At 71.7% G+C, this 57,671-nt stretch carries 44 protein-coding genes and 1 pseudogene (1 of these 45 running past the window's edge); 15 read left to right on the forward strand and 30 right to left on the reverse strand.

Features of this window, described 5'->3' with window-relative positions; all coding sequences use genetic code 11:
• Window positions 1–96: 96 nt before the first annotated feature.
• Both metE and ACZ7NC_RS29800 read left to right on the forward strand, forming a co-directional pair.
• Window positions 97–2,415, forward strand: a complete 2,319-nt coding sequence (gene metE, locus ACZ7NC_RS29795; protein WP_471492585.1) for a 5-methyltetrahydropteroyltriglutamate--homocysteine S-methyltransferase — start codon at window positions 97–99, stop codon at window positions 2,413–2,415.
• A 130-nt stretch (window positions 2,416–2,545) separates the two neighbouring features.
• The gene (locus ACZ7NC_RS29800) at window positions 2,546–3,130 is read left to right on the forward strand and encodes a histidine phosphatase family protein (protein ID WP_471492586.1); all 585 of its coding nucleotides are present in this window, start codon (window positions 2,546–2,548) and stop codon (window positions 3,128–3,130) included.
• A gap of 63 nt (window positions 3,131–3,193) precedes the next feature.
• Here the strand turns inward: ACZ7NC_RS29800 and ACZ7NC_RS29805 are convergent, their stop codons facing one another.
• Together ACZ7NC_RS29805 and ACZ7NC_RS29810 are read right to left on the reverse strand one after the other, a co-directional pair.
• Window positions 3,194–3,952, reverse strand: a complete 759-nt coding sequence (locus ACZ7NC_RS29805; protein WP_471492587.1) for a CbtA family protein — start codon at window positions 3,950–3,952, stop codon at window positions 3,194–3,196.
• A 21-nt stretch (window positions 3,953–3,973) separates the two neighbouring features.
• On the reverse strand, window positions 3,974–4,195 hold the full coding sequence (locus tag ACZ7NC_RS29810; protein WP_471492588.1) for a CbtB domain-containing protein: 222 nt from the start codon (window positions 4,193–4,195) through the stop codon (window positions 3,974–3,976).
• A gap of 369 nt (window positions 4,196–4,564) precedes the next feature.
• On the opposite strand from ACZ7NC_RS29810, the gene ACZ7NC_RS29815 reads away from it, so the two are divergent.
• The 3 genes from ACZ7NC_RS29815 to meaB are packed head-to-tail and all read left to right on the forward strand — an operon-like array spanning window position 4,565 to window position 9,557.
• On the forward strand, window positions 4,565–6,367 hold the full coding sequence (locus tag ACZ7NC_RS29815; RefSeq protein WP_471492589.1) for a methylmalonyl-CoA mutase family protein: 1,803 nt from the start codon (window positions 4,565–4,567) through the stop codon (window positions 6,365–6,367).
• Window positions 6,367–8,529 carry a methylmalonyl-CoA mutase gene (scpA, locus tag ACZ7NC_RS29820; RefSeq protein WP_471492590.1) on the forward strand — a complete coding sequence of 721 codons (2,163 nt, stop codon included), beginning with the start codon at window positions 6,367–6,369 and terminating at the stop codon, window positions 8,527–8,529. Before ACZ7NC_RS29815 ends, scpA begins: the two co-directional genes overlap by 1 nt.
• Window positions 8,526–9,557 carry a methylmalonyl Co-A mutase-associated GTPase MeaB gene (gene meaB / locus ACZ7NC_RS29825; RefSeq protein ID WP_471492591.1) on the forward strand — a complete coding sequence of 344 codons (1,032 nt, stop codon included), beginning with the start codon at window positions 8,526–8,528 and terminating at the stop codon, window positions 9,555–9,557. The genes scpA and meaB overlap by 4 nt, the downstream gene beginning before the upstream one ends.
• Here the strand turns inward: meaB and ACZ7NC_RS29830 are convergent.
• Both ACZ7NC_RS29830 and ACZ7NC_RS29835 read right to left on the reverse strand, forming a co-directional pair.
• On the reverse strand, window positions 9,506–10,195 hold the full coding sequence (locus ACZ7NC_RS29830) for a response regulator (protein ID WP_471492592.1): 690 nt from the start codon (window positions 10,193–10,195) through the stop codon (window positions 9,506–9,508). The two genes, meaB and ACZ7NC_RS29830, sit on opposite strands and share 52 nt — an antisense overlap.
• On the reverse strand, window positions 10,192–11,295 hold the full coding sequence (locus tag ACZ7NC_RS29835; protein ID WP_471492593.1) for a sensor histidine kinase: 1,104 nt from the start codon (window positions 11,293–11,295) through the stop codon (window positions 10,192–10,194). Before ACZ7NC_RS29835 ends, ACZ7NC_RS29830 begins: the two co-directional genes overlap by 4 nt.
• 167 nt (window positions 11,296–11,462) lie before the next feature.
• Here ACZ7NC_RS29835 and ACZ7NC_RS29840 point away from each other — a divergent pair, with 167 nt between their 5' ends.
• Together ACZ7NC_RS29840 and ACZ7NC_RS29845 are read left to right on the forward strand one after the other, a co-directional pair.
• On the forward strand, window positions 11,463–12,470 hold the full coding sequence (locus ACZ7NC_RS29840) for a carboxymuconolactone decarboxylase family protein (protein ID WP_471492594.1): 1,008 nt from the start codon (window positions 11,463–11,465) through the stop codon (window positions 12,468–12,470).
• Window positions 12,471–12,620: 150 nt separating this feature from the next.
• Window positions 12,621–13,292, forward strand: a complete 672-nt coding sequence (locus ACZ7NC_RS29845) for a hypothetical protein (protein ID WP_471492595.1) — start codon at window positions 12,621–12,623, stop codon at window positions 13,290–13,292.
• A gap of 21 nt (window positions 13,293–13,313) precedes the next feature.
• Here the strand turns inward: ACZ7NC_RS29845 and ACZ7NC_RS29850 are convergent, their stop codons facing one another.
• The 9 genes from ACZ7NC_RS29850 to ACZ7NC_RS29890 form a co-directional block, all read right to left on the reverse strand.
• Window positions 13,314–14,861, reverse strand: coding sequence for an NCS1 family nucleobase:cation symporter-1 (locus ACZ7NC_RS29850; RefSeq protein WP_471492596.1), 1,548 nt, complete (start codon window positions 14,859–14,861; stop codon window positions 13,314–13,316).
• Between the two features lie 137 nt (window positions 14,862–14,998).
• Window positions 14,999–16,021: a TIGR03842 family LLM class F420-dependent oxidoreductase gene (locus ACZ7NC_RS29855; protein ID WP_471492597.1), complete on the reverse strand. Its 1,023-nt coding sequence runs from the start codon at window positions 16,019–16,021 to the stop codon at window positions 14,999–15,001.
• Window positions 16,022–16,032: 11 nt separating this feature from the next.
• Window positions 16,033–17,436, reverse strand: a complete 1,404-nt coding sequence (gene hydA, locus ACZ7NC_RS29860; protein WP_471492598.1) for a dihydropyrimidinase — start codon at window positions 17,434–17,436, stop codon at window positions 16,033–16,035.
• A gap of 43 nt (window positions 17,437–17,479) precedes the next feature.
• Complete coding sequence (locus ACZ7NC_RS29865) at window positions 17,480–18,322, reverse strand: nitrilase-related carbon-nitrogen hydrolase (protein ID WP_471492599.1); 843 nt, start codon at window positions 18,320–18,322, stop codon at window positions 17,480–17,482.
• A 155-nt stretch (window positions 18,323–18,477) separates the two neighbouring features.
• Window positions 18,478–20,043, reverse strand: a complete 1,566-nt coding sequence (locus ACZ7NC_RS29870; RefSeq protein ID WP_471492600.1) for a PucR family transcriptional regulator — start codon at window positions 20,041–20,043, stop codon at window positions 18,478–18,480.
• Window positions 20,044–20,079: 36 nt separating this feature from the next.
• Window positions 20,080–21,363: an aspartate aminotransferase family protein gene (locus tag ACZ7NC_RS29875; RefSeq protein WP_471492601.1), complete on the reverse strand. Its 1,284-nt coding sequence runs from the start codon at window positions 21,361–21,363 to the stop codon at window positions 20,080–20,082.
• Window positions 21,360–22,202: a nitrilase-related carbon-nitrogen hydrolase gene (locus ACZ7NC_RS29880; RefSeq protein ID WP_471492602.1), complete on the reverse strand. Its 843-nt coding sequence runs from the start codon at window positions 22,200–22,202 to the stop codon at window positions 21,360–21,362. The genes ACZ7NC_RS29875 and ACZ7NC_RS29880 overlap by 4 nt, the downstream gene beginning before the upstream one ends.
• Before the next feature lie 191 nt (window positions 22,203–22,393).
• Window positions 22,394–24,019 (reverse strand): hypothetical protein, encoded by a 1,626-nt coding sequence (locus ACZ7NC_RS29885; protein WP_471492603.1) that lies wholly within the window; start codon window positions 24,017–24,019, stop codon window positions 22,394–22,396.
• Window positions 24,020–24,149: 130 nt separating this feature from the next.
• Window positions 24,150–24,410 carry a helix-turn-helix domain-containing protein gene (locus tag ACZ7NC_RS29890; protein ID WP_471492604.1) on the reverse strand — a complete coding sequence of 87 codons (261 nt, stop codon included), beginning with the start codon at window positions 24,408–24,410 and terminating at the stop codon, window positions 24,150–24,152.
• A 99-nt stretch (window positions 24,411–24,509) separates the two neighbouring features.
• Between ACZ7NC_RS29890 and map the strand changes: the two genes are divergently transcribed.
• Together map and ACZ7NC_RS29900 are read left to right on the forward strand one after the other, a co-directional pair.
• Window positions 24,510–25,277: a type I methionyl aminopeptidase gene (map, locus tag ACZ7NC_RS29895; RefSeq protein WP_471492605.1), complete on the forward strand. Its 768-nt coding sequence runs from the start codon at window positions 24,510–24,512 to the stop codon at window positions 25,275–25,277.
• Window positions 25,278–25,454: 177 nt separating this feature from the next.
• Window positions 25,455–28,007, forward strand: a complete 2,553-nt coding sequence (locus ACZ7NC_RS29900) for an ATP-dependent Clp protease ATP-binding subunit (RefSeq protein WP_471492606.1) — start codon at window positions 25,455–25,457, stop codon at window positions 28,005–28,007.
• Window positions 28,008–28,106: 99 nt separating this feature from the next.
• Here ACZ7NC_RS29900 and ggt read toward each other — a convergent pair whose 3' ends face one another.
• Window positions 28,107–29,918 carry a gamma-glutamyltransferase gene (gene ggt, locus ACZ7NC_RS29905; protein WP_471492607.1) on the reverse strand — a complete coding sequence of 604 codons (1,812 nt, stop codon included), beginning with the start codon at window positions 29,916–29,918 and terminating at the stop codon, window positions 28,107–28,109.
• Window positions 29,919–30,037: 119 nt separating this feature from the next.
• On the opposite strand from ggt, the gene ACZ7NC_RS29910 reads away from it, so the two are divergent.
• Together ACZ7NC_RS29910 and ACZ7NC_RS29915 are read left to right on the forward strand one after the other, a co-directional pair.
• Window positions 30,038–30,799: a hypothetical protein gene (locus ACZ7NC_RS29910; protein WP_471492608.1), complete on the forward strand. Its 762-nt coding sequence runs from the start codon at window positions 30,038–30,040 to the stop codon at window positions 30,797–30,799.
• A gap of 116 nt (window positions 30,800–30,915) precedes the next feature.
• On the forward strand, window positions 30,916–32,484 hold the full coding sequence (locus ACZ7NC_RS29915; protein ID WP_471492609.1) for a CocE/NonD family hydrolase: 1,569 nt from the start codon (window positions 30,916–30,918) through the stop codon (window positions 32,482–32,484).
• 282 nt (window positions 32,485–32,766) lie between these two features.
• On the opposite strand, the gene ACZ7NC_RS29920 is transcribed toward ACZ7NC_RS29915, so the two are convergent.
• Window positions 32,767–33,174, reverse strand: a complete 408-nt coding sequence (locus ACZ7NC_RS29920) for a DUF6278 family protein (RefSeq protein ID WP_471492610.1) — start codon at window positions 33,172–33,174, stop codon at window positions 32,767–32,769.
• A 292-nt stretch (window positions 33,175–33,466) separates the two neighbouring features.
• Here ACZ7NC_RS29920 and ACZ7NC_RS29925 point away from each other — a divergent pair, with 292 nt between their 5' ends.
• On the forward strand, window positions 33,467–35,239 hold the full coding sequence (locus ACZ7NC_RS29925; protein WP_471492611.1) for an SGNH/GDSL hydrolase family protein: 1,773 nt from the start codon (window positions 33,467–33,469) through the stop codon (window positions 35,237–35,239).
• 12 nt (window positions 35,240–35,251) lie between these two features.
• Here the strand turns inward: ACZ7NC_RS29925 and ACZ7NC_RS29930 are convergent, their stop codons facing one another.
• The 4 genes from ACZ7NC_RS29930 to ACZ7NC_RS29945 all read right to left on the reverse strand — a co-directional run bounded on the left by ACZ7NC_RS29930 (window position 35,252) and on the right by ACZ7NC_RS29945 (window position 38,867).
• Entirely contained in the window at window positions 35,252–36,031 is a 780-nt protein-coding gene (locus ACZ7NC_RS29930; RefSeq protein WP_471492612.1) for an exodeoxyribonuclease III, read from the reverse strand.
• 56 nt (window positions 36,032–36,087) lie between these two features.
• Complete coding sequence (locus ACZ7NC_RS29935; RefSeq protein WP_471492613.1) at window positions 36,088–36,723, reverse strand: MBL fold metallo-hydrolase; 636 nt, start codon at window positions 36,721–36,723, stop codon at window positions 36,088–36,090.
• A 46-nt stretch (window positions 36,724–36,769) separates the two neighbouring features.
• Window positions 36,770–38,071, reverse strand: coding sequence for a bifunctional 3-oxoadipate enol-lactonase/4-carboxymuconolactone decarboxylase PcaDC (gene pcaDC, locus ACZ7NC_RS29940; RefSeq protein WP_471492614.1), 1,302 nt, complete (start codon window positions 38,069–38,071; stop codon window positions 36,770–36,772).
• Between the two features lie 319 nt (window positions 38,072–38,390).
• Window positions 38,391–38,867 carry a TetR/AcrR family transcriptional regulator gene (locus ACZ7NC_RS29945; protein ID WP_471492615.1) on the reverse strand — a complete coding sequence of 159 codons (477 nt, stop codon included), beginning with the start codon at window positions 38,865–38,867 and terminating at the stop codon, window positions 38,391–38,393.
• 21 nt (window positions 38,868–38,888) lie between these two features.
• Between ACZ7NC_RS29945 and ACZ7NC_RS29950 the strand changes: the two are divergent.
• The 3 genes and pseudogenes from ACZ7NC_RS29950 to ACZ7NC_RS29960 form a co-directional block, all read left to right on the forward strand.
• A pseudogene (locus tag ACZ7NC_RS29950) lies at window positions 38,889–39,555 on the forward strand (SDR family oxidoreductase); the annotation flags it as partial.
• A 203-nt stretch (window positions 39,556–39,758) separates the two neighbouring features.
• On the forward strand, window positions 39,759–41,750 hold the full coding sequence (locus ACZ7NC_RS29955) for an APC family permease (protein ID WP_471492616.1): 1,992 nt from the start codon (window positions 39,759–39,761) through the stop codon (window positions 41,748–41,750).
• A 212-nt stretch (window positions 41,751–41,962) separates the two neighbouring features.
• Complete coding sequence (locus ACZ7NC_RS29960) at window positions 41,963–43,384, forward strand: Gfo/Idh/MocA family protein (protein ID WP_471492617.1); 1,422 nt, start codon at window positions 41,963–41,965, stop codon at window positions 43,382–43,384.
• Between the two features lie 23 nt (window positions 43,385–43,407).
• Here the strand turns inward: ACZ7NC_RS29960 and ACZ7NC_RS29965 are convergent, their stop codons facing one another.
• The 11 genes from ACZ7NC_RS29965 to ACZ7NC_RS30015 form a co-directional block, all read right to left on the reverse strand.
• Window positions 43,408–44,178, reverse strand: coding sequence for an endo alpha-1,4 polygalactosaminidase (locus ACZ7NC_RS29965; RefSeq protein WP_471492618.1), 771 nt, complete (start codon window positions 44,176–44,178; stop codon window positions 43,408–43,410).
• 20 nt (window positions 44,179–44,198) lie between these two features.
• Window positions 44,199–44,861, reverse strand: a complete 663-nt coding sequence (locus tag ACZ7NC_RS29970; RefSeq protein ID WP_471492619.1) for a spherulation-specific family 4 protein — start codon at window positions 44,859–44,861, stop codon at window positions 44,199–44,201.
• Window positions 44,858–45,784, reverse strand: a complete 927-nt coding sequence (locus ACZ7NC_RS29975) for an NAD-dependent epimerase/dehydratase family protein (RefSeq protein WP_471492620.1) — start codon at window positions 45,782–45,784, stop codon at window positions 44,858–44,860. Before ACZ7NC_RS29975 ends, ACZ7NC_RS29970 begins: the two co-directional genes overlap by 4 nt.
• A 6-nt stretch (window positions 45,785–45,790) precedes the next feature.
• Window positions 45,791–46,504, reverse strand: a complete 714-nt coding sequence (locus tag ACZ7NC_RS29980) for a nucleotidyltransferase family protein (RefSeq protein ID WP_471492685.1) — start codon at window positions 46,502–46,504, stop codon at window positions 45,791–45,793.
• A 37-nt stretch (window positions 46,505–46,541) separates the two neighbouring features.
• Window positions 46,542–47,543, reverse strand: a complete 1,002-nt coding sequence (locus tag ACZ7NC_RS29985; RefSeq protein WP_471492621.1) for a GDP-mannose 4,6-dehydratase — start codon at window positions 47,541–47,543, stop codon at window positions 46,542–46,544.
• 136 nt (window positions 47,544–47,679) lie between these two features.
• A complete protein-coding gene (locus ACZ7NC_RS29990; RefSeq protein WP_471492622.1) occupies window positions 47,680–49,095 on the reverse strand; it encodes a hypothetical protein in 1,416 nt (471 codons plus the stop codon).
• Window positions 49,092–50,603 (reverse strand): GT4 family glycosyltransferase PelF, encoded by a 1,512-nt coding sequence (pelF, locus tag ACZ7NC_RS29995; RefSeq protein ID WP_471492623.1) that lies wholly within the window; start codon window positions 50,601–50,603, stop codon window positions 49,092–49,094. Before pelF ends, ACZ7NC_RS29990 begins: the two co-directional genes overlap by 4 nt.
• 89 nt (window positions 50,604–50,692) lie before the next feature.
• A complete protein-coding gene (locus ACZ7NC_RS30000; protein WP_471492624.1) occupies window positions 50,693–52,819 on the reverse strand; it encodes a hypothetical protein in 2,127 nt (708 codons plus the stop codon).
• Window positions 52,820–53,235: 416 nt separating this feature from the next.
• Window positions 53,236–54,258, reverse strand: a complete 1,023-nt coding sequence (locus tag ACZ7NC_RS30005; RefSeq protein WP_471492625.1) for a hypothetical protein — start codon at window positions 54,256–54,258, stop codon at window positions 53,236–53,238.
• 145 nt (window positions 54,259–54,403) lie between these two features.
• The gene (locus tag ACZ7NC_RS30010; RefSeq protein WP_471492686.1) at window positions 54,404–56,191 is read right to left on the reverse strand and encodes an SWIM zinc finger family protein; all 1,788 of its coding nucleotides are present in this window, start codon (window positions 56,189–56,191) and stop codon (window positions 54,404–54,406) included.
• A 455-nt stretch (window positions 56,192–56,646) separates the two neighbouring features.
• Window positions 56,647–57,671, reverse strand: the final stretch of a protein-coding gene (locus ACZ7NC_RS30015) for a DEAD/DEAH box helicase (protein ID WP_471492626.1). Its footprint extends 1,798 nt past the window's final position; 1,025 of the gene's 2,823 nt are visible here — the last part of the coding sequence; the start codon falls outside the window, past its right edge; its stop codon occupies window positions 56,647–56,649.

The raw sequence follows: 57,671 nt of genomic DNA on the forward strand, positions 1-57,671 counted from the left end.
GACGAACTACCCAGTGTCACCAAGGATGAAATCAGCCCAAACCGACCATCAGCGGGCTGCTGACCAGCAGAGTTCTGCTAATTCACTGGCATTGCCGTGACCACCAAGTCCGCAGCCGCGGCAGCACGGGCCACCGTGTACGGCTACCCCCGCCAGGGCCCGAACCGGGAACTGAAGAAGGCGATCGAAGGCTACTGGAAGGGCCGGGTCACCGCCGACGCCCTCCGCTCCACCGCCGCCGAACTGCGCCGCTCGAACTGGCACCGGCTCGCCGAGGCCGGCATCCACGAGGTGCCGACCGGTGACTTCTCGTACTACGACCACGTCCTGGACGCCTCCGTCGCGCTCGGCGCGATCCCCGAGCGCCACCGCTCCGCCGTCGAGGCCGACGCCCTGGACGGCTACTTCGCCATGGCGCGCGGCACCCAGGACATCGCGCCACTGGAAATGACGAAGTGGTTCGACACCAACTACCACTACCTCGTACCGGAGTTGGGGCCGGACGCGGTCTTCACGGCCGACTCGACGAAGCAGGTCGCGGAGCTGAGGGAGGCCCTGGCGCTGGGCCTGGCCGCCCGGCCGGTCCTGGTCGGCCCGGTCACCTATCTCCTGCTCGCCAAGCCCGCGCCCGGGGTCGCCGCGGACTTCGAGCCGCTCACCCTGCTCGATCGGCTGCTGCCGGTGTACGCGGAGATCCTGGCCGATCTGCGGGCGGCGGGCGCCGAGTGGGTTCAGCTGGACGAGCCGGCCCTCGTCCAGGACCGCACCCCGGCCGAGTTGAACGCCGCCGCGCGCGCCTACCGCGACCTCGGCGCCCGCACCGACCGGCCGAAGCTGCTGGTCGCTTCGTACTTCGACCGGCTCGGCGAGGCGCTGCCCGTGCTGGCCAAGGCGCCGGTCGAGGGGCTCGCGCTGGACTTCACGGGGTCCGCCGCCGCCAACCTGGGGGCGCTCGCCGCCGTCGGCGGTATGCCCGGCAAGCGGCTGGTGGCCGGGGTCGTCGACGGCCGCAACATCTGGGTCAACGACCTGTCGGCGTCGCTCGCCACGCTCGGCACTCTGCTGGGCCTGGCCGACCGGGTCGACGTCGCGCCCTCCTGCTCTCTCCTCCATGTGCCGCTGGACACGGCGGCGGAGCGGGAGATCGAGCCGCAGATCCTGCGCTGGCTCGCCTTCGCGCGGCAGAAGACCGCCGAGGTCGTCACGCTCGCCAAGGGCCTGTCCCACGGCACCGGCACGATCACCGCCGCACTCGCCGCCAACCGGGCCGACCTGGTCTCCCGCGCCGGATCCCCGATCACCCGCGATCCGGCCGTCCGGTCCCGTTCAGCGGCCGTAACCGAGGCGGACGCCCGCCGCTCACAGCCGTACGCCGAGCGGACCTTCGCCCAACGCGCCCACCTGAAGCTGCCGTTGCTGCCGACCACCACCATCGGCTCCTTCCCGCAGACCGGCGAACTGCGCACCGCCCGCGCCGATCTGCGGGCCGGCCGGATCGACGCGGCCGGCTACGAGGAGCGCGTCAAGGCCGAGATCCAGGAGGTCGTCTCCTTCCAGGAGAAGACCGGCATCGACGTCCTGGTGCACGGCGAGGCCGAACGCAACGACATGGTCCAGTACTTCGCCGAGCGGCTCACCGGCTACCTCGCCACGCAGCACGGCTGGGTCCAGTCCTACGGCACCCGGTACGTCCGCCCGCCGATCCTGGCCGGCGACATCTCCCGCCCCGAGCCGATGACGGTGCGCTGGACGACGTACGCCCAGTCCCTCACCTCCCGCCCCGTCAAGGGCATGCTCACCGGCCCGGTCACCATGCTCGCCTGGTCCTTCGTCCGCGACGACCAGCCGCTCGGCGAGACGGCCCGCCAGGTCGCCCTCGCGCTGCGTGACGAGGTGAGCGACCTTGAGGCGGCCGGGACCTCCGTCATCCAGGTCGACGAGCCCGCGCTGCGCGAGACGCTGCCGCTGCGCGCCGCCGACCGCGGCGCGTATCTAGCCTGGGCCACGGAGGCGTTCCGGCTCACCACCGGCGGTGCGCGGCCGGACACGCAGATCCACACGCACATGTGCTACGCCGAGTTCGGCGACATCGTCCAGGCCATCGACGATCTCGACGCCGACGTGATCAGCCTGGAGGCGGCCCGCTCCCATATGCAGGTCGCGCGCGAGCTCGCCGCCCAGGGCTATCCGCGCGAGGCCGGGCCGGGCGTGTACGACATCCACTCCCCGCGCGTGCCGAGCCCGCAGGAGGCGGCCGCACTGCTGCGCACCGGCCTCAGGGCGATCCCCGCCCAACGGCTGTGGGTCAACCCCGACTGCGGTCTGAAGACCCGCGGCTGGCCGGAGACCCGGGCCTCGCTGGAGAACCTGGTGGCGGCGGCCCGTACGGTACGGGACGAGCTGTCCGGGTCCTGATCCGCCCGACCGGCGCCGGGCCCTCACCGTTCGGACGGTGAGGGCCCATCCCGGCCGGGCGGCGGGCGGACGTGCCGGCAGACCAGGCAGCGAGAAGTCCGTCATGACCCCCAGCAGGAGGAGCCACCGCGTGACCAGCCGCGTCACCTTCATCTCTCCGGCGATGAACGCATCACTGCGCCAGGCCCGCTTCGACGACGGCCGGACCCCACTCGAAGACACCGGCGCGGCACGGGCTGCCGCCGCTGCCGGGGCCCTGCCCTCGGCCGCCCGTGTGGTCACCTCGCCGAGCTCGCGCTGCCGGGAGACGGCCGAGGCGCTCGGTCTGCACGGCCCGGCGGTATCTGAGCTGGCCGCGCTGGATGTGGGCCGCTGGCGGGGCCGCACGCTCGACGAGGTCGGCGCCGCCGAGCCCGAGTCGGTGGGACGCTGGCTCACCGACCCGGACTGCGCGCCGCACGGCGGTGAGTCGGTGCGGGGCCTGTGCGAACGGGTCACCCGCTGGCTGACGGCCGCGCAGGGCTTGGACGGCCGTACGCTCGCGGTGGTCGAGCCGGAGGTCGTTCGCGCGGCCGTCGTCCACGCGCTCGGCATGTCCGCGGCGGCCTTCTGGCGTCTTGACGTCCCCCCGCTGACGGCCACCGAGCTCAGCGGCCGGACCGGACGCTGGAACCTGCGGCTGGGGCGGCCCCTTGCCGCGCCGGACACCGACTAGGGACGACCGCCCGGGAGGGCCCCCGGACGGTTCCGCGGGCCCTCGCACGTGATCGCGTTCCGGTCAGCTGCGGGCAGCCACCGCCGGGGCCGAAGCCGCGGCGGCCGGCTTGGGATCGAGCAGTCGCTCGGCCAGCTCGCCGAAGAGGAGCCCGAAGCCCGTCCACAGCGTGACCTGCATGGCCAGCGCGGAGAGCCGGAACCGCCACAGCACGGTGGCCGGGAAGTCGCCCGGCACCTCGTTGACGGCCGGCAGGAACGCGTACGCCAGTCCGATCACGACGGCGAACGCGGCCACCGCGACGACGGTGGCGTACCAGGTGCCCAGCCGCGGGGCGAGCCGCTTGCCCAGGATGGTCGCGGCCACCGCGAGGAGGACGCTGAGCACCATCATCAGGAAGTACAAGGTGGTCCGCTTGCCGATGGTGTCGTGGTCGCCGACGGCGGGCGGGTTGGCCGGGTACTTCAGGAACGGCACGACGTAGACGGCGAGCAGCGCGCAGCCGGACAGCAGCAGCGCGGTGGCCCGCGGGGTGAAGCGGCCCACGCGGCCCAGGGCGAAGCAGTAGGCGAGGGCGGCGATGCCGCCGAAGGAGACGCCGTAGATCAGCACACCGGTGGCCAGGCCGGCGGTGGACTGAAGGCTGCGGGAGACGAGTTCGACCTCGTGCTCGTGCGCGGCGGCATGGGCCTCCTCGAAGCCGATCGCCTTGTCGACGTTCGGCTCACCGAGGAAGTAGGCCACGATCAGCGCGAGCACGCCCGCCCCGAGTCCGGCGAGCATGCCGCGGACGAGCAGGTTTCTCACGGTTGCGGAGTTCATGAGGGTGGCGGCTCCCCGACGTCAGTGGCAGGGGAAGCCGAGCAGGTGGCGGGCGTCGTGCACCCACTCGTGGACGTCCTCGCCGGAGACGACGGAGGTGGCGCCCTGCTCGGCGCCGACGAAGTACAGCAGGACCAGCATCAGGATGCCGAAGAAGACCGCCCACGGGACGATCGCGCCGATCGGCAGCTTGGCGGGGAGAGCGGGGGTGGCGGCGGTCGGCTGGGCGACATGCTGGGCCATGGCAGGGCCTCCTTAAGGGAGTTCGCGTCCCATCTCGGTGGTGCACATGACGACGGCTACGGGTCTGACTCGCGGCCCCCCTTCCCAGGGGCCGGCACACAGTGGCGCGACCGTGCCGGATTCCCACCGGCTTCCGTCCTGCCGTCGTCGATATCGCCACGACCGTACTACTCGACCAGGACATGACCAATGGCCGGCGGAGCTGCGGGACCCTGCTCTGACCGAACCTTTACCTGCGGCAAAAGCCGTGGAACGACTGTTCGCCTACCGCCTGGTGCGACCCGGAGACCCAGGTCACAATGCGGGAGAGGGCAAGGTCACAGCCGTGCCCTCTGCTGCTCCTTTGTCGATCTGACCTAGCATCCGAGCATGACGGTCCTGCCTGACGACGGGCTCTCGCTGGCCGCCGAGTTCCCTGACGCAACCCATGAGCAGTGGCAACACCTGGTGGAAGGTGTGCTGCGCAAGGCGGGCAAGGACGTCTCGGGCACGGCAGCGGAAGACGCCCTGTCCACCGCCCTGGAGGACGGGTTGCGCACCCGTCCTCTCTACAGCGCGCGCGACGCCGCGCCCGATGCCGGCCTGCCCGGGTTCGCCCCGTTCGTCCGCGGCGGCCGCGCCGAGGGCAACACGGCCGGCGGCTGGGACGTCCGGCAGCGGCACACGGCGCTCACGGACGGCGTGGTGCTCGCGGACCTGGAGAACGGCGTCACCTCGCTCTGGCTGGTCCTCGGCGAGGGCGGCATCCCGCTCCCGGAACTCGGCCGCGCCCTGGACGGCGTCTACCTCGACCTGGCCCCCGTCGTCCTGGACGCGGGCAGTGACGTGGAGCCCGCCGCGCGCGAGTTGCTGCGGCTGTACGAGGAGCGGGGCGTCGCCAAGGAGGTGGCGCGCGGCAATCTCGGCGCGGACCCGCTCGGCCATGAGGCCCGTACCGGTAAGTCCTCACCGTTCGCTCCCGTCGCCGCGCTGGCACGGCTGTGCGCCGAGGAGTACCCGGGGCTGCGGGCGCTGACGGTGGACGCGCTGCCGTACCACGAGGCCGGTGGCTCGGCAGCCCAGGAGCTGGGCGCCTCGCTGGCGACCGGCGTGGCCTATCTGCGCGAGCTCACCGAGGCGGGACTGACCGTCGAACAGGCCGGTACGCAGCTGGAGTTCCGGTACGCCGCCACCGCCGACCAGTTCCTGACCATCGCCAAGCTGCGCGCCGCGCGCCGGCTGTGGGCGCGGGTCACCGAGGTCTGCGGGACGCCGAGCGCGCAGGTGCAGCACGCCGTCACCTCGCCGGTGATGATGACGCGCCGCGACCCCTGGGTGAACATGCTGCGCACGACGGTCGCCACGCTGGCCGCCGGGGTCGGTGGCGCCGAATCGGTGACCGTGCTGCCCTTCGACCACGCGCTCGGCCTGCCGGACGCCTTCGCGCGGCGCATCGCCCGCAACACCTCGACCATCCTCATCGAGGAGTCGCATCTGGCCCGGGTGATCGACCCGGCGGGCGGCTCCTGGTACGTGGAGCGGCTCACCGACGAACTCGCCCACGCGGGCTGGGAGTTCTTCCAGCGCATCGAGCAGGCCGGCGGCCAGTCGGCAGCCCTGCGCTCGGGGCAGCTGCGCCAGGACCTCGCCGACACCTGGGAAGCGCGCACCGGCAAGCTCGCCAAGCGCCGCGAACCCGTCACCGGCGTCAGCGAGTTCCCGCATCTCGCCGAGCAGCCCGTGGAGCGCGAGCCCGCTCCCGAGCCCCCGTCCGGCGGCCTTCCGCGCGTCCGGCGCGACGAGGCGTACGAGGCCCTGCGCGCCCGCTCCGACGCCCACCTGGCAGCCACCGGCTCCCGGCCCCGGGTCTTCCTGGCCGCGCTCGGCCCCGCCGCCGCCCACACCGCGCGCCTCACCTTCGCCTCGAACCTGTTCCAGGCGGGCGGCATCGAGCCGGTCACCGAGGGCACCTTCGAGGAGAGCGGTGCGACGGAGGTGTGCCTGTGCTCCAGTGACGCCCTGTACGAGGAGCAGGCGGAGTCCGTGGCCGGGCGGTTGAAGGCGGCCGGCGCCTCGCATGTGTTCCTCGCCGGGCGGCCCGGGGACCACCCCGGTGTCGACAGTTATGTCTTCGCGGGCTGTGACGCCGTCGCGGTGCTGTCCGCCACCCTCGACCGCATGGGAGCGTCGTGATGGGAATCCCCGACTTCTCCGGGATCGAACTCGGGGAGCCGAGGACCGACGTCGGTGCCGACGAGTGGCGGAAGGCCGCCAAGAGCGACGGGGCCTTCTGGGAGACCCCCGAGGGCATCGCGGTCAAGCCGCTGTACACCGGCCGTGACCTGGAGGGCCTGGACTTCCTCGACACCTACCCGGGCATGGCCCCGTATCTGCGCGGCCCGTACCCGACGATGTACGTCAACCAGCCCTGGACGATCCGCCAGTACGCGGGCTTCTCCACCGCCGAGGAGTCCAACGCCTTCTACCGGCGCAACCTGGCGGCCGGCCAGAAGGGCCTGTCGGTCGCCTTCGACCTGCCCACGCACCGGGGTTACGACAGCGACCACCCGCGGGTGACGGGCGACGTCGGCATGGCGGGCGTGGCGATCGACTCGATCTACGACATGCGGCAGCTGTTCGACGGGATCCCGCTCGACAGGATGACCGTGTCGATGACGATGAACGGCGCCGTGCTGCCGGTGCTGGCGCTGTACATCGTGGCGGCGGAGGAACAGGGCGTACCGCCCGAGAAGTTGGCCGGGACCATCCAGAACGACATCCTCAAGGAGTTCATGGTCCGCAACACCTACATCTATCCGCCGAAGCCGTCGATGCGGATCATCTCCGACATCTTCGCCTTCACCTCGCAGCGGATGCCCCGCTACAACTCCATCTCCATCTCCGGCTACCACATCCAGGAGGCCGGTGCGACGGCCGACCTGGAGCTGGCGTACACGCTCGCGGACGGCGTGGAGTACATCCGCGCGGGACGCGAGGCCGGGCTGGACGTGGACGCGTTCGCGCCCCGGCTGTCGTTCTTCTGGGCGATCGGCATGAACTTCTTCATGGAGATCGCCAAGATGCGGGCGGCCCGCCTGCTGTGGGCGAAGCTGGTGAAGCAGTTCGACCCGCAGAACTCCAAGTCGCTGTCCCTGCGTACCCATTCGCAGACCTCGGGCTGGTCCCTGACCGCGCAGGACGTGTTCAACAACGTCACGCGTACATGTGTCGAGGCGATGGCCGCGACGCAGGGCCACACGCAGTCGCTGCACACCAACGCCCTGGACGAGGCGCTCGCGCTGCCCACCGACTTCTCCGCGCGCATCGCGCGCAACACCCAGCTGCTGATCCAGCAGGAGTCGGGCACGACCCGGGTCATCGACCCGTGGGGTGGCAGCGCCTACGTCGAGAAGCTGACGTACGACCTCGCCCGCCGCGCCTGGCAGCACATCCAGGAGGTCGAGCAGGCGGGCGGCATGGCCAAGGCCATCGACGCCGGCATCCCCAAGCTGCGCATCGAGGAGGCCGCGGCCCGCACCCAGGCCCGGATCGACTCCGGACGGCAGCCGGTCATCGGCGTCAACAAGTACCGCGTCGACAGCGACGAGCAGATCGACGTGCTCAAGGTCGACAACTCCTCCGTACGCGCCCAGCAGATCGAGAAGCTGCGGCGGCTGCGGGCGGAGCGGGACGAGACGGCCTGCCAGGACGCGCTGGACGCGCTCACCCGGGCCGCCGGGGGCGAGGGCAACCTGCTGGAGCTGGCGGTGAACGCCGCCCGCGCGAAGGCCACCGTCGGGGAGATCTCCGACGCCCTGGAGAAGGTGTACGGGCGGCACGCGAGCCAGATCCGTACCATCACCGGCGTGTACCGCAACGAAGCCGGGGAGTCGCCGTCCGTGGACCGCACCCGCACCCTCGTGTCCGACTTCGAGGAGGCCGAGGGCCGCCGCCCGCGCATCCTGGTCGCCAAGATGGGCCAGGACGGCCACGACCGCGGCCAGAAGGTGATCGCCACCGCCTTCGCCGACCTCGGCTTCGACGTGGACGTCGGCCCGCTGTTCCAGACCCCGGCCGAGGTGGCCCGTCAGGCCGTCGAGGCGGATGTGCACATCGTCGGGGTGTCGTCGCTGGCCGCCGGGCACCTGACCCTCGTACCGGCGCTGAAGGAGCAGCTGGCCGAGGAGGGCCGCGAGGACATCATGATCGTGGTCGGCGGTGTGATCCCGCCGCAGGACGTGCCCACGCTCCTTGAGATGGGCGCGGCGGCCGTCTTCCCGCCCGGGACGGTGATCCCGGACGCCGCGTACGACCTTGTGCGGCGGCTGGGGGCCGACCTCGGGCACGAGCTGTGATCGATCTCGACGCGTATGTGAAGGGTGTGCTCGACGGGAAGCGGGCGATCGTCGCGCGCGCCATCACGCTCGTCGAGTCCACCCGGCCCGGGCACCGGGTGCTGGCACAGCGGTTGCTGACCGAGCTGCTGCCGCACAGCGGGAAGGCGCGGCGGATCGGCGTGAGCGGGGTGCCGGGCGTCGGGAAGTCGACGTTCATCGACGCGTTCGGGACGATGCTCACCGCGCTCGGGCATCGCGTCGCGGTGCTCGCGGTGGACCCGTCGTCCAGCCGTACGGGCGGGTCGATCCTGGGCGACAAGACGCGCATGGAGCGTCTGGCCGTGGACCCGGCGGCGTTCATCCGCCCCTCCCCCACCGCCGGCACGCTGGGTGGTGTCGCCAAGGCCACCCGTGAGTCGATCGTGGTGATGGAGGCGGCCGGCTACGACGTGATCCTGGTGGAGACGGTCGGCGTCGGCCAGTCCGAGACCGCGGTCGCGAACATGGTCGACTCCTTCCTGCTGCTGACGCTGGCCCGCACCGGTGATCAGCTCCAGGGCATCAAGAAGGGTGTCCTGGAACTGGCCGATGTGCTCGCCGTCAACAAGGCGGACGGCCCGCACGAGCGCGACGCCCGTGCCGCCGCCCGGGAACTGGCGGGCGCCCTGCGCCTGATGCACGGCAAGGACGCCGCCTGGACCCCGCCCGTGCTGCACTGCAGCGGACGCGAGTCGATCGGTCTGGACACCGTCTGGGACCGCCTCGAACAGCACCGCACCCTGCTCGACTCCACCGGCCGGCTCGCCGCCAAGCGCCGTGACCAGCAGGTCGACTGGACCTGGACCATGGTCCGCGACGAGCTCCTGGGCCGCCTGAACGCCGATCCGGCGGTACGGGCTGTCGCGCCGGGGCTCGAACAGCAGGTCAGGGACGGCGAGTTGACGGCTACGCTGGCCGCCGAGCGAATCTTGACGGCGTTCGAGGGTGTGCGCGATCAGCAGGCCGAGGTGTCGGAGCTCCGGGGCGCCACGAGCCCCGACTCATAGGCGAACACCACCAGTTGGGCGCGGTCCCGCGCCCCCAGCTTGGTCATCGCCCGGCTGATGTGGGTCTTCGCCGTGAACGGGCTGATCACCATGTGCGCGGCTATCTCCTCGTTGGTCAGCCCGCGCGCCGCCAGCGCCGTCACCTCGCGTTCTCGGCGGGTCAGGCCCTCCAGGCCCGGTGCCGTGGCCCGGTCGGGCGGACGGGAGACGAACTCGCCGATCAGCGTGCGGGTCACCGACGGGGACAGCAGCGCCTCCCCGCGGGCCACCACCTCGATCGCCTGGAGCAGGTCGGCCGGTTCGGTGTCCTTCAGCAGGAAGCCGCTCGCGCCGGCCCGCAGCGCCTCGAAGACATACTCGTCATGGCCGTAGTTGGTGAGGATCACCACGCGGACCGCCGCCAGGGCCGGGTCGGCGGCGATGTGGCGGGTCGCCTCGATGCCCGTCATCACCGGCATCTGCACATCGATCAGCGCGATGTCGGGCACCTGCGCGCGGATCAGCTCCAGGCCCCGCTCACCGTCCGCCGCCTCGCCGACCACCTCGATGCAGTCCTCGGCGTCCAGCAGGGCCCGGAAGCCCGCCCGCATCAGCGCCTGGTCGTCGACGAGCGCCACCCTGATCACGTCGTCGGTCATCCCGCCTCCCCCAGCGGCAGCCGCGCCCGCACCGCGAATCCGCCCTCCTCGCGCGGGGCGGCGTCCAGGGTGCCGCCGAGGGCCGTGACACGTTCGCGCATGCCGGTCAGGCCGATGCCGGGGGCGGGTGGACAGGACGGGTCGGCGGTGCCGTCGTCCTCGACACGTATCGTCAAATCGCCCTCCCCATAGGCGAGTTGTACGCTCACCTTCGCCGGTCCCGCGTGCCGTGCCGCGTTTGTGAGGGCCTCCTGGACGATGCGGTACATGGCCCGGTCGACCGTCGCCGCGAGCGGCCGCTCGTTCCCCGTCACCGTCAGTTCGACCGCCAGCCCAGCGGCTTGCGCGCGCTCCACGAGCAGCGCGGGTGTGCCGGTCGCCTCGTCGGTGCGCAGCACCTCCAGCGTGGCGCGCAGTTCGCGCATGGCCTCGCCGCTCGCCTCCTGGATGGCGAGCAGCGCGGGCGGCACCTCCTCACCGCGCTTGCGGGCGAGGTGCACGGCGACGCCCGCCTGGAGCTTGACGATCGAGATGCTGTGGGTGAGGGAGTCGTGCAACTCCCGCGCTATGCGCAGTCGTTCCTCGCCCGCCCTGCGCAACGCCGCCTCCTCGCGGGTGCGTTCGGCCTCCAGCGCCCGCTGTTCGGTCTGGCGCAGATACGCCTGCCAGTTGCGGTCGGCGAGGCCGGTCACGACCGCGCACAGGAACCATCCGGCGAGCAGCAGCGTCTCGCGTACGACGTCCGAGGTCGCCGAGCCCGCCGCGACATAGCCGCCGAGGAAGACGCCGGCTGCCGCCGCCGCGGTGCCCCGGTGTCCTGTCCGCGCGGCCGTGTGCACGGCTCCGGCCACGGGAATGGCCAGGGTGGCGGCGGGCCCGGCGTGGAGGACTTCGGCGAGCAGACAGCCGGTGGTGATCGCGAGCACCACGCGCGGGGCGGTGCGGTGCGCGGCAAGCGCCAGCGAACCGGCCACGATCAGCGCCCAGTCGATGAGCCCGGCGCGGTCGTCCGCCACGGCGGCGAGCACGGTGATCGCTCCGACCACGACCGCGACGGCCACGTCGGCGAACCGCTCGCGTGTGATTCGATGCCCGCTCATGCCCGCACACTAGACCGCGCCACCGACAGCGACGTCAGCCCTGTGGACGGCTCCCGCACTACTCCCGGCGTAGTAGTGCGGGGCACGGCCCCGCCCCGCCGAAGCAGCCCCGACTCCGTTCGCCGGGACGACGACCCGCACCGCCCCGGCGGAGCAGGCTGCTACCCATGTCCACACCCTTCCGTTACACCGAACCCCTCCCGCCCAGGTCGGCCGTCGGCACCGTCGCCGAGGTGTACGCACAGATCGCCCTCGACTTCGGCATCGCCGAGCCGTCCACCTTCGTCGTCCTGTCCTGCGCACCCGAACTCCTCGCCCCCACCTGGTCGTTGCTGCGCGAGTCGCTCATCGCCGGGGCCGGCGGCCGGACCGACAAGGAGCTGGTGGCGCTCGGGGTGTCGCTCGCCAACAGGTGCCCGTTCTGCGTGGACGCGCACACCGTGCTGCTGCACGCCACCGGCGACCACGAGCTCGCCGAGCGGGTGGCGCGCGGGGAGTCCCCGCGGAGCGAGGAGCACGCGCGTCTGCTCGCCTGGGGACGGCACACACGCGTGCCCGGCGCCGCCCTGGAGCCGTACCCCTTCCCACGCGAGCACGCCCCCGCCCACCTCGGCACCGCGCTCGCCTTCCACTTCATCAACCGGATCGCGTCGGCCCTGCTGACCGAGAACCTCCTCCCGGCGGGCGCCCAGCGCTTCCGGCCGGTACGGAGCATCGCGGGCCGCGCCCTCTCCCGGACCGTGCGCCGCACCGCCCGCCCCGGCCAGTCCCTCCCGCTGCTCGACGCCATCGATCCCGGCGAGGCCCCCGCCTGGGCGGGCGGCACACCCGTCGGCCTCGCGTACGCGGCGCTGCTCAGGGCGGCCATGCGGGGCGCGGCCCTCCTCGACGCCGACGACCACGACCTGGTGGAGGCGGCCCTCCAGGACTGGGACGGCAGCCATCCGCCGCTCGCTCTGGAAGGGTTCCCGGACCGCCGGGAGCGTCCCGGGGCGCGGCTCGCGCTGCTGGCCGCACTCGCGCCGTACCGCATCACGGACGAGGACGTGGCCGCCTGGCGCCGGCCGGAGCACACCGACCACTGTCTGGTGCGTCTCGTCGCGTACGGCGCCTTCATCGCCGTGGACCGCATCGAAAGCGCACTTTCCGCCCAAATCATCCAGGAGGCCCTGTAATTCGCCCAGGACACCACGTAATCGCGGCCCTTCCGTAATGGCGTCAGCACGGAGCGAGTTGGCACTTTCGCCTCACAGGGAGTCATGTGACACTGGCGTCCCGTCCGCAGTGCGGACTCCCTCCGCACCATCCCCCACGAGAAGTGCGCCGTGCGTTCTCTTCCCTTGCCGCTCGCCCTCACCGCGCGTCTGTCGCCCGTCGTCGTGCTCGCCGCGGCCGGCTGGGCGCTGTCGTCCGGCCCCGCCGCGACGCCGGCCGCCGAGGACCGGACGGCAACGCAGAACACCGGCGGCGAGGACTCGCCCTCGGCTCCCGCGACGGCGGCCGCGTCGAAGACGTACTCCGCCGCTCCCGCGCCGTGCGAAGCCCTGAGCTCGAAGTCGATAGGCGACCTCGTTCCCGGCGCCAAGGCGGCCGGCAAGGAGATCCCGTCGACCGACAAGAACCTGCGCCGCACCTGTTCATGGAACGCGCTCAAGGGCTTCGAGTACCGCTGGCTCGACGTGTCCTTCGAGATCACGGCGTCGGACGAGGCCGCGGAGGCGTCCTACAAGGAGCGCGTGGCGAACAAGAGCGGCGGTGGCGAGGTCCCCGGTGTCGGCGACGCGGGCTACTCGGTCGTGAACCTCACCACCGAGGACAAGCAGCAGACCCGCGAGGGCACGGTGATGGTCCGCGCGTCCAACGCGCTGGTCTCCATCACCTACAGCGGAAGCGACTTCGAGTCGAAGAAGGCACCCGACACCGACGAGATCAACAAGGGTGCGATCAAGGCGGCCAAGGAGGCGGTCGCCGCGCTGGAGGACGGCCGGCAGAGCTGACCGTCCTCCCCGGTGGTCACCTCAGGCGTCCGCGCGTTCCTTGCGGCCGCCCATGAGCACCACGTACAGCACCAGCGAGGCGCCCACACCCACCGCCCAGCCGTAGTCGGCGAGCGGCTTGAGGAACGGGATCAGTCCGTCGACCGGGAACGGTCCGGTCTTCGCACCGTCGGCCCCCACGCCCGAGTACGAGCCGCCGACGGCGAGCACACCGCCGACCAGGAAGGCGGCGATCGCGCGCCAGTTCCAGCCGGACGCGTACCAGTAGCGCCCGCCGGGGGTGTACAGGTCGGCGACGTGCAGAACCGTGCGGCGGACGATCCAGTAGTCGGCGATCAGGATGCCCGCGACCGTGCCGAGCAGACCGCCGACCACGCCGAGCCAGGTGAAGATGTAGAACTCCGGGGTGGAGATCAGCTTCCACGGGAAGATCAGGACGCCGACGACGCCGGTGATCAGCGCGCCCGTACGGAAGTTGATGAGCTTCGGCGCCAGGTTCGCCAGGTCGTACGCCGGGGAGACGACGTTCGCCGCGATGTTCACGGAGATCGTGGCGACCAGCACCACGATGAGGGCGAAGAGCAGCCCGAAGACGCTGTCGGTCTTGGCGGCCAGGGTGACCGGGTCCCAGATGGCCTCGTCGTAGACGACCTCGGAGCCGGAGGTGACCAGGACGGCGAGGATCGCGAAGAGCGTCATGGTCGTGGGCAGACCGAGGGACTGCCCCCAGGTCTGCGCCTTCTGACTGGCCCCGAAGCGGGTGAAGTCAGGGATGTTGAGGGACAGAGTGGCCCAGAAACCGATCATTCCCATCAAGGACGGGAAGAAGACCGGCCAGAAGTCGGGGCCCCAGCCGAGCTTCGAGGGCTGGTCGAGCAGCGCGCCGAACCCGTCCGCCTTGACCGCGATCCAGACCAGCAGGACCAGCGCACCGACGATCACGAAGGGCGCGGCCCAGTTCTCGAAGTGCCGCAGGAAGTCCATGCCGCGGTAGATGATGGCGATCTGCACGGCCCAGAACAGGATGAAACAGAGCCACAGCGGCCAGGGATTGCCCGCGATCTTGCCGGCGTTCTCCCAGTGTCCCCCGGTGAGCTTGGACCCGAGGGCGAAGATGCCGCTGCCGCCGATCCAGGTCTGGATGCCGAACCAGCCGCAGGCCACGGCCGCCCGGATCATCGCCGGGATGTTGGCGCCGCGCAGCCCGAACGAGGCCCGCGCCAGCACCGGGAAGGGTATGCCGTACTTGGGCCCGGCGTGCCCGGTGGCCAGCATCGGCAGCAGCACGATGACATTGGCCAGGGCGATGGTGAAGACGGCCTGCTTCCAGTCCATGCCGAGCGCGACCAGGCCGGAGGCCAGGGTCCAGCTGGGGATGCAGTGGGCCATCGAGATCCACAGGGCGGCGAAGTTGTACGTCGTCCACTTGCGCTCGGCGACCGGGACGGGACGCAGATCCTCGTTGGCGAAGGGGCTGTCGGCGGGGAACGCCTCGGGGGCGAGCTCGATCCGGCCGCCGGCGTCGGCGGGCTGCGATATCGGCGACCCCGTGGGGACTGTTTCGGTCATGAGCAGGCCAATCGATCAGAACGGGACGGGAAAGGCCGTGCGGGGGCCTTGGGCCCTCCCCGGGACGGCGGGGAGGGGGAACAAGGGGTGGGGGGTCGGTGGAGCGGTGGTGGTACGGCCGAACTCGGTGGTGCCGGTCAGGAGTTGAACGCGGGGATGACCGACTTGCCGTACGCGTCGATCACCGCCTCCTGGGCGTCGTGCATGTCGTAGACGGCGAACTGGTCGACGCCCAGCTCACGCAGCGCGTTGAGCTTCTCGATGTGCTTCTCGACCGGGCCGATGAGGCAGAACCGGTCGACGATCTCGTCGGGCACGAAAGCGGTGTCGGGGTTGTCGGCACGTCCGTGGTGGGAGTAGTCGTACCCCTCGCGGGCCTTGATGTAGTCGGTGAGTTCGTCGGGTACGGCGGCGGAGTGCGCGCCGTACTTGGAGACGAGGTCGGCCACATGGTTGCCGACCATGCCGCCGAACCAGCGGCACTGCTCGCGCGCGTGGGCGAGTTGCTCCGGCGAGTCGTCCTCGGTGACGTACGCCGGGGCGGCGACGCAGATCTTCACCTCGGACGGGTCACGGCCGGCCGCGACCGCCGCGTCCTTCACGGCCTTGACCATGTACTCGGTCAGATAAAGGTCGGCGAGCTGGAGGATGAACCCGTCGGCCTCCTCACCGGTCATCTTCAGGGCCTTCGGGCCGTACGCCGCCATCCACACGGGGAGTTCGGCGCCCGGCTTGATCCACGGGAAGCTGACGACCGTACCGCCGCCCAGGTCGGCCTCCTGGCCGCTGCCGAGCGCCCGGATGACCTTCATGGCCTCGCTGATCCGGGCCAGTGTGTTGGGCTTGCGGCCCGCGACCCGCATCGCCGAGTCGCCGCGGCCGATGCCGCAGACCGTGCGGTTGCCGAACATGTCGTTGAGGGTGGCGAAGGTGGAGGCGGTGACCTCCCAGGTGCGGGTGCCCGGGTTGGTCACCATCGTGCCGACCGTCAGCTTCTGGGTGTTCGCCAGGATCTGGCTGTAGATGACGAACGGCTCCTGCCACAGCACGGCCGAGTCGAAGGTCCAGCCGTGGGTGAACCCGCTGCGTTCGGCGCGTTTCATCAGGCTGACGACCCGCGAGGCGGGCGGGTCGGTCTGCAGGACGAGTCCGAAGTCCATGTGCTCCGCTCCTAGTTGAGGTACTGACAGGTGGAGCGGGGCGTGTAGACACCGTGCCCGGCACGACCGGTGTACTCCCGCTCGGTGATGACGAGTTCGCCGCGCGAGAGGACCGTCTCGACCCGGCCGGTGGTCTGCTTGCCCTCGTACGCCGAGTAGTCGACGTTCATGTGGTGCGTGACGGCGGACATGACCTGCTCGGCCTGCGGGTCGTAGATCACGACGTCGGCGTCGGCACCGGGCGCGATGGTGCCCTTCTTCGGGTACATGCCGAACATGCGGGCCGGGGTCGCGCAGGCGATCTCGATCCAGCGGCGGCGCGAGATGCGGCCGTCGACGACGGCCTGGTGGAGCAGGTCCATCCGGTTCTCCACGCCCGGCAGACCGTTGGGGATCTTGGAGAAGTCGCCCCGGCCGAGCTCCTTCTGGCCCACGAAGCAGAAGGGACAGTGGTCGGTGGAGACGACCTGGAGGTCGTTCGTCCTGAGCCCCTTCCACAGCTGGGCCTGGTGCTCGCGCGGCCGCAGGGGCGTCGAGCACACGTACTTGGCGCCCTCGAAGTTGGGCTCGGCGAGGTTGTCGGTGGACAGGAACAGATACTGCGGGCAGGTCTCACCGAAGACGTTCAGGCCCTCGTCGCGCGCCCGCGCCAGCTCGGCCACTGCCTCCGTGGCCGAGACGTGCACGACGTACAGCGGAGCCCCGGCGACCTGGGCGAGCCGGATGGCCCGGTGGGTGGCCTCGGCCTCCAGCAGGGCCTTGCGCACCTCCCCGTGATAGCGCGGGTCGGTCTCCCCCCTCGCCAGCGCCTGCTCCACCAGTACGTCGATCGCGATGCCGTTCTCGGCGTGCATCATGATCAGGCCGCCGTTCTCGGCGGAGCGCTGCATGGCGCGCAGGATCTGGCCGTCGTCGGAGTAGAAGACGCCCGGATAGGCCATGAACTGCTTGAAGGAGGTCACCCCCTCCTCCACCAGCAGGTCCATCTCCTTGAGCGTCTCCTGGTTCACATCGGAGACGATCATGTGGAAGCCGTAGTCGATCGCGCAGTTGCCCTCGGCCTTGGCGTGCCAGGCGTCGAGGCCCTCGCGCAGTGAGTGGCCCTGGCTCTGCACGGCGAAGTCGACGATGGTGGTCGTACCGCCCCAGGCGGCGGCCCGGGTGCCGGTCTCGAAGGTGTCGGAGGCGAAGGTGCCGCCGAACGGCAGCTCCATATGGGTGTGGACGTCCACGCCGCCCGGGATGACGTACTTCCCGGTGGCGTCGATGGTCCGCTCGGCCGTCCAGGCCTCGGCGGCCGGGGTGCCGCTCGCGGCGAGGGCGGCGATACGGCCGTCCTCGATCAGGACGTCGGCGTGCATCTCGTCGGACGCGGTGATGACGAGACCGCCGCGGATGACGGTACGGCTGGTCATGGTCCCTCTCCTCGCAGAGTGACTCGCAGGGTGGACGGTGCGATCAGGGTGCCGTCAGTGGCGTGTACGCCCCCGGTGCCCGGTCGCGGTAGAACTGCCAGCGGTCGCGGACCTCGCGGAGTTTGGCCAGGTCCAGGTCGCGGACGACGAGTTCGGTCTCCTTGTCGCTCGCCACCTCCCCGACGAACTGGGCCTCCGGGTCCACGAAGTACGTGGTGCCGTAGAAGTCGTTGTCGCCGAGGTCCTCCACACCGACCCGGTTGATCGCGCCCACGAAGTACTCGTTGGCTACGGCCGCGGCCGGCTGCTCCAGCTGCCACAGATAGCGGGAGAGCCCGCGGGAGGTGGCCGAGGGGTTGAACACGATCTCGGCGCCGCCCAGGCCCAACGCCCGCCAGCCCTCCGGGAAGTGACGGTCGTAGCAGATGTACACGCCGATCTTCCCGACGGCCGTCTCGAAGACGGGCCAGCCGCTGTTGCCGGGACGGAAGTAGAACTTCTCCCAGAACCCCTGCACTTGGGGGATATGGGTCTTGCGGTACTTGCCGAGGTAGGAGCCGTCCGCGTCGATCACGGCGGCGGTGTTGTACAGGACACCCGGCTGCTCCTCCTCGTACATCGGCAGCACGAGGACGATGCCCAGCTCCTTGGCGAGTGCCTGGAAGCGGCGGACGGTCGGGCCCTCGGGGATCTGCTCGGCGTACTCGTAGAACGCCTTGTCCTGCACCTGGCAGAAGTACGGCCCGTAGAACAGCTCCTGGAAGCACAGCACTTGAGCACCCTGCGCGGCCGCGTCGCGGGCCGCCTGCTCGTGCACCTGGATCATCGATTCCTTGTCGCCGGTCCAGGCGGTCTGGAAGAGGGCGGCACGGATCACTTTGCTCATCGGGACCTCCGGTCGCTCGGTGTGCGAGGAGCCTAGGAAGTCCTGAACATCGGTTTGAGTTGCACGGTGTCACGTCTGCGGGCGTGCGGCGTGTCACGGTGTCACCCTGTCGTGGTCCCATGTTTCACCGCCGTTTTCCCAGGTCGTGCCAGGTTTCAGCTTTGTTGCGCGTCGTGCGCGAGGAGTGCGATGTGCACGGATGCGGCCTGTTCGAAGTCGTCGAGGTCCACACCGAGCCGCGTCTGTATCGCCTCCAGGCGGCGGTAGAGCGCGGGCCGCGAGACATGGTGGAGCTGGGCGGTGCGGGACTTGTTCCGGCCGGTCGCGAGATACGTCCGCAGCACGGCCAGCATGTCCTCGTCCGCCGCGCACAGCAGCCCGTCCAGCTCTCGCTCCGCGAACGACTGGACCTGCGGGTCGTCGCGCAGCAACCGGATCAGGCCGCGCAGATGCACGTCCTTGAGGCGGACGACGGCCGGGAGGTCGAGGGCGGCCGAGGAGTCGGCGACGGCATCGGCGACGTGCTGGGCCTCACGCAGCCCGGCGGGCACGTCGTCCCAGGCGGTACGGGCGTCCGCGGCGGCCACGACGGTCCGGGCGCCCGCCGACTCGGTACGTACCCGGCCCGCGAAGTTGGCGGCGAGCACCACGGCGTCCTGGTCCCGGGCGAGGCTGAGCAGCACCGCGGTGGCCCCGTCGGCGAGCTCGGCGACGATCCCGGACAGCCCCAGCATCCGCAGCACCCGCTCCAGTCGGTCCGCCTCGCCGTCCCGCACGACCAGCGGCACAAAGGTGCGCCGGTTGACCGGCAGTCCGGCGGCCCGCGCGCGAGGCAGCAGTTGCCTCGCCGGTACGACCCCGCTGACCAGGTCCGTCAGCAGGCTCTGCGCGGACTGCTCCTCCCACGTGTGCGCGGAGCTGCCGCCGAGCATGCGGTGCAGGACCAGGGCCTCGGCCGCGCGCTCGGCGAGCAGCCGTCCGGTGGCGGTGTCGCCGCGGTGCCCGCACAGCATGATCTGGCCCCAGCGCTCACCGCGTCCGCCCAGTTCGGCGCGGATCCAGCCGTCGCCCTCGCTGCCGCCGGCCTGCCGGGCGATGCGCTCCCAGTCACGCAGCACGTCGTCCACGGCCGACCGCTCCCCCGCCGTGGCGAGGACGCGGTGGGCGAGGTTGGTGACGACGACGGGGCAGGCACTGTGCGAGGCGACCTCGTCGAGCAGGCGTTGCAGCGGGGCGCCCGCGGTGATGAGTCCGGTCAGGGCGGTCCGTACGGACTCCGAGAGGCTGACCGCGGCGAACTTCCGCCGGACGAGGCGGGACTGGACCTCCTCGGTCAGTTCGGCGAAGGGGAACGGGCGGTGCAGGACGACCATGGGCAGCCCGCACCGCTCGGCCGCCCGGCGCATCACCTCCGGCGGGGCGGGGAACGCCCGGCCGAGACCCAGCACGACGGCCGCGGCCTCGGCCCGGTACAGGGACCGGATGTACTCGGCCTGCTTGTCCTCGTCGCCGGCGAGCAGCACCCCGGTGGTGAGCACCATCTCGCCGCCGCTGAGCATCACCCCGACGTCCGGTGCCTCGGCGACATGCACCCAGCGCACCGGCCGGTCGAGCTGGCCGGCGCCGGCCACCACCTCGGGCTCACCGGCCAGCACCCGCTCCAGGGTGAGGACCTGCCGGACCGACAGAGCGGGTTCCAGGGGCTCCGGGGTGGTGGTCATGGGGTGTTCCCTTGCTCAGGTACTCACTTGGGTCTGCTAGATGCTCCTCAGAGCGTTCTCGAGGATCGCGGCGCCTTCCTCGGCCTCCGCGACGGTGAGGGACAGCGGCGGGGCGATGCGCAGGGAGGTGGTGTCGTGGCCACCGCCCTTGCCGATGAGGAGGCCGCCCGCGCGGGCCGCCTCCAGCACGGCGGACGCGGCGGCGGGGTCGGCCTCGTCGGTGCCGGGCCTGGTGAGCTCGATGCCCAGCATCAGGCCCCGGCCGCGCACCTCCCTCACATGCGGCACCTGCGCCGCGACGGCCCGCAGCCGCTCCAGGAGCAGCCCGCCGACGCGCCGGGCGTTGCCCTGGAGGTCGTGTTCCAGCAGGTAGGACAGGTTGGCGAGGCCGGCCGCCATGGTGATCTGGGTGCCGCCGAAGGTCGAGATGCTGTTGGAGTCCAGGCAGTTCATGATCTCGGCGCGGGCGACGACCCCGCCGATGGACATGCCGTTGCCGATGCCCTTGGCGAAGGTCAGTATGTCCGGCGGTCCGGAGCGGCCGTGCGCCTGCCAGCCCCAGAAGTGGTCGCCGGTGCGGCCCCAGCCGGTCTGCACCTCGTCGGCGATCCACAGGATGCCTCGCTCGGCGAGCACCTCGCGGAAGGCGGCGTACAACCCGTCCGGGCCCGAGGTGAAGCCGCCGACACCCTGGATGGGCTCGGCGATGAGGGCGGCCGGCGGGCGGGTGTGGCCGAGGAGGTCCTTGAGGTCGTCGACGCAGGCCGCGATGAAGTCGGCGTCGCTGAGATCGGCGTACGGCCCTCGGGTGCGAACGCCGCCGTGGACGTACAGCGTCTGCAGCGGCGACAGCGAGGTGGGCGACCAGCCGCGGTTGCCGGTGATGCCGACCGCGCTGAAGGAGCGGCCGTGGTAGCTGTTGCGCATCGCGAGGACCGTGTTGCTCTGCCGGTAGGTCGTCGCGAGCAGCAGGGCGGTGTCGTTGGCCTCGGTGCCGGAGGTGGTGAAGAACACCCGGGCGTCCGGGATTCCGCTCAACTGGGCGATGCGCTCGGCGAGTTCGACCATGGGCCGGTTGAGGTACAGGGTGGAGGAGTGGATGATCCGCCCGGCCTGCTCGCTCACCGCCTTGGTGACCTCGGGCAGCGCGTGCGCGGTCATCGTGGTGAGGATGCCGCCGAAGAAGTCGAGGTACCGCCTGCCCTCGGCGTCCCAGACGTGCCGGCCCTCCCCGTGGGTGATCTCCAGCGGCTCCTCGTAGTAGAGGGCGAGCCAGTCCGGCATGACGGCTCGGTGGCGTCCCATCAGGTCCTTGGTCACGGCTGCACCAGTCCTTCATAGGCGTCGGGGCGGCGGTCGCGGTAGAAGGCCCACTGCTGCCGCACTTCGTCGATCAGGTCGAAGTCGAGGTCGCGCACGACGAGCTCCTCTTCCTTGTCGCTGGCGGTCTCCCCCACGAACTGCCCGCGCGGGTCGACGAAGTACGACGTCCCGTAGAAGTCGTTGTCCCCGTACTCCTCGACGCCGACCCGGTTGATCGCGGCGACGAAGAACTCGTTGGCGACGGCGGCGGCCGGCTGCTCCAGTCGCCAGAGGTAAGAGGAGAGCCCGCGGTGCGTGGCCGACGGGTTGTAGACCAACTGGGCGCCGTTCAGACCCAGTTGCCGCCAGCCCTCCGGGAAGTGACGGTCGTAGCAGATGTAGACGCCCACCTTGCCGACGGCGGTCTCGAAGACGGGCCAGCCGATGTTGCCGGGCTTGAAGTAGTACTTCTCCCAGAAGCCCTTGACCTGCGGGATGTGGTGCTTGCGGTACTTGCCGAGGAAGGTGCCGTCGGAGTCGATCACCGCGGCGGTGTTGTAGTAGAAGCCGGACTGCTCGACCTCGAAGACGGGCACGACGATCACCATGCCGGTCTCCCTGGCCAGCTCCTGCATGCGACGCGTGGTCGGCCCGTCGGGTACCGGCTCGGCCCAGCGGTAGTGCTCCGGGTCCTGGACCTGACAGAAGTAGGGAGCGTTGAAGACTTCCTGGAAGCCGATGATCTTGGCGCCCTGCCGGGCCGCCTCGCGTGCGTGCTCCTCGTGTTTCGCCACCATGGACTCGGTGTCGCCGGTCCAGGTGGCCTGGACCAGAGCGGCGCGTACGACGTTGGCCATGAGCTGCTCCTTCGACGGGACGTCAGAGCCTCTACGCCCGTAGAGGGGGGCCGTAGAGGCTCGAAAGTAAGCCCCTGGAACAGCCTTGCCAAGACCATCGTCGTTAACCCGCTGAGTCGATCAGGTTTCACCCTCCTGTGGGTGATGGATGGGGCCGGTGGGAGGGGTGCGACGCGTGGTGCGGGCGGGTGTCAGGCACTGAAGCCGGCGACCCGGAGGGCGTGGACGAGATCCCACTGACACTCGTCGGAGACGCCCTGGGCGGCCGCCAGCAGGAGCGGTACGAGTGTCCTCGGGTCGGCCGCGGCACTGCGGGCGGCCTCCTCCGGGGTGCGGACACGGACGTACGCGTTCAGCAGCGCCCGGACCTCACGGCCCCGTCGCTCGCCGGCCAGCCCCAGCACGGCCTGCCCTATCTCGGAGGCGGGCCGCAGCACGCCCTGCCGCAGGATCCGCTCCCCGTCCTCGGCACGCCCCGCCGCGGTCAGCGCGTCGGCGGCGGCGACCAGCTGCTCGGCGGGCAGCGAGGCGGCCTCCCACAGCAGGGTCGCCCAGTCCGCCCCGAGCCCGGCGCGCTGCATCTCGGCGGCGAGCAGCGGAAGGCGTACGGCGGGCCAGTGCGCGGCCTCGACGAGCAGTACGTGCGCCTCGCCGCTGCGCCCTTCGGCCCGCAGCCGTACCAGCGCCTCGACGGTGCCGACGGTCTCCTGTCGGTCCGTGGGGTCCATCGCCGCGGCCGGCGACTGCCGTTCCGGGGTGCCGGACGCCTCTTCGGCGGCCCCGGCGAACCGGGCCCCGCGCGGGGTGCGGCGGGCGGTGACGGTCTCAGCGGGGAGCGTCGGCAGGACGGGCTCGGCGGTCGGCGGTACGACGACGGGGGCGGCCTCCTCCTCGACGATGCCGGCGAAACGGGCACTGCCTCGGCGGCGCTTGCGCTGTTTCGGCGTGGCGGCCGGTTCGGGGACGGCGCCGGGCGACGCGGGGTCGGCGGCGGGGTTCGCCGTATGCCACTGGACGGCGTCCTCCGAGGACTCCGTCCGTTCCTGGGGCCGACCCGCCGCCTCGGGCGCCGTCCGCCCCTCCCCCTGGTGCGACCCGCCCGGGAATCCGCTGCCATGGGAGCCCGTCCAGCCTGGCCTCGTACCGTCCGTCCCGGTCGTGTCCACCACGGGCCCGTCGCTCCCGAACGCACCGCCCTCGAAGCCGCTCGCCGTGAACTCGTCGCCCCCGAACCGCCCGTCGTCGACGCCGAAAACTGCCGCGTCGCCCATCCGGCCCCGCCGCATCGCGTACCCCCGGGCACCCGCCGCCCGGCGGTCCAGGTCGGCCATCCGGGAGCGGAGCTCGGCGCACCGCGCGGTCGCCCGTTCGTGGTCGTCGCCGGCCCAGGCGAGGTCGAGGCGGATGGTGTCGACCTCCTCCCGGCCGGCCGCGGCGGCGAGCGACCGGCCCAGCTGGGCCTGCCGTTCGGCGGCGTACCGCTGTTCGCGGAGCATGACGTCGAGGCGGTCGCCGAGGGCGTCACGACCGCCGGGACGGGCGTCGTAGGCGGCGAGGGCGGCGGTGTGCAGGGCGCGGGCGCGTTCCGTCTCGGGGCCGGTGCCGCCGGGGCCGTACTGGGCGGAGAGGTCGTGCAGCAGGGACTCCACGACGTCCCAGGGCGGCACCTCACGTCCGTCGAGGCAGGCCCGCATGCCTTCCGGGTCGCGTTGCCAGAACACCCCGCACCAGCCGGCGCCCTGATCCAGGCGCGCCATGAGGCCGTCCAGGTAGTTCATGAACTCCCGCACCCGATCCGGGAGTTGATCCACTGACATCTCAACTCCCGCCAGACCGGAGCACTCCGGTCCATTAGGCAACACCAGCTGTGTTACGGGCGCGCTACGGGAAGTTTTCCGACTGGACGCAGAGTACGCCGCACCTGCCGGAAAGTGACGTGCGCGCCCCTCAGGCGGCAGCCTCGACAACCGGCGTGCACTGTCCGGCCAGTTCGTCCATCGACAGCCCGAGGGCGTCAGCCAGCACGGCCACGGTGAAGAAGGCCGGGGTGGGCGCCCGGCCGGTCTCGATTTTGCGCAGCGTCTCGGCGGAGATACCGGCGCTCGCCGCGACCTCCGACATGCTGCGGCCGCCGCGGGCCTCGCGGAGCAGCCGGCCGAGCCGCTCGCCACGTTCACGTTCTGCGGGGGTGAGAGGGGTGCGCACCATGGCACCCATTCTAATACCGCCCCCGCCCGGCGCCCCCATCCATCACCCCATCCCTCACCCTGTCCCTCGCCCTATTCAAATACCGGTATAGTAATTGGCATGGTGGAGTTGAAGACGGACACGTCGATCGATGCGATGTACGAGGCCGGACAGGTCGTGGGCCAGGCCCTCACGGCCGTGCGCGAGGGCGCCGGCGTAGGGGTTTCCCTGCTGGAGCTGGACGCGGTGGCGCGCGAGGTGCTGCGTGGGGTCGGGGCGACCTCGCCGTTCCTCGGCTACCGCCCCTCGTTCGCCCCCGTCCCCTTCCCCGCCGTCCTGTGCACGTCGGTGAACGACGCGATCATGCACGGCATCCCGACCGACTACCGCCTGCGCGACGGCGACCTGGTCTCCGCCGACTGCGGCGCCGAACTGGGGGGCTGGGCCGGCGACTCGGCGCTCAGCTTCACCGTCGGCAGGGCGCGCCCGGCCGACGTACGCCTGATCGAGACGGCGGAGCGGGCGCTGGCGGCGGGCATCGAGGCGGCCGTGGTCGGCAACCGCATCGGCGACATCGCGCACGCCATCGGCTCGGTGTGCCGGTCGGCCGGGTACGGCGTCCCGGACGGCTTCGGCGGGCACGGCATCGGCCGCAAGATGCACGAGGACCCCTCGGTGCCGAACGAGGGACGCCCGGGCCGGGGTATGCCGCTGCGGCACGGCATGGTCCTCGCCATCGAGCCGATGGTCATCGCGAGCGGCAGGGACGGCTACCACGCGGCTCCGGACGGCTGGACCCTGCGCACCAACGACGGCTCCCGCGCGGCCCACGCGGAGCACACGGTGGCGATCACGGACGCCGGGCCGCGGATCCTCACCGCACGCTGAGCCGTGCCGCACGGCTCAGCACCCCAGTTCCCTGAAGGTGCCCCCGGCCACCGTTCGTGCGAAGGTGTTCGAGAACGCGCGGCCAGGTGTAACCGGCTTCCGCCCGGGTTACCCGACTCCGGCACGTCGATCAGCGAGGGCGACCCTGCCCGCGCAGGGAAGCCGGATGGGAACGCCATGACCAGCGGCTTCAGTGGTCCGGAAGACTACGACCCCTTCGGGGAATTCCTCGCCCGCTTCTTCGGCGGACCCCGCCCCGGCCCCCGCCAGATCGACATCGGCCGTCTGCTCAGCCAGCCGGCCCGGGAGCTGGTGCGGGGCGCCGCCCAGTACGCCGCCGAACACGGCAGCCGCGACCTGGACACCCAGCATCTGCTGCGTGCCGCGCTGTCCGCCGAGCCGACCCGGACTCTGCTCACCCGGGCCGGCGCGGATCCCGACTCGCTGGCGACGGAGATCGACGAGCGCTCGGGCCCGGTACAGCACCCGCCGGGCGAGGGCCCGCCGCCGACGTCGCTGTCGCTGACCCCGGCCGCCAAGCGCGCCCTGCTGGACGCGCACGACCTGGCCCGCACCCGAGGCGCCGGCTACATCGGCCCGGAGCATGTGCTCAGCGCCCTCGCCTCGAACCCCGACTCGGCGGCGGGGCACATCCTCAACGCGGCCCGCTTCGCCCCCTCCGGCATGCCGCCCGAGGCCCCGGACGGGGGCCGGCCCCGCGAGCGCACCGACCAGCGCCCGCGCGTCGACACCGGCACGCCCACCCTCGACAAGTACGGCCGCGATCTCACCGACCTCGCCCGCCAGGGCCGTATCGACCCGGTGATCGGCCGCGACGAGGAGATCGAGCAGACCGTCGAGGTGCTCTCCCGGCGCGGCAAGAACAATCCGGTGCTGATCGGCGACGCGGGCGTCGGCAAGACCGCGATCGTGGAGGGCCTGGCCCAGCGGATCGCCGACGGCGACGTCCCCGACGTGCTCAGTGGGCGCCGGGTCATCGCGCTGGACCTGAGCGGAGTGGTCGCCGGCACCCGTTACCGGGGCGACTTCGAGGAGCGGCTCACCAACATCGTGGACGAGATCCGCGCGCACTCCGACCAACTGATCGTCTTCATCGACGAACTGCACACCGTGGTGGGCGCCGGAGGCGGCGGCGAGGGCGGTTCCATGGACGCCGGGAACATCCTCAAGCCGGCCCTCGCCCGCGGCGAACTGCACGTCGTGGGCGCGACGACGCTGGAGGAGTACCGCAGGATCGAGAAGGACGCGGCGCTCTCCCGCCGCTTCCAGCCGATCCTGGTCCCCGAGCCGACCCCCGCCGACGCGATAGAGATCCTGCGCGGCCTGCGCGACCGCTACGAGGCCCACCACCAGGTCCGCTACCGCGACGAGGCACTCGTTGCCGCCGTGGAGCTGTCCGACCGCTATCTCACCGACCGCCGTCTGCCGGACAAGGCGATCGACCTGATCGACCAGGCGGGCGCCCGCGTGCGGCTGCGCGCGCGGACCAAGGGCACGGACGTACGGGCCATGGAGCGCGAGGTCGAGCAGCTGACGCGGGACAAGGACCAGGCCGTCGCCGACGAGAGCTACGAGCAGGCGACGCAACTGCGTGACCGTATCGTCGAGTTGAAGCAGCGCATCGCCGAGGCGGGCGGCGATGGGGAAGTCGACGAGGGTATGGACCTGGAGGTCACGGCCGAGGCCATCGCGGAGGTCGTGTCGCGGCAGACCGGCATCCCGGTGAGCAGCCTCACCGAGGAGGAGAAGGACCGGCTGCTCGGTCTGGAGGAGCATCTGCACGAGCGGGTCGTCGGGCAGGACGAGGCGGTGCGCGTGGTCTCCGACGCGGTGCTGCGTTCACGGGCCGGACTCGCCAGCCCCGACCGGCCGATCGGCAGTTTCCTCTTCCTCGGCCCGACCGGCGTCGGCAAGACCGAGCTGGCGCGGGCGCTCGCCGAGGTGCTGTTCGGCAGCGAGGAGCGCATGGTCCGCCTCGACATGAGCGAGTACCAGGAACGGCACACGGTCAGCCGGCTGATCGGCGCCCCGCCCGGCTACGTCGGCCACGAGGAGGCGGGACAGCTCACCGAGGTGGTGCGCAGGCACCCGTACTCGCTGCTGTTGCTCGACGAGATCGAGAAGGCCCACCCGGACGTCTTCAACATCCTGCTGCAGGTCCTGGACGACGGCCGGCTGACCGACTCGCAGGGCCGGACGGTCGACTTCACCAACACGGTCATCGTGATGACCAGCAACCTCGGCTCGGAGGCGATCAGCCGGGGCGGCACCGGGATCGGGTTCGGCTCGGGTGACGAACAGGCCGACGAGGAGGCGCGCAGTGAGCGGATCCTGCGGCCGCTGCGCCAACACTTCCGGCCCGAGTTCCTCAACCGCATCGACGAGATCGTCGTCTTCCGCCAACTGACCCCCGGGGAGCTGGAGCGGATCACCAACCTGCTGCTCGACAAGACCCGCCGGCTGCTGCACGCCCAGGGGGTCTCGGTCGAGTTCACCGGCGCGGCCGTCGAATGGCTCTCCGAGCGCGGCTACCAGCCCGAGTACGGCGCCCGCCCGCTGCGCCGCACCATCCAGCGGGAGGTTGACAACCAGCTCTCCCGGCTGCTGCTGGACGGCCGGATCGGCGAGGGCGGCCGGGTGACCGTGGACGTGGCGGACGGGCGGCTGGCCTTCCGTACGGAAGAGCTGCCGCCCGCCCCGGAGTTGTGAGCCGACGGGTGCGGTGCGGCGCCAGGTCGTGTCCGCAAAGTCCCGTCGTCCGCCCGGAGGGCGGGCGCCGTGGGGCAGGCGGGACTTTGCGGACACGGCCTAAGGCGCCGGCCGCACCACCATCGCCGAGCCGCCGCCCCGCCTTACCTTCTCGGCGGCGGCCAGCCACTTGCCGTCGGGCAGCCGCTGTACGCCCGTGGCCGCACCGATCTCGGGATTGAGCTTGAAGGAGTGCCCGATGGCCTCCAGCTGGGCCTTCGCCGCACTGTTGTAGAGCCCGGGTTCCAGTTCGGTCTGGGCGGCGTTGCGCTGGCTGGCGCGCGGCGCGGCGATGGCGTCGACGAGCGGCAGCCCCCGGTCGAGGAACCCGGTGAGCGACTGCAGCACAGTGGTGATGATGGTGGCGCCACCCGGTGAACCGAGCGCCACCACGGGCTTGTTGTGCTGGTCGAGGACGATCGTCGGGGACATCGAGGAGCGCGGTCGCTTGCCCGGGCCCGGCAGGTTCGGGTCGTGGACGGCGGGGCTCGCCGGGGCGAAGGAGAAGTCCGTCAACTCGTTGTTGAGCAGGAAGCCCCGGCCCGGGACCGTGATGCCGCTGCCGCCGGTCTGCTCGATGGTGAGCGTGTAGGAGACGACGTTGCCCCACTTGTCGGCCACGGTGAGGTGGGTGGTGCTGTCGCCCTCGTAGGTGGTCGGGGCGGCGGTGCCGCTCGCGTCGCAGGCCGCCGGGTGGCGCGGGTCGCCCGGTGCGACCGGGCTCTTGAGCACCGCGTCGTCCTTGATCAGGCATGCCCGCGAGTCGGCGTACCGCTGCGACAGCAGCTCCTTCGTCGGTACGTCCTCGAAGGCGGGGTCGCCGACCCAGCGCCCGCGGTCCGCGAACGCGACACGGCTGGCCTCGATGTAGCGTTGCAGGTACTGGATCTCGCTCGCCTTGGAAAGGTCGGTGTTCTCCAGGATGTTGAGGGCCTCGCCGACGGTCGTGCCGCCGGAGGAGGAGGGCGCCATGGAGTAGACGCCGAGACCGCGGTACGACGTCTTCGTGGGCGCCTGGAACTTGACGCGGTAGGCCGCGAGGTCCTTGGCGGACAGGTCGCCGCGGCGGGCCTTCCAGCCGGAGGCCGGGTCCACGGGCGGGTTGTCGACCGTGTCGACGATGTCCTCGGCGAGGTCCCCGCGGTAGAGCGTGCCGACGCCCTCGCGCGCCAACTCCGCGTAGGTACGGGCGAGGTCGGGGTTCTTGAAGGTGGCGCCGACGACCGGCAGCGCGCCGTTCGGCAGGAACAGCTTCGCGGTGTCCGGGAAGTAGCGGAACCGGGTCTCGTTGGCGGCGGTCTGCGAGCGGAAGGTGCCGTCGACGGTGAAGCCGTCGCGGGCGAGGCGCTCCGCGGGCTGCAGCACTGAGCGAAGGCTCTTGCTCCCCCACTCGTCCAGCGCCTTCTGCCAGGTGGCGGGCGTGCCCGGGGTGCCCACGCTCAGGCCGCTGCTGACGGCCTCGGCGAACGGGATCGCGGTGCCGTTCTCCGTGAAGAGGCCGGAGTCGGCGGTCAGTGGCGCGGTCTCCCGGCCGTCGATGGTGCGCACCGTACCGGACCGGGCGTCGTAGTGGACGAAGTAGCCGCCTCCGCCGATGCCGGCGGAGTAGGGCTCGGTGACACCGAGCGCGGCGGCCGTGGCGACGGCCGCGTCGACGGCGTTACCGCCCTTGCGCAGCACCTCGATGCCGGCCGCGGAGGCGTCCGCGTCGACGCTCGACACGGCGCCGCCGTAGCCCACGGCCACGGGAACCTTTTCGACGGGGCTCGTGGCGGGGCTGCTGTGCGACGCCGGGGGCGCCGCCGCTCCCACCGACACCACAGCGACCGAGATCGCCAGGACCGACAGTTTCCGCGCGACAGGGCGACGCATTCGCACCTCCAGTCAGGGACCGTTCGCGCAGCCTATTCGATCGGCATGCCCCCGTCAGCCTGCCCACGGCAGGCTCTCGTCGAACACCGGTTTGCGTTGGCCCGCTAGCATGCGCGCCCATGAATGACGACGTGCGCAACATCGTCCTGGGCGTGGTCGCGGCCGGTATCAGCGCCACGCTCGGCTGGCTCGCCCGCACCTACTTGTGGAAGCGCAGGCTCCGCCGCAAGCAGGCGTTCTTCGGGCTGCCCGACAACGCCGAGTCCCTGCTGGTGGTCAACCGCGGTGCGGGCGGGCCCGAGTTGACGGTGATGCGCTACGACGTGTTCGCGCTCCTCGAACTCGCCGCCCTGATCAAGGACTGCCACGCCAACGCGCAGATCATCCCGCACGACGCGGCACGCCAGGGCTTCGGCGAACGCACCGAGTTCTGCGTCGGCGGCCCGGCGTCGAACCGCCGCATGACGGCGCACCTCGCTTCCCTGCTGCCCGGTGTGCGGGTGAACGTCGACGCCGAACCCGGCCCGGACCGGGGTGCGTTCCAGATCGGCTCGGAGCGTTACCGGGTGGAGGTCGGCAAGGAGGAGTACGCGCTTCTCGCGCGGCTCACCGTCGGCGAGAGCCAGGGCCCGCGCCCGGTCTTCCTGTTCTGCGGGCAGACGTCGATCACCAACCAGGCCGCCACCCGCTATCTCGCCCGCAACCACGAGCGACTGACCCGCAAGCACGGGACCGGCTCCTTCGTGCTGCTGCTGAAGGTGGTCAACTCGCAGGCGTACGGCCCGGATGTGGTGGAGCTGGTCGCGGACGTCACCCGGGCGGCGCAGACTCCGCTGCCCACGCCGACGGCGGCTCCCCGCAACAGCCACCGCGCCTCCTGAGGTTCATCACATTCCACTAATCGTTACTGGCACGTAACTTACCGACGGGTTACTTGCGGTAAGAGGCCGCGGTTACCGTCGGGTCACTTTGCACTGACACGAGTGAGGAGTGCCCCGTGGGAAACCATCGCAAGGCCCTGCGTACGACCGCCGTGGGCGCCGTCTCCGCGACCCTGGTCGCCGGCAGCGCCCTCGGGTTCGCCCCCGCCGCCCAGGCCCAGACCAGCAGCGTCCGCTTCGTCGACATCACCGGCGACGGCGGCACCACCCTCAAGGCGAACGTCGTCACGCCGGCCGGCGCCGACGGCACCGGCCGCTACCCGCTGCTCGTCCTGCCCACGAGCTGGGGCCTGCCCCAGGTCGAGTACTTCGCGCAGGCCCAGAAGCTCGCCGACTCCGGCTACATCGTGGTCAGTTACAACGTGCGCGGCTTCTGGCAGTCGGGCGGCGAGATAGAAGTGGCCGGCCCGCCCGACATAGCCGACGCGTCCAGGGTCATCGACTGGGCGCTCGCCAACACCCCGGCCGACGCGAAGCACATCGGCATGGCAGGCGTCTCGTACGGCGCCGGTATCAGCCTGCTGACCGCCGCGCACGACAAACGGGTCAGGGCGGTCGCCGCCCTCAGCGGCTGGGCCGACCTCATCGGCTCGATCTACGCCGGCCGCACCCAGCACGTCCAGGCCGCCGCACTGCTGGACGGCGCGGGCCTGATCACCGGCCGCCAGAGCGCCGAAATCCGGCAGGTCTTCGACGACTTCTACGCCTCCAACCTGTCCAAGGAAAAGGAGCTCATCAACTGGGGGAAGAAACGTTCTGTCGCCACCTACGTGGACCAGCTCAACGACAGCGGCGCCGCGGTCATGCTGGCCAACGCCTGGGGCGACACGGTCTTCCAGCCCAACCAGTACGCGGACTTCTACGAGAAGCTGACGGGACCCAAGCGCCTGGAGTTCCGTCCCGGCGACCACGCCACGGCCGAGCTCACCGGGTTGTTCGGCCTGCCCAACGACGTGTGGACGGACACCGAGCGCTGGTTCGACCACTACCTCAAGGGCGAGGACAACGGCGTCAACCGCGAACTGCCGGTCCGGCTCAAGTCCCGTACCAGTGGCGGCTACGAGGGCTACCCGGACTGGAAGTCGGTCGGCGCGACGAACCGGAAGATCGCGCTCGCGGGTTCGACCAGGATCCACACGAACATCGACTCGGGAGCGAACGGCGGGGTCGTCTTCCTGTCCAGCATCCTCGATCAGGTGGCCCAACTGCCCCCGATGGCCTCGATCCCGCTGATCCCGCGGCTGTGGGCGGGCGTCTGGCAGTCGGAGAAGTACGCCACGGCCCAACGTGTGCGCGGCACCGCGAAGTTGCACACCACCGTCACCCCGACCAAGGAGAGCGGCACCCTCGTCGCCTATCTGTACGACGTGGGCCCGCTCGGCCTCGGCAAGCTGGTCAGCAACGCGCCGTACACCTTCCACGGACGTACGCCCGGACAGCCGTTCGGCGTCGACCTGGAGCTGTACTCCACGGCCTACGACGTCCCGGCAGGGCACCGTCTCGCCCTGGTCGTCGACACGGTCGACCCGCTCTACATCGAGCACAACCCGTCCGGCGCGCGGCTGACCTTCTCCTCGCCGGCGAACGACCCGTCGTACGTGTCGATTCCACTGCGCGAGCAGTGATCTCCGGCCGGCGCCGGACGGGTATGGCTCTGTGACTGCTGCCCCCTGCTGCCCCCGCGTCCAGGGGCCGTGGGGGGATCCCCACCCGGCAGCAGCGTCCCCGGACGTGGACGGGGCCACCGCCACGGCCTTGGGGACGGACGGAACATCGTAGTCGAGGTCGGTTCAGCTGCGTTGCGATGGCCGCAAACTATCCGGGCAGCGAGGGACTTATGGGGCGACACGCACTTTTCGGGCATTAGCCGTATTTATCCAGCCCTTACGCGAACCGTCCCACGGACCTCAGTCCTCCGAGACCTCCGCGTACAGCTGTGACAGCTCGGGCACGCCGCTCGCGGCCCACTCCCGCCCCGAGGCCACGACGTCGAACTCACGGCCGGAGGCGAGCCGGACGACCGGCTGGCCGTCCGGCCAGAACTCCCAGGCGGCTCCGGGAACGGTGCGCACGATGACGGTGCCGAGGTACAGCCCGGCGTCATTGCCCAGCCGGGTCAGGCTCTCCTCGTCGTCCCGCCAGCGCGGCAGCAGCTGATCCAGGGCCTCCAACGAGGCCACGGTGTCGTCGAGTTGGATCCCGGCCCTGGACGCGTGGGAACGCAGGAGTTCGCACTCGGAGAGCAGTTCGGCGATGCCCTCGGGGTCGGGGGCCCCGCGCTTCTCGTGCCGGTGACCCAGAAAAGGGATCTTCATACGCACAGCGTGTCATTCGCACTGCCTTGCGCACCACAGGCGCGCGGGCCGCCGATTCCGGTCGAGTTCACGCCGACTTCTGGCATGGCTCGTTGACGGGTCACGGGTGCCTCTCTACTTTCTCGATGCGTCCTGCGTCTCGTCTGAACGGCTCATGCGAACGGCTCATGTGAACAGCTGGTTTGAACGGTTGGTTTGAACGGCTCGACCGAAGTCGAGCTGAGGTCTCACCCGAACTTGTCATGTGCAGCGATACGCAGTCCTGAGCGGTCGTGAACGGGAGGAGTCGGCCGTGCGCCGATGTGTGTGGATTTCCGCGGTCGTCCTTGCCCTCTTCGCGGCCCTGGTGCCGGGAGTCTCCGCACAGGCCGCCGCCGAGCGCAAAGCCGTGCCGCTCCCGTTGGAGCGGCTCTTCGACAACGCGGCCGTCAGCGACGACGCCCGGCCCGCCGAGGCGGACCTGGACGGGTCGGGTGCCTCACTGTCGGCGCGGGACCTCACGGCCGCCGGCTGGACGCCCGGCCGCGCGCTCACGGTGCAGGGGGCGCGGCTGACCTGGCCGAACCGGCAGCCGGGCGAGCCGGACAACGTCCGGGCCGCCGGGCAGGACGTGCGGGTGACCGGGCGAGGCGACGCGCTGGCCTTCCTGGTGGCGGGTACGGCCGGTGCCGACGTCGGCGGCCCGGGGACGGTGCTGTACGCCGACGGCGCCCGGTCCGCCTACCACCTGACCGCCCCCGACTGGCGCACCGGCCCGCTCGCCACCAAGGCGGTCGCCCTGCCGCACATCAACACGCCCGGCGGGCAACTCATCGAGCGGGTGCGGCTGTACGTCATGACCGTGCCGATCCTGGCGGGCAGCCAGGTCGTGTCCGTACGGCTGCCGCAGGCGACCGGGATGCATGTGTTCGCGGTGGCGGTACGGGCCCCGGCCGCCGGCTGGACGGGGAGTTGGGCGACCGCGACGGGCGGCCATCCGACGGTGGGCCCGTGGACCGACCGGACGGTGCGCCTGGTCGTGCGCACCTCCGTCGGCGGGCCGCGGGTACGGCTGCGGTTCGACAACACCTTCGCGGCGGGGCCGGTGCGGATCGGGAGTGCCACGGTGGCGGTGCAGCAGTCGGGCGCGGCGGCGAAGGCGACGCCGGTCCGGGTGTCGTTCCGGGGCGCGGCGGGCGTCGAGATCCCGGCGGGGGCGCAGGCGTACAGCGACCCGCTCGGCTTCGGTGTGCCCGCGGACGGCAATCTGCTGGTGAGCTTCCATCTGCCGGGGACCGTGCCCGCGGCGCCCGTGCACCGGCTCGCGCAGCAGCGGTCGTATGTGAGCGCACCGGGCGACCACACGTTGGACGGCTCCGCCTCCGCCTACCCGACCGTCCTGACCAACTGGCCGCTGCTGACGGGTGTCGATGTGAGCGGTGGGCCGGGGTCGGTGGTGTTGCTGGGGGACTCGATCACCGACGGCGACAAGTCGACGACGGACGCCAACCGGCGGTGGCCCAATGTGCTGGCCACACGGCTGCTGAACCAGAGTGTGGTCCCGCACTATGGGGTGCTCAACCAGGGGATCTCGGGAAACCGTGTGGTCTCCGACCGCTATCCCGGAGACGGGCTCTCCACGGACACGGCCGGTGTGAGTGCACTGCACCGGTTCGACCGGGATGTACTGGCCCAGACCTCGGTGCGTACGGCGGTGGTGTTCGAGGGCATCAACGATGTGCGCTGGGGCACGACCGCGGAGCAGGTGATCGCGGGACTGCGGGAGATCGCGGACCGGGGGCACGAGCGGGGGCTGCGGATGCTGGCGGCGACGATCCTGCCGTGTGAGGGGGAATCGCTGTGCACAGCTGCCGCCGATGCCGAGCGGCTGGAGATCAACGCCTGGATCCGCGGCGCCGGGGTGTATGACGGCGTGCTCGACTTCGACGCCGTGGTACGGGACCCGGCGCGGCCGTCCCGCATCCTCCCCGCGTACGACAGCGGGGACCATCTGCATCCCGGTGACGCGGGGCTCGCCGCGATGGCCCGGTCGGTGGATCTGCGGGCGTTGACCCCGGCCGGTTAGTGCCGGACGCGGCTACACGTCCAGGTCCACGACCACCGGCGCATGGTCCGACGCGCCCTTGCCCTTGCGCTCCTCGCGGTCCACGTAGGAGTCGGTGACGGCCTTGGCGAACGGCTCGTTGCCGTACACCAGGTCGATGCGCATGCCTCGGTTCTTGGGGAAGCAGAGCTGGCGGTAGTCCCAGTAGGTGTACGGGTGCTCGTACTTGAGGGGGCGCGGGACCACGTCGGACAGGCCCGACTCGCGCAGGGAGGCGAGGGCGGCGCGCTCGGCGGGGGTGACATGGGTCAGGCCCTCGAAGGCGGCCACGTCGTAGACGTCGTCGTCCGTCGGCGCCACGTTGTAGTCGCCCATCACCGCGAACGGGCGGCTGCCGCCCGCGTCGCCGGCGACGGCGGCCTTGAGGGCCTCGAACCACTGGAGCTTGTACGCGTAGTGAGGGTGGTCCACCTCACGGCCGTTCGGCACATAGACCGACCAGACGCGGAGCGGGCCGCAGGTCGCGGAGATGGCGCGGGGCTCCACGACGCCGTCGAAGCCGGGGTCGCCCGGGAGGCCCTTGACGACCTCCTTGAGGCCGACGCGGGAGAGCACCGCCACGCCATTCCACCGGCCGGTGGCGTGGACCGCCGCCTCGTAGCCGAGGTCGCGCAGCGGGTCGATCGGGAACTGCTCCTCGGCGACCTTGGCCTCCTGGAGGCACAGCACATCGGTGCCGCTGCTCTCCAGCCAGGCCAGGAGCCTGGGCAGGCGGGCGGTGATCGAGTTCACGTTCCAGGTCGCGATGCGCATGCCTGACAACCTACCGGGCGGGACTGACAACCCGGCCCCGCCCGGGGTGGGCCCGGTCACAGCTCCGCGGAGTCCCCCGGCGTCAGACGCAGGTGCTCCGAGCCGCCCAGGCCGCCGATCTGGCGGTCGTAGATCGGGCGGGCCAGGTCGGTGAGCAGGGCGTCATGGATGTCGTAGGCACGCTGCGGTTTGACCTCGCGGACGTAGTCGATGACCTCCGCGATCTTGTTCCAGGGCGCCATGACCGGGAGCATCAGCGTCTCGACCGGGTGGTCGGGCACGGTGAGGGCGTCGCCCGGGTGGAAGACGCGGCCGGCGTCGACGAGGTAGCCGACGTTGGTGATGCGCGGGATGTCCGGGTGGATGACGGCGTGCAGCTCGCCGTGGACCTGGATGTCGAAGCCGGCGGCGGTGAAGGTGTCACCGTGGCCGACGGTGTGCACCCGGCCCGGGAAGGCCGCCGAGATCTTCTCCGCGACGGACTTCAGCGTCCAGATGTGTGCGGCCGGGTTGGCCTCCATGCCCGCCCGCAGCCGTGCCTCGTCGAAGTGGTCGGGGTGCTCGTGTGTGACGAGGATCGCGTCCGCGCCGACGGCGGCGTCCTCCTCGCTGAACCCGCCGGGATCCAGAACGAGCGTCTGTCCGTCCTTCTCGAGCCGGATGCAGGCGTGCGGCTTCTTCGTGAGCTTCATGGTTCCATCCTGGCGGTCCGTCGCGGCGCGCACCTGTTCCGGACGCTCACTCCTGCGGGGTGGTTTCTTCCCTTATGACCTTCTGGGCCACTCTGAAGGCGCTGTTGGCCGCCGGTACGCCGCAGTAGACGGCCGCCTGGAGCAGGACCTCCTTGATCTCGTCCGGGGTGAGGCCGTTGCGCAGCGCGGCGCGGACGTGGAAGGCGAGTTCGTCCAGGTGCCCGCCCGCGACCAGGGCGGTGAGGGTCACACAGCTGCGCGAGCGCCGGTCCAGGCCGGGTCTGTCCCAGATCTCGCCCCACGCGTACCGGGTGATGAACTCCTGGAAGTCCCCCGAGAAATCGTCCGCCTGCGCCAGCGCCCGGTCGACGTGCGCGTCACCGAGCACCTCGCGGCGGACCTTGATCCCGGACTCGTACGGGTCCGGCCGTCCCATCGTCTGCATCGGTACGACGGCCGGCGCGATCTCGGCGATGGGCGTGGGCTGCGGCGCCGGCGCGGCGGACAGGACCGGCTTGACGGGGGCGGCCACGATGGCCATCTGGCCGGTGGTGGAGTCGTAGGCGGGCTGCCAGGCGGTGGAGAAGTGCCGGACCAGCAGGTCGGTGACGGCGGCCGGCTGCTCGACCGGGACGAGGTGGGAGGCGCCGGGGACGACGGCGAGCCGGGCGTCCGGTATCCCGGCGACCAGGGTGCGGGCCTCGGCGGGGCCGGTGACCTGGTCGTCCGAGCCGACGAGGACCAGCGTGGGCACGGCGACCCCGGCCAGCTGCGACCGCACGTCGAACGAGGCGAGCGCCTCGCAGGCGGCGATGTAGCAGCCGGGGTCGGTGGTGCGCACCATCTGCACCGCCCACTCGGTGATGGCGGGCTGGGCGGCGGCGAAGCCGGTGGTGAACCAGCGGTCCGGCGAGGTACGGGCGATGGGGTCGAGGCCGTTCGTGCGCACGATCACGCCCCGCTGGCGGAACTCGTCGGCCGTGCCGAAGCGGGGCGAGGCGGCGATCAGCGCGAGTGAGGCGAGGCGCTCCGGGTGGCGCAGCGCGAGTTCGATGCCGAGCGCGCCGCCGAGCGCGCAGCCCGCGTAGCCGAAGCGCTGCACACCGAGCCTGTCGAGGGTGGCGAGCAGCCGTTCGGCGAGGTCGCCGACGGAGCCGGCCGGGTACGCGGGCGCGCCGCCGTGCCCGGGCAGGTCGAACCGGAAGACCCGCCACTGCTGGGTCAGTTCGGGGACCTGTCGGTCCCACATGTGCCAAGTGGTGCCCAGTGAGGGACCGAGGATCAGGACCGGGGCGTCTTCTGGCCCGTCAAAGCGGTATTGCAGGGTGTTCGTCGGTGTCTCACTCACCTGCCCGACCCTCTCATCTGTCACGAGATGTCACATCGCCGGGGTGGACCTGTCGGGCCTTGCCCCGCTCCGGCATGTACGCGTGGCCGTGTCGGCGGCGGGCCCTCCGGGCGCGCGCCCTCCTTCACTGTGGTGGCCCGGAGGAGACTCGGCGTGACTCACCTCGAAACCTCCCGGAATCCCGCCCAACAGCAGCTTGACCACCACACGGTGAACGCTTGGTGGAAGGCTTGGCCGTAGCCGGATGCTCTCCGGCTTGACGTACCACCGCTTGGTCGTCTTCACGTTCGCGCGCCGCAACGGAAATCCCGTAGTTCCGTCAGATGGGTGGCCAGTTTCGCAGCGCCGCGTCGGCCACCTGCTGGAGTTCGGAGCGGGTGGCGCCGCCGGCGGCCTGGACGGCGATGCCGTTCGACACGGTCATGAGGTATCGGGCGAGCAGTTCCGGGTCCGCGCCCCGAGGCAGATCACCCTCGTCGACAGCCCGCTGGAACCGGTCGCGGAGGCCAGCGCGGCCGTCGTCGCGCCAGGCGATCAGGGCGTCCTGGGCGGCCCGTCCGGAGTCACCGGCGGCCAGCGAGCCCTGTACACCCAGGCATCCGGCGGGGCAGCCGGGGCGGGTGGTCGTCCTGACCGAGCCGACGAGGAACGCCGTGGCCACCTCCCGGGCGCTCGACTCCTCCAGCGCGAGGGCCGCGTAGGCGGCGGGGCCTTCGGAGTAGCGCTCCAGGGCCTTGCGGAACAGTTGCTCCTTGTTGCCGAAGGCCGCGTACATGCTCTTGCGGGTGATGCCCATGAACTATCGGGAGTTCAAGCAATGGGACAGCTGGAAGGCAAGACCGCCGTCGTCACCGGTGGCGGCACCGGAATCGGCCTGGCCACCGCCGCGCGGCTGGCGTCCGAGGGCGCCCACGTGTTCATCACCGGCCGGCGCAAGGACGCGCTCGACAGGGCCGTCGAGTCGATCGGTTCCGCAGTCACCGCGATGCCGGGCGACATATCGGAGTCGGCCGACCTGGACCGGCTGTACGACGCGATCCGCGAACGAGGCCGGGGCCTGGACGTGCTGTTCGCCAACGCGGGCATGGCCACGCTCGCACCGCTGGCGCAGGCCACTGAGGAACAGTTCGATCAGATCTTCGGCGTCAACGTCCGGGGCACGCTGCTCACCGTGCAGAAGGCGCTGCCGCTGCTCAACGGGGGCGCCTCAGTGATCTTGAACGACTCCATCCGTGCCGACGACGGCTGGGAGAATTTCCGCCTGTACGCGGCGTCGAAGGCCGCGATCCGGTCCCTCGCGCGGACCTTGGCCAACGAGCTGAAGGGGCAGGGGCATCCGGGTCAACACCGTCGCGCCGGGCGCGATCGACACCCCCGGAGTCGACGCCGCCGTCGGCGAGGAGAACGCGGCCGCCGCCAAGGCGGACCTCGCGACGGGAGTGCCGATCGGCCGGATGGGACGCCCGGAGGAAGTCGCCGCCGCGGCGAGAACCAGTTCTGACCCCGCCACGCAGAGTCCCGACAGGCCCAGGCCCGACACGGTCACCTTTCCGGTAGGGGCGGGCGGCGGTGGGGCGCCCCCGGTGGGGGCGGTGCGACTGTCAGGTCGCATACTCGGGGATCGTTGGGATGCCGTGAGTGCGGTGACTGCTGCGACCGGTGCGCTGCTGGGCAGGTGGGAAGGCTGATGGGGGACATGAAGGACGCGAACGAACTGGTCGTGCCGGAAGTGGTGGACAGTCCCGCCCTTCGGACGCAGTCGAACAGCAGCCTGGCACGGTGGTTGCTGCGCCACCGGGTGCAGCCGGTCGGGCCGGCGGCGGGTGAGGGGCATGCCGAGCCGCAGGCCTGGTGGAAGGTGATGTGCCTGACGGGGGTGGACTACTTCTCCAGCCTGGCGTACGTGCCGGCGATCGCGGCACTGGCGGCCGGGGCGGTGTCGCCGTTGGCGACGCTGCTGATCGTGGCGCTGACACTGGTCGGGATGCTGCCGATGTACCGGCGGGTGGCCCGGGAGAGCCCGCACGGCGCCGGGTCGGTGGCGATGCTCGAGGATCTGCTGCCGTTCTGGTGGGGCAAGCTCTTCGTGCTGGTCCTGCTCGGCTTCGTGGCCACCTCGTGGATCATCACGATCACCCTGTCCGCGGCGGACGCCTCCGTCCACATGATGGAAAACCCCTATCTGCCCCATGCCCTGCACGGTCACGAGGTCGCCATCACGGTGGCGTTGTTGCTGGTACTCGGAGGGGTGTTCCTGCTCGGGTTCAGTGAAGCGGTCAGTGTGGCCATCCCGCTGGTCGCGGTCTTCCTGGTGCTCAACGCGGTGGTCATCGCCGTGGGGTTGGTGGATGTGTTCAGCACGCCGGGGGCGTTCTCGGCGTGGACGGACGCGCTCGGTGAGGGCGGTGGCGGATTCGGCGATCTGGTGAAGCCGGCGCTGGTGGCGTTTCCGCTGCTGGTGCTCGGTCTGTCGGGTTTCGAGACCGGGGTGAGCATGATGCCGCTGGTATCCGCCGACGGCGCCGATCCCGAGCAGCGGCTGCGCTCGCGGATCCGCAACACCCGCACGCTGCTGACCACCGCCGCGCTCATCATGAGCGTCTACCTGCTGTCCGCGAGCTTCGTGACCACGGTCCTCATTCCGCACAAGGAGTTCGAGCCCGGTGGCGGGGCCAACGGCCGGGCCCTGGCCTGGCTGGCGCACGAGAACGTCGGGGAGGCGTTCGGCACCGGCTACGACATCAGCACCATCCTCATCCTGTGGTTCGCGGGCGCGTCCGCGATGGCGGGGCTGGTCAACATCGTCCCGCGGTACCTGCCCGACTACGGCATGGCCCCGGAATGGGGACGCGCGGTACGACCCGTCGTGATGGTCTACACCGTCCTGTGCGTACTCATCACCATCGCCTTCGACGCCGACGTCGACGCCCAGGCAGGCGCCTACGCCACCGGCATCCTGGCCATGATGGTCTCCGGCGCCTTCGCCGTCACCGTCTCGGTCGTACGTCGCCGCCGGCGCGCGGCCGCCGCAGGCTTCGCGCTGCTCACCGCGATCCTCCTCTACGCCCTGGTGGCCAACATCGTCGACAAGCCCGACGGCATCACCATCTCCGGCATGTTCATCGCCGGCATCATCGCCGTGTCGCTGATCTCCCGGGTCTCGCGCACCACCGAACTGCGCGCCGACCGCATCGTCTTCGATGCGGACGCCCGCCGGTTCATCACCGACACCCTCGCCCACGACAACGCCATCAACATCATCGCCAACCGCCGCGAGGCCGGCGACGGCGCCGAGTACTCCGCCAAGGAACGCGAGCAGCGCGGCAGCAATCCGGTGCCCGCCCCGGCCGACGTGCTGTTCGTGGAGATCGACGTGGTCGACCCGTCCGACTTCAGCGAAACCCTTGCCGTACGCGGCGTCGAAGTCGACGGCTACCGAATCCTGCGTGCCGAGGCCCCGGCCGCGCCGAACGCCATCGCCGCAATCCTGCTCGCCCTGCGCAACGCCACCGGCGTTCAGCCGCACTGCTACTTCGCGTGGGCCGAAGGCAGCCCGCTCATGCACATGTTCCGCTACTTCCTGCTCGGCCGCGGCGACACCGCCCCCGTCACCCGCGAAATCATCCGCAGCAACGAACCCGACCCCGATCGCCGACCCGGCATCCACGTCGGCGGCTGACCCTCGCACCACCCCACCGCCTGGCACAGACCTGGTCCACTGACGGCCCGTCAGCCGTCCATCGATGCTTGATCCTGCTCGGAACTGCTTCCTATCGAGCACATATTGACATGGACCAGCCAAGCCCGCCAGAGTCATGCCCCGACAGTCCGCACAGTCCCGACAGTGCACCGGTAGTGATGCAAGCCACCCCACCGAGGAGTGTTGCCGTCATGTCCGAAACCCCCGCTGTCTCACGCCGACTGCTCCTGGGCGGAGCCGTGGCCACCGGCGCGCTCGCGGCAGGAATGACCGCCGCCGCGCCGACCGCGTCCGCCGCGACCGGACAGGCGCCCCGCCGCCCCGGACAGAAGTCGATGATCGGCGTGCCCTACGAGGTCCACAGAACCGTCCGCGTCGCTGTCATCGGCCTGGGGAACCGCGGCGGAGGCATGGTCACGGGCTGGGCGGCCGTACCAGGCTGCACCGTGACCGCCGTCTGCGACATCCGCGCCGACCGCGCGCGACGCGTGGCCGACCGGCTGGTGAGCAAGGGCGAGCCCCGCCCCGCCGAGTACGGCGGATCGGCCGACTCCTACGCCAAGATGCTCCAGCGCGACGACATCGACCTGGTGTACGTCGCCACGCCGTGGGAGTTCCACTACGAGCACGGCAGGGCCGCACTGCTGAGCGGCAGGCACGCCGTGGTGGAACTCCCCGTCGCGACCGAACTGCGTCAGCTGTGGGACCTCGTCGACACCTCCGAGCGCACCCGCAGGCACCTGTTCCTCGCCGAGAACTGCAGCTACGGCCGCAACGAACTGGCCATGCTGAGGATGGCGCACGCCGGTCTGTTCGGCGACATCACCGACGGCCATGGCGGCTACCTCCACGACCTGCGTGAACTCCTGTTCTCCGACACGTACTACACCGACTCCTGGCGGCGGCTGTGGCACACCCGCAGCACCGCCTCGCTCTACCCCATGCACGGGCTGGCCCCGATCGCGGCGGCCATGGACATCAACCGCGGCGACCGGATGACCACCCTGCGCGCCACCGCGACCGCTCCGAAGGGACTGGCCGACTACCGCGAGCGCTTCGTCCCCCGGGACCACCCGTCCTGGAAGGAGACGTACATCAACGGTGACCTGGTCACCTGCCTCATCGAGACCGAGCAGGGCAGGATCATCCGGGCCGAGCACGACGTGAGTTCACCGCGGCCGTACAGCAGGATCAACACCCTCGCCGGCAGCCGCGGGATCGTCGAGGACTACACCGGACCCGCCCCGACCGGCGCGCGCGTCTATCTCGAACCCGACCACGGCGGCCACACCTGGCGCGACTTCGCCGACTACCGCAAGGAGTTCGACCACTGGCTGTGGCGGAAGGTCGGCGACGACGCCGCGAACAACGGCGGCCACGGTGGCATGGACTACGTCCTGCAGTGGCGCACCGTCCAGTCGATGCGCGCCGGGCTGGTGCCCGACATCGACGTGTACGACTCGGCCGCCTGGTGCGCTGCGGTCCCGCTGAGCGCCGCGTCCCTCGCGAGGCGGGGCCGCCCGGTCGAGATCCCGGACTTCACCCGCGGCGCCTGGGCCGGCAAGCGTCCCGGACTCGACTCCAGCCCGACGGAAATGCCGCCCGTCGGCTGAACCGACGCCTCCGCGGGCAGGCGTCAGCACGGCCTGCGCCAGGCGTCCAGTTCCAGCCTCTTGCGCATCGACGAGAGGCGCAGCTTGCGGGACCCCTCGCAGAAGCGGGACGTGGGCTGGGCGTACTCCACGTGGAAGACCGCCTTGCCCGCCGTGGTGAACGGTGCGAGGCGCGCGCACTCGTCGTACTGCGCGCACTCCTCGTTGACCGCGAAGTCGAAGTCGGCGACCAGCTGCGGGATTTGGGGCAGATCGTTCTTCAGGCCCACCGCGAGCCCACGCCTGTGCGCGGCGGCGGCGATCATGCGGTTGTAGCGGAGCTGGTCGTGGGCGGTGAGCGGGAACCCCGTCTTGTTGCCGTAGCCCTCGACCAGGTCCGGTTCGACCGCGTCGAAGCCTTTGTCCCGGCACATGTCGAAACGGCGTTCCATGATGGGCCGCAGCACCTCCAACCGGCGGATGTCCAGCCAGCGTTCGCCGTGCCAGCCGTTGGGGCTGCCGAGCACGGAGCGGGGGAAGGCACGTCGGTCGGGGCGGTAGTCCTCCCAGGCGCCGACGTTGACGTAGCAGATCACCTTGCGGCCGTCCCGGTGCAGGCGTGCGACGTCGTCGGCGCTGTTCTCGAATCCGTCGATGTCGTAGACAGGGACGTCGACGGACGGGTCGACCCTGCCGTCGAGCTGCCACTGCCACGCCAGCCCGGGACGTGGCTGCCAACGCGCGCCGGGGATGGGGGCGGATGCGGGGCCTTCGGCGCACGCGGCCAGGGTGATCAGGGACAGCAGGGTCGCCATGACGGCCGAGACCGTCCGCCTCAACGGTCCGCCTCCGCCAGCGCGGGCGTCAGGCGGGACCACGGGTTGGGCAGGTCTCCCGTCACCGGCCCGCTGACACCCGCGCCCCGCTCCCTCGCCGTCCTCATGGCGAGCGGCACGAGCGGTTCGGGTACGCCGTAGACCAGATGGCACAGCCGCTCGGCGGGCAGCCGCTCGGTCCACGAGGGGCGGCTGAAGTCCGACACATATCTCGACCAGGGGCCTTCGAAGGTGACCGTCAGGTCGGCGAGCCGGGCGTAGCCGGGCGCGGGGTGGACGCCCGGGTTGAGGACGACCGTCGAGGCCCCGAGCCGGCGGGCGGAGCGCACCAGGCGACGGCAGTCCGGCAGTCCGTGCGGGGCCGCCGGCACCTGGTCCAGAAAGCAGCCGTCGACGGCGTACCACTCCTGGTGCCGGCGCAGATCCTCGGTGATCCGCGCCGGGTCGCGGGCTCCGTAGTCCGTGTCGAGGTAGCCCAGCACACGGGCGCCCGCCGAGCGCAGTGCGCCGGCCGCCGTGACGAACGCCGGATCCGGGGCCCGGCCGGGTCCGTTCGCCGGGTTGAGCACCACGGCGTAGGTGCGCGCGGCTCGGGTGATGAGCCGGTGCCAGGCGGCCGGGTCCTCGGCCGGATGCACGTACAGCGGGATCAGCAGGCTCACCGCGCCGGTACCTCCTCGGCGGTGCGCCGACCGGGGCGGGCGGCCGCCCACAGTGCCGCCACGGACTCGTCGAGGGTGTGGCCAGGCGTCCAGGCGAGGGCGTCGCGGGCGGCGGTGATGTCCGAGCACTGCCACGACACCTGCGCGGACCGCGCGGATCCGCCGGCCCCCGCCTCGACGATCCGGCCCCGGAAGCCGGCCGTGTCCGCGAGCGCGCGCACGAGGTCGCGGACCGGTCGGGCCTCGCCGCCACCGATGTTCAGCAGGCGGGGCAGTTCTCCCACGGCGGTTGCCGCCGACCGCGCCGCCCGTGCCACATCGCGTACGTCCACGAAGTCGCGGTGCGCGGACAGGTCGCCGAGGCGCAGCTCCGCATCCGGGTCGTCCCCCGCGTCGGCGAGCAGGCGCGCGACCCGGCCGGGCAGCCCGGTGGACGGCGCCCCCGCGCCCACCGGGTTGCCCACTCGCAGCACCACCGCGTCCAGCCCGGACGCGGTCACCGCCACGGTGCCCGCGAGCTTGGTCGCGCCGTACGGGCCGGTCGGCCGGGTCGCCGCCGACTCCGTGACCCGCACTCCGGGGCCGGTGGGCCCGTACTCGGCGGCCGAGCCCAGATGGACCAGCCGGGCCCCGGGCGCCGCGGTCCGCAGTGCCGCGCACAGCACGGCGGGGCCCCGGGCGTTCACCTCGGCGAGCGTGACGGCGTCGCCGCCGGTCACGCCCGCGCAGTTGACGACGGCGTCGGGCGCGGCCTCGGCAAGGGCCGCCGCCAGGTCCCGCGGGCGGTCGGCGGCGAGGTCCACGGTGACGTCGGCGGCAGGCGAGCGGCCGCCGACGAGGACCCGCGCGTCCGGCAGGGTGCGCAGGTGCTCGACGACATGCGTGCCCAGATAGCCGGTGGCGCCGAGTACGAGGATGTGCATGGCTCCTCAGGCCCCCTTGAGCAGCATCGACTTGCGGCTGGTGAACTCCGCGTTGGCCCGGTCGTAGTCGTCGGGACGGCCGATGTCCAGCCAGTAGCCGTCGAACTCGTAGGCGTGCGGGGGTCGTTCGGCGGCGAGCAGGTCCATCACGAGTTCGTCGAAGCCGAGCGGCAGCCCGGGGGTGTAGTCGTCGAGGGTGGTCCTGGAGACACCGTAGACGCCCATGGACACCCGGTAGTCGATGCTGGGCTTCTCGGTGAACGCCATGACCCGGCCGGCGTCGGTGGTCAGCACCCCGAAGTCGATCTGCACCTTGCGGGCGTAGGTGGCGATGGTCAGGGGCGTGCCCGACGCCTCGTGCGTGCGCAGCACATCGGCGTAGTCGAGGTCGGTGAGCACATCGCCGTTCATGACCAGGAAGTGCTCGGGCAGACGGTCGCGCAGGGTCAGCAGCGGGCCCATGGTGCCCAGCGGGCTCTCCTCGGTGGCGTAGTCGATGTTCATGCCCCACTGGGCCCCGTCGCCGACGAAGGCGCGGATGATCTCGCCCAGATGACCGATGGCGATGGTGCAGCGGGTGAAGCCGGCCGTGGCCAGCTGACGCAGCACGATCTCCAGGATCGCGTGCTGGTCGCCGATGGGGACGAGCGGCTTGGGCAGCGCGGTGGTGTACGGCCGCAGCCGGACGCCCTTTCCTCCGGCCAGGATGACTGCGTGCATGTGCATGGCATACCTCCTGCGAGTACGTCCGGTCGGGTCAGATGTTGTAGATGCCGGTCTTGTAGCGGGCCAGGTTGGCCGGATCGGTGAACCACCGCGCGGTCCGTGCGAGTCCTTCCTCCAGGGTGCTGACGGGCCGCCAGCCGGTCGCCTCGCCGAGCCGGGTGGCGTCCGCGACGAGCCGCATCACCTCGGAGCCCGCGGGCCGCAGACGCGCGGCGTCCTCCCGTACGTCGAGCGGGGCGTCCATGACCTTGCCGATCAGCGCGACCAGGTCACCGACGGAGATCTCCCCTCCGGTCCCGGCGTTGAAGGTGCGGCCCACCACCCGCTCCGCCGCAGCGGTACCCACCGCGAGGAACGCCCGCGCGGTGTCCTCGACGAAGGTGAAGTCCCGGGTGGGGCGCAGATCGCCGAGCGTGATGGTGCGCTGCCCGGCCGCCACCTGACCGATGACGGTGGGGATCACCGCGCGCATCGACTGGCGCGGACCGAAGGTGTTGAACGGCCTGAGCGTCACCACGGGCGTGCCGAAACTGGCGTGGTAGCTGTCCGCCAGCCGGTCGCCGCCCGCCTTCGAAGCGGCGTACGGCGACTGGGTGTTGATGGGGTGGTCCTCGGTGATCGGCACGGTCTGCGCGGTCCCGTACGTCTCGCTGGTCGAGGTGTGCACCAGGCGCGGGATCTCCAGCGCGCGCACCGCCTCCAGCACATTGAGCGTGCCGGTGACGTTGGTGTCCACGTAGCTGTGCGGGGCCTGGTAGGAGTACGGGATCGCGATCAGCGCGGCGAGGTGGTAGGCGCAGTCGGCGCCGTCGAGCAGGCCGCGTACGGAACCCGGGTCGCGTACGTCGCCCAGGACGATCTCGACCTGGTCCAGGACGTCGGCGGGCAGGGTCTCCAGCCACCCGTACGAGGAGAACGAGTTGTACTGGGCCATGGCCCTGACGCGGTGGCCGGAGGCGACGAGCGCCTCGGTGAGATGCGAGCCGATGAAGCCTTCGGCTCCGGTGACGGCGGCGAGCGGTGCGGAGGTCAACTCTTGGTCCCTTCATAGCGGTTGTCGGACGGGTGGCCCGGCGCGGACGGGGTGCCGGTCCGCGGTCCGATCGGGATCGTTCGCTTTGGTCAGGTGTGCGCGGAGGGCCGCGGCCCGGTCGGGGTCGTGCGCGTGGTCAGACGTGCGGGGAGGGCCGGCCGAGCCGGTGTATCGCGCAGGCCGCGAGACAGACGGCGGCGACGGCGCAGGCCGCCGGCAGCACCGCCGGTTCCGGTGGCAGGGCCGGCAGGGTCAGCGTTCCCGCCGTGCCGGCGGCGGCCAGGCAGAGCAGGGCGGGTGGCCAGGCCACCCCGAACGCCTGAAGCAGCAGGGCGGTCCACAGGGTTGCCGCGAGCAGCAGCGGTGTGGCCGGGTCCGAGCCGGTGAGCAGGGCGGCCGGCAGCAACAGCAGCAAGTAGGCGGACAGGCACAGGCCGAGGACGGCGGCCGAGCGCAGCCGGAATCCGCCGGGGGTCGCGCCGGCCCGCAGCGCGGCGACCGACCAGCCGCGGTAGCGGTACAGCAGCCACTCGGCCGGGCCCATGCTCAGGGTCAGGGCGATCACCGCGTACGGCTGCCGCCGGCCCTCCAGCAGGACGAGCACCGCCGCGGCCAGCCCGAACAGGCCGTACGGCAGGGACGCGAGCAGTGTCGGCCGCGCGGCGTCGGTAGCCGCCGGGCCGGCGCGGCCCGCGCGCAGGACCAGGCCGGCGGCCACCAACGTGGCGAGCAGTGCGAGCAGGGGCAACCCGGCCCGGGGTATCGGCCCGGGTTCCCACCACGGCAGCATCGCGGCGCCCGCGACCAGTGGGCTGAGCGCGGCCAGCAGCAACCGCTCCCGGGCCAGGACCAGCAGCACTCCCGCCGCGGCCAGATACAGCGACTGGGCGGCCGCCACCCCGACGGCCGACGCGCTGCCGCCGGACAGCGCGGCGAGGGCCGTGGCCGCCGCGGCGCCCAGGAGGGAGCCGGTCAGCAGGGTGCCGCAGGCCTCCCGGCGCCCCGCCACCAGCCGTAGATGCGCGCGATGGCCCAGCGCCTGCCCCCACGCCCACGAGGCGACGCACGCCACGATCAGCACGGGAGCGTGGCGGTCGAGCGGCCACAGCGGCGCGGTGAGCAGGTAGGCCAGGGCCGGCAGCGCGAACAGCACGCCGCGCAGCAGACAGCGCAGTGTGTCGGGCCGCCAAGGATCGACCGCGGGCGGCGGCTCGGGAAACGTCCTGGGGACCCTCTTGTACAGCGCGGTCGCCAGGGAGAAGAGGTTCGGGTGGCCGTATCGTTCCTTGATCACCGAGGCGGGGAGGCCCTCCGCCTCCAGCAGTGCCGCCACCTCGTAGGGATGGACGGCGGGCCCGATGGCGTCGGCGAGTTCGGCGGCCAGCGTGCTGACCGCCTCCTCGTCGGGGCCCTGCCCGGGCAGCCGTATCGCGAGCGTCTCGTCGTCCAGGGCCCAGCGCGGGCGGCGGCGCGGCGGGCGGGGTTCGGCCAGCCGCAGGGCGAGGGTGTCCTGCTCGGCGCCGCCGCCTTCGAGGGATATCGGACCGCTCATCCGGTCAGGCTCCCCGTGCCGCTGACCGCCGGAGCGGGCAGCACGATTCTGGCGGGCGACTCCACTTTCCCCGCCGCCAGTTCGTGGTAGATGGCGCGGAAGGTGTCGATGGTCTGCCGCAGCGTGAACTGCTCGATCACCCGCAGCCGTGCCGCCTCGCCCATGGCCCGCCGCCGCAGGGGATCGCCCAGCAGCTCCAGCGCCGCGGCGGCCATGGCGGCCGGGTCGCGCGGCGGCACCACGAGACCGCTGTCGCCGACGGCCTCGCGCACGCCGCCGACGTCGGTGGACACGGTCGCCCGCCCGCAGGACATGGCCTCGATCAGCGTGAACGGGAAGCCCTCGCTGATGCTGGACAGCATCACCACGTTCCCCGCTGCATAGGCGTCCTTGATGTCCTCGACCCGGCCCTCGAAGGTCACCGCGTCGGCATGCCCCAACTCGGCGGCCAGGGCCTCGCAGCGTTCCCGGTACGCCTCACCGCCCCGGGGCGTCCCCCCGAACAACCGCAGGCGTACCTCGGGTAGTTGCTCCCGGACGAGGGCGAAGGCACGGATCAGGGTCTCCAGGTCCTTGATCGGGTCGACCCGCCCGGCCCAGCTCAGTGTGAGGCTCTCCGGCTCCGGACCGGCGGGCGGGAAGGCCGCGGGATCGACGCCGTTGTAGACCGTGCGGATCGACGCGGGGTCTGCGCCGCCCTGCTCCTCCCACAGCCGGTTGTAGCGGTTGCCGGGGGTGATCAGCGCGGCCCGGCGGTAACTCTCCTCCGCCAGCAGCCGGAAGAAGCCCAGGATCACCGCCTTCACCGGCCAGCGGTACGGCGCGGTGCGATAGCCGAGGTAGCGCTCGCGCAGATAGACCCCGTGCTCGGTGAGCAGCAGTGGAACTCCGTACCGCTCCCGTGCGGCCAGCCCCGGCAGGACGGCGACGCCTCCGCTGACGGCGTGTGCGACGCCTTCCTGCGGGGGCGGCGCGGCCAGCGGGCGCAGCGCGTGTTCGAGCAGGGCGGTGGCAGTGAGCGCGTCGTGCAGCGTCGGCCGCGCCTCACGCACGACCAGCCCGGGACGCGTCCATACGGCGGTCAGGATCGCGATCGCCCTGTCGCCCCGCAGGAAAGGGCTGAGCTCGCCGCCCGCCGCCGCCCGCGCCAGGGTGTGCAGGGCGGGTGCGAAGCCGTCCTCGGCGCCGGGGTCGACGAGCGCGGTCAGGAACTGTTCGTAGGCGGCGGCGAGTTGCCTGCGCGACCGGCCCCGGGGCGGGCGGCCCTCAGGAGCGGCGCCCCACATGGGGACGGACAGGACGCCGCGGACATGGTCGGGTAGGTCCCACACGATCGACTCCCGTCCGGTGCCGGTGACGGCGATGACGTCGAACTCGATGTCGGGCATGCCGGTGACGAGCTGGTCGCACCAGACGCTCACACCCCCGTGACTGTGCGGGTAGGTGCCTTCGGTGAGCAGGGTGACGCGCGTGGCGGTGTTGCGTCGCGCGCCGTGGTGAACGTGCATGTGATGTGCTCCACGGCCGAGGTCTGGGGAGGGGTGCCGGTCCCGGCGCAGCCGACGGGCGGCCGGGACCTCGCTGCCGGTGCGCCCGGTCAGCTCCCCGCGGGAGAGACGGGCTCGGCCACGCCCTCGGGCACGCGGGCGTCCGGTGCCGGGTCGGTGGCCGGCGTGGAACCGCTCGGGCCGGCGGCCGTGGAGGATGCCGCGGACTGCGGCAGGGTGAGGGTGAGCGGCGTGGCGGCCAGCGTGGTCCACCCGGACCGTTCGCCCGCGTACGCGTCGCCGAAGGCGGAGCCGGCCCGCGTGGTGCCCTCGGGCATCGTGGCGGGGACGTCGACACCGGCGGGGCTCTCGACGGTGACGGTGTCACCGATCCGGTACGCGGTGACCTGCCCGTCGGCCACGGCGGTCCGCCACGAGGCGCGCCGCTTCAGCTCGTTGCCGATGTCCTTCATTCTCAGGTTGACCACCGGCGTGTTCTGCGCGAACAGCGTGTCGTAGGTGTCGAGCACACCGTCCAGGACCGGGTAGGCGATCCGGTCCTCGGCCAGGTTGGACTGGTGGATGAAGTGCGGCTTGGGGTCGTTGCCGAGGACGTGGCCGAGGGCGATCTGCCGTTCCAGGGGCACGATGTGCTGCGGGTAGCCGGTCGCCGTGTCGAGCGGCTCGGGCAGACAGGTCGTGGTGGCCGGGTTGTCCTCGCAGATGCCGCTGCCGCCCTGCGCGCGGCTGGTGTAGATCCAGTTGTACTCGTCGACCTGCTCGGCCGCCCGGCCCGCGTTGTAGAAGATGTTCATGGGATAGCGCGGGATCGTGGTGGCGGGGCCGACCTGACGCTGGGCGGGCTCACGGGAGTTGTCCGAGGCGAGCCAGGTGGTGCCGGTGTCGGCGAGGGCGAGCGCCAGGTTGGGGTTGTCGGCCGTCTGCTGCGGCAGCACCCGCAGCCCGGAGTGCTCGCCGGTCACCAACTCGTCGTTGTGCAGCGGCAGTCCGGCCGACTGCCCCCACACGGTGTTGCGGGCGATCTCGTCGGCGACATCGGTGCGGCTGACCCACTTGGTGCTGCCGTCGGCGTTGGTGGCGCAGCGCCAGGGCAGCACCGTGGTGTCCTGCTGGCAGCCGAGGAAGGCGTGTGTGTAGGTGTGGTTGATCCAGCGGAACTCGGCCCGTTCGGCCAGGAGCCGGTCGGCGAGCGGGTCGGCTCCGTTGTTGTCCTCGCGGTGGTCGACGCTGCCGGCGCCGTTGTAGGCGAGGTCGAGGGTGAAGCCTCGCTCGCGCTCCCAGGCGACGGCCCGGTCGACGTCCCCGGCGGTCATCCTGATCGGGTCGGGCGGGACGTCTGGGTCGGTGCAGTCCACGTCACCGGGTGTGCAGTTGAGGGTGGAGTTCCAGCGGTCGTCGGCCGCGAACACGTCGTCGACGTGCACGGCGAAGTAGTTGCGGGATGCGCCGAGGTGCACCCCGCCGGTCATCCACTCGACGATGCCGCGGGACAGCTGCCGGAACTGCCGCTGGTACTGGTTGTAGACGAACGTGACGACGAGTTCGCGCCGTCCGTCGTGCCGGTACTCCCCCACCAGCGAGCCCTGCTGCGCCGTGCCCGGGATCGGCGCCTGCACGTATGGAGTGAAGTCGGCACCCGCCATCGGCGTCGACAGGAAGGCGTAACTCTCCCCGATGGTGGGCGAGTTGTCCTCGAACGGCACCGGCCCGTCGAGGTAGTCGAACGGACCCGCTCGCCCGGCGTCCGTCACCTGGGCCTGCACCCCGTCGACGCTGCCGGAGTAGCCGCCGTGGACCGGGTACTGGAGCCCGGCCTCGGGGCGGGCGTAGGTGTACGCGTCGACCTGCGGGATGTCGTAGGCCTTCTCGTACGCCACCAGCGCGGCCATCTCGGGCGAGTTCGCCGGGAACGGGTTGTCGTTGGGCAGGACGACCGCCTGGAACTTGGCGCGTTCCCGGCCGTCCACGGTGTCCGCGAGGTAGTCGGCGTCGATCACGGGACGGTCGGTCCTGGTGAGGTCGATCTCCGTGTACGGCGTTCCCGCTGTGTCCAGCTCGGCGGCGATGGCGTCGGTGGCCGGACCGCCGTCGTCGACGACGAGCACCCGCAGGTCGATGCGGGCCGGCGGCGCGGCCGCTGCCTGTGCGGCCGGTAGGCCGAAGGCGGCTATCAGCGCACCCGTCGTGAGCAGGGTGGTACGTAAGGTCCGCTTCATGCGGTGCTTTCCCCTCCCCGGGCAGGGGTGAGTACTGCTCCGCAGAGCGGACGCACCCCCACGCGTGACGCCGGATCCCCCCTCAGAGACCGGTCGTCGACGCATCCGTCGCGTCAAATAGTGAGGTATCTGTGGAGCTTTCGTGCTCTTGCTGGGGAACCTGACGGAAAACCGCAGGGGCGACGCACCCACTCACTCCGGCTGGACCGTGTGCTCGACGGTGGATCACGCACTCGCTCCGGGGCGGCTTCGGGCTCTCCTCCCAGGTGGAAGGGCCAGTACCGCCGCCGCGGCCCGCTGAGCCCCGCCCGTGCGACTGCCACTGGTATAGACCGGTCGGGCGGTCCGCCGCGGGCCGGTTTCAGGTCATCTCACCGGGACGACGCCGGTGGAAAACGGCATGCTCGCCGCCCGGCTCAGCCTCGGACGGTGACCCCGAACCGGGTGCGCAGCCGCCACATCTCCCATGCCGAGACCGCGGTCACCGACAGCGGTCCGCCCAGCACGGAGCAGAACTGGGCCACCGGCGGGCCCTGCGGCATACCGCTGTCGATCAGGTTGAAGACGGCGAGCACCCACACCAGTACGCCGGTGACCACGGGCGGCAGCATCGGGTGGACATGGGCGGTGTTGAAGGCGCTGCGGGCCGAGTACAGCGACGCCAGGAAGAGGAACGGCAGACCCCAGATGATGGCGACGAGCACGATCAGCGCGAGCGGCACCACCTGCCAGCCGTGCAGGTTGTCCTTGAGCCCGGTACCGCCCGCGAGGTAGATGGTCGCGGCGAGGACGACCAGGCTCAGCAGATACCAGCCGACCGCCTTGAGCGGGGCGTGCAGCCGGGAACGCAGCTGGGGCCTCCGGTGCGGGGGCGCGTAGAGGATGAACCCGAGGATGACCAGCGGCCCGGTGCAGATCAGCAGGATCGGCGTGACGATCGCGTTGGCGAAGCCCGCCTCCGCCGCGTCGTTCCAGCGGTCCTTCTCCACGCCGTAGACGAGGATCAGCGCGAGGGTGGCCAGCGCACCGAGCACCGTGCGGGCCACCTGGACGCGGTCCACCGTGCGGTCCACGATCCGGTCCCCGCTCCGGTGCACGAAGAGCCTCGTGGCGACGCGGTGTGCGGAGCGGATGATGACGACCGCGAGGAAGAACGGGGAGAAGTACCACAGACAGCTGCGACGGCGCGCCGCGGGAACGGGCGCGCCGGGCGGTGGGCCGTAGGGGTACGGATTCGGGTTCGGGTTCGGGTAGGGGTTCTGATTCGGGTACGGGTTCGGCGCGGGCGGTCCGTAGGGGTTGCCGCCGGCATGGGGCCCGTGAGGGCCGTTGGGGGCGGTGGGTGTCGGCCCGTACGGGGCGCCCCAGCCCTGACCGCCCGGCCCGTGGCCACCCGGTTGCCCCGAGCCGGGTCCAGGACCCCATCCCCCCGTTGCCATGGCCTCTCCCACCGTTCGTTTCCGGCCAGTTGCTGCGTGTCGCACGGCGACACCGCGGCAGTGTAGTTGCTCCTGGGGCGCGGGCGACGGTCACCGTCGTGATCGTGCGGGAGGGGTCGGATCGAGCCCGGGCTGCTGGGTTCCATCAACTCTCCGGCGCCGTGCCCAGACCGGTGAGGGCGCCGACCGGGTCGAGATCGGGGGTGCCGCGCGGCCACCAGTCGTCGTGCCCCGGTTCCGATTCGTACGGGTACCACAGGCCGTCGCGGCCGAGGCGGAGCTGGACATGACCGCGGGGGTGGGTGAGGCGGTTGCGCCAAGGGCGGAAGGCGGGGAGGTCGGCGGCGAGGAGGAGGGGGCGGGCTCGGTCGAAGCGGCCGGCCGGCGGGTCCCAGGGTTCTTCGAGGACGGCGAGCCCTTCGAAGCCGCCCTGCCGCCAGGCGGCGACCGCGCGGGCCAGGTCGGCCGGGGTGCGGTCCGCGGCGGAGGCCAGGGACGAGTACAGGGCACGGGTGGTGGCCGTGAGGCCGGAACCGGGGCGGGCGGCCGCGAGCCGAACGGCGTCCTGCCACAGTGTCAGTTCGGCGACCGGGTCGCGGCCGGTGCCGAGGAGGGCGTGCGCCCGGGCGGCCGCGTCCGTGGCCAACTGGTCCAGCGCGAAGGGGTCCGGGCCGCCCGGGGCGGCCGGGTAGACCGGCGGCTGCTCGGGGTGCGGGGGCAGGGGCAACGGGGCCGGGAGGGGCGGGAGCCGGCGCTCCGGAGCCAGCGCTTCCGAGGCCCGTACGCCCGCCAGGGGCGCCGGTTCCTGTTCCTGCGCGGCGCGGGCCGCGCGGGCGGCGCTGAGGCGGGACAGCGCGTCCAGCAACTCGCGTTCGCCACGGCCGCGCAACAGGAGCAGGACGAAGGGGTCGGCGTCCAGCAGACGTGCGGTCTGGTAGCAGAGCGCTGCCGCGTGTTTGCAGGGGTGGCCCCGGTCGGGGCAACTGCAACGGGGGTCCAGATCGCCCGCTCCCGGCAGCAGCGGCACCCCGCACTCGGCCAGGGACCGCGGCATCTCCTTGTCCAGCAGCGCCGCGATGTGCCCCGGCCGCTCGGCGACGGCATCCAGGAACCGCGCCCAGTCGGCGTCGTCCAGTGTCCGCAGCCGCACCTGCACGCGGTACGGCCGTGGCCGGCTCCCCCGCACATACGCCAGCACCAGCCCCGGCGTCACGGTGATGGCGTCGACGTGCCCCTCCTGCGCGTATCCGCGTCCGCGGGCGAGCCGCTTGGCGTCCAGGGCGCCCTCTTCCAGGGCCGACACCCAGGCGTTGCCCCACCAACTCTCGGCGAAGCTGGTGTCGGCGGCCGGGCGAGGCGCGAACGCGGGGAACGTACGGCGGAGTTCGCCGTCTCGCGCGGGGGCGGCCATGGAGCGGGGGACCTGGGGTGGAGCGGGAGCCGGGGAGGGAGCGGGGGTGTCGGGGGCGGCGTCAGGGGCGGCGTCGGGGTCCGTGGGTGGTGCGGGGTGGTGCGGGGTGGTCTCGGTGGAAGGTGTGCGGGAAGACGGAGTTGAGGGCGAGGCGGGGTCGAGTGCCGTGGGTCCGCTTCGCCGGGCTGCTTCCGGACCGGCCGGCCTCCGGTCATCCCCACGGGGCGAGTCCGAGGACGGCATCCGGAAGGCACCGGCGAGCAGGTTCCGTACGTCACGGGCACGCCGGCCGGCGGCGTCGGCGCCCGCGTCCTGTCGGTCACCGGAATCAGTCGCCGCCGCGGGCCGACGCGACCGCCGTGCGCCCGGAGTCGCCCCCCGGTCGGGTTCCTCCGACTCGGCCCGTCGCCGCTCCTCCATCGCAGCGCGCAATGCTTCACGCGCGACATCCCCAGGACGTGCCCCTGGTCGGCCGGACGCGGGCTCGGGCTCGGGCGCTGCGGAGCCGGAGCCCGCCTCCATGGCTGAGCTGTCCGCGTCCGTGCGTGTGCCGAATCCGCGAGGTGCCCCGGACCGCCCCACCTCACGGTCCCCCTCCGGCGCATCGGCGCCCTCGGCAGCGTCCCCGATCGCCCCGCCCCGCTCCCGGGAAGGCCGCAGTGCCGCACGGGCAGCATCGCCCGGCCGGGCTCGCCAGCGGTCCCCCTCATCCGCGACCGACTCCTCGCCCGCGGACGTCTCCTGCTCCGCGTACTGCCCTGCTGCCGCCGAACCACCACCGACGTCTCTCGCCGGCATGCCCTCCCGCCGCTCCCGAGCAGCCCGCAGCGCCCGGCGTGCCACGTCGGCCGGTCGGGGCTCGGGCTCGCCCGGTCGGCTCGGCTCGTCCGCCGACGCCGTGCCCTGCGGCACCTCCCGCTCCTCGGCGCATGCCTCGCCCTCGCCCCGGGCCGCACTCCCGCGCTCCTCCGCCCCCGTCACGACTCCCTCCTCAGCGACACAAGGTCGGACAGCTCACGGTCCGTCAGTTCCGTGAGGGCCGACTCGCCGGAGCCGAGGATCGCGTCGGCCAGGGCCCTCTTGGATTCGAGCATCTCCGCGATGCGGTCCTCCACGGTGCCCTCGGTGATCAGGCGGTGGACCTGGACCGGCTGGGTCTGGCCGATGCGGTAGGCGCGGTCGGTGGCCTGTTCCTCGACGGCCGGGTTCCACCAGCGGTCGAAGTGGACGACATGGCCCGCGCGGGTCAGGTTCAGACCGGTGCCCGCCGCCTTCAGGGACAGGACCAGTACCGGGGTCGCGCCGCTCTGGAAGCGGTCCACCATGCGTTCGCGCTCCGGCACCGGCGTGCCGCCGTGGAGCAGGTCCACCGGGACCGCCCGGCCGGCGAGATGGGCGGCGATCAGACGGGCCATGCCCACGTACTGGGTGAAGACCAGTGCCGAACCGTCCTCGGCCAGCAAGGTGTCCAGCAGTTCGTCCAGCAGCGTCAGCTTGCCCGAGCGGACGGCCAGTCGCTCGGTCGTCGCCGCTGCCTCCTCCTTCAGGTACAGCGCCGGGTGGTCGCAGATCTGCTTCAGGGAGGTGAGCAGCTTCAGCACCAGGCCCCGGCGCGCCATGCCCTCCGCCGTCTCGATGGCGTACATCGACTCACGCACCACCGCCTCGTAGAGCGAGGCCTGTTCACGGGTGAGCGGGACCGGGTGGTCGGTCTCGGTCTTGGGCGGCAGTTCCGGGACGATGCCGGGGTCGGACTTCTTGCGGCGCAGGAGGAAGGGCCGCACCAGACGGGCCAGCCGCGCGACCGCCTCCGCGTCCTCGCCGTTCTCCACCGCGCGCGCGTGCCGGGCGCGGAAGGACTTCAGTGGGCCGAGCAGACCCGGCGTCGTCCAGTCGAGCAGGGCCCACAGCTCGGAGAGGTTGTTCTCCACCGGTGTGCCGGTCAGCGCCACGCGGGCGGGCGTCGGGATCGTGCGCAGGGCCTTCGCCGTCGCCGAGTACG

The sequence above is a fragment of the Streptomyces sp. NPDC111802 genome, from assembly GCF_055634335.1.

Bases quoted from the DNA above. Each gene is read 5' to 3' on its own strand.
- ACZ7NC_RS29805 (WP_471492587.1), bottom strand. From the start codon at position 3,952: ATGAACTCCGCAACCGTGAGAAACCTGCTCGTCCGCGGCATGCTCGCC.
- ACZ7NC_RS29810 (WP_471492588.1), bottom strand. From the start codon at position 4,195: ATGGCCCAGCATGTCGCCCAGCCGACCGCCGCCACCCCCGCTCTCCCC.
- ACZ7NC_RS29815 (WP_471492589.1), top strand. From the start codon at position 4,565: ATGACGGTCCTGCCTGACGACGGGCTCTCGCTGGCCGCCGAGTTCCCT.
- scpA (WP_471492590.1), top strand. From the start codon at position 6,367: ATGGGAATCCCCGACTTCTCCGGGATCGAACTCGGGGAGCCGAGGACC.
- ACZ7NC_RS29830 (WP_471492592.1), bottom strand. From the start codon at position 10,195: ATGACCGACGACGTGATCAGGGTGGCGCTCGTCGACGACCAGGCGCTG.
- ACZ7NC_RS29835 (WP_471492593.1), bottom strand. From the start codon at position 11,295: ATGAGCGGGCATCGAATCACACGCGAGCGGTTCGCCGACGTGGCCGTC.
- ACZ7NC_RS29840 (WP_471492594.1), top strand. From the start codon at position 11,463: ATGTCCACACCCTTCCGTTACACCGAACCCCTCCCGCCCAGGTCGGCC.
- ACZ7NC_RS29850 (WP_471492596.1), bottom strand. From the start codon at position 14,861: ATGACCGAAACAGTCCCCACGGGGTCGCCGATATCGCAGCCCGCCGAC.
- ACZ7NC_RS29855 (WP_471492597.1), bottom strand. From the start codon at position 16,021: ATGGACTTCGGACTCGTCCTGCAGACCGACCCGCCCGCCTCGCGGGTC.
- hydA (WP_471492598.1), bottom strand. From the start codon at position 17,436: ATGACCAGCCGTACCGTCATCCGCGGCGGTCTCGTCATCACCGCGTCC.
- ACZ7NC_RS29865 (WP_471492599.1), bottom strand. From the start codon at position 18,322: ATGAGCAAAGTGATCCGTGCCGCCCTCTTCCAGACCGCCTGGACCGGC.
- ACZ7NC_RS29870 (WP_471492600.1), bottom strand. From the start codon at position 20,043: ATGACCACCACCCCGGAGCCCCTGGAACCCGCTCTGTCGGTCCGGCAG.
- ACZ7NC_RS29880 (WP_471492602.1), bottom strand. From the start codon at position 22,202: ATGGCCAACGTCGTACGCGCCGCTCTGGTCCAGGCCACCTGGACCGGC.
- ACZ7NC_RS29885 (WP_471492603.1), bottom strand. From the start codon at position 24,019: ATGTCAGTGGATCAACTCCCGGATCGGGTGCGGGAGTTCATGAACTAC.
- ACZ7NC_RS29890 (WP_471492604.1), bottom strand. From the start codon at position 24,410: ATGGTGCGCACCCCTCTCACCCCCGCAGAACGTGAACGTGGCGAGCGG.
- map (WP_471492605.1), top strand. From the start codon at position 24,510: ATGGTGGAGTTGAAGACGGACACGTCGATCGATGCGATGTACGAGGCC.
- ACZ7NC_RS29900 (WP_471492606.1), top strand. From the start codon at position 25,455: ATGACCAGCGGCTTCAGTGGTCCGGAAGACTACGACCCCTTCGGGGAA.
- ggt (WP_471492607.1), bottom strand. From the start codon at position 29,918: ATGCGTCGCCCTGTCGCGCGGAAACTGTCGGTCCTGGCGATCTCGGTC.
- ACZ7NC_RS29910 (WP_471492608.1), top strand. From the start codon at position 30,038: ATGAATGACGACGTGCGCAACATCGTCCTGGGCGTGGTCGCGGCCGGT.
- ACZ7NC_RS29920 (WP_471492610.1), bottom strand. From the start codon at position 33,174: ATGAAGATCCCTTTTCTGGGTCACCGGCACGAGAAGCGCGGGGCCCCC.
- ACZ7NC_RS29930 (WP_471492612.1), bottom strand. From the start codon at position 36,031: ATGCGCATCGCGACCTGGAACGTGAACTCGATCACCGCCCGCCTGCCC.
- ACZ7NC_RS29935 (WP_471492613.1), bottom strand. From the start codon at position 36,723: ATGAAGCTCACGAAGAAGCCGCACGCCTGCATCCGGCTCGAGAAGGAC.
- ACZ7NC_RS29945 (WP_471492615.1), bottom strand. From the start codon at position 38,867: ATGGGCATCACCCGCAAGAGCATGTACGCGGCCTTCGGCAACAAGGAG.
- ACZ7NC_RS29955 (WP_471492616.1), top strand. From the start codon at position 39,759: ATGGGGGACATGAAGGACGCGAACGAACTGGTCGTGCCGGAAGTGGTG.
- ACZ7NC_RS29960 (WP_471492617.1), top strand. From the start codon at position 41,963: ATGTCCGAAACCCCCGCTGTCTCACGCCGACTGCTCCTGGGCGGAGCC.
- ACZ7NC_RS29965 (WP_471492618.1), bottom strand. From the start codon at position 44,178: ATGGCGACCCTGCTGTCCCTGATCACCCTGGCCGCGTGCGCCGAAGGC.
- ACZ7NC_RS29975 (WP_471492620.1), bottom strand. From the start codon at position 45,784: ATGCACATCCTCGTACTCGGCGCCACCGGCTATCTGGGCACGCATGTC.
- ACZ7NC_RS29980 (WP_471492685.1), bottom strand. From the start codon at position 46,504: ATGCACGCAGTCATCCTGGCCGGAGGAAAGGGCGTCCGGCTGCGGCCG.
- ACZ7NC_RS29990 (WP_471492622.1), bottom strand. From the start codon at position 49,095: ATGAGCGGTCCGATATCCCTCGAAGGCGGCGGCGCCGAGCAGGACACC.
- pelF (WP_471492623.1), bottom strand. From the start codon at position 50,603: ATGCACGTTCACCACGGCGCGCGACGCAACACCGCCACGCGCGTCACC.
- ACZ7NC_RS30000 (WP_471492624.1), bottom strand. From the start codon at position 52,819: ATGAAGCGGACCTTACGTACCACCCTGCTCACGACGGGTGCGCTGATA.
- ACZ7NC_RS30005 (WP_471492625.1), bottom strand. From the start codon at position 54,258: ATGGCAACGGGGGGATGGGGTCCTGGACCCGGCTCGGGGCAACCGGGT.
- ACZ7NC_RS30010 (WP_471492686.1), bottom strand. From the start codon at position 56,191: ATGGAGGCGGGCTCCGGCTCCGCAGCGCCCGAGCCCGAGCCCGCGTCC.